The sequence below is a fragment of the Variovorax gracilis genome, assembly GCF_030317115.1.
GTDB lineage: Bacteria > Pseudomonadota > Gammaproteobacteria > Burkholderiales > Burkholderiaceae_C > Variovorax > Variovorax gracilis.
Window position 1 is genome coordinate 392,314 of the sequence record NZ_JASZYF010000002.1, and the last position, 57,671, is coordinate 449,984.

General features: G+C 66.8%; 43 protein-coding genes (2 of these 43 only partly in view). 23 read left to right on the forward strand and 20 right to left on the reverse strand.

All coding sequences use genetic code 11. The features are described from left to right. The 4 genes from QTH97_RS07485 to QTH97_RS07500 all read right to left on the reverse strand — a co-directional run. Positions 1–232 carry the 5' portion of a beta-ketoacyl-ACP synthase III gene (locus tag QTH97_RS07485; protein WP_286567458.1) on the reverse strand. It extends 746 nt beyond the left edge of the window, so the window shows 232 of its 978 coding nt (coding positions 1–232); the start codon lies at positions 230–232; its stop codon lies beyond the left edge, outside the window. Then, positions 232–1,284: a phosphate acyltransferase PlsX gene (plsX, locus tag QTH97_RS07490; protein ID WP_286567567.1), complete on the reverse strand. Its 1,053-nt coding sequence runs from the start codon at positions 1,282–1,284 to the stop codon at positions 232–234. Before plsX ends, QTH97_RS07485 begins: the two co-directional genes overlap by 1 nt. A 96-nt stretch (positions 1,285–1,380) precedes the next feature. Next, positions 1,381–1,563: a 50S ribosomal protein L32 gene (gene rpmF / locus QTH97_RS07495; RefSeq protein WP_028248601.1), complete on the reverse strand. Its 183-nt coding sequence runs from the start codon at positions 1,561–1,563 to the stop codon at positions 1,381–1,383. Between the two features lie 148 nt (positions 1,564–1,711). After that, on the reverse strand, positions 1,712–2,260 hold the full coding sequence (locus tag QTH97_RS07500; protein WP_286567568.1) for a YceD family protein: 549 nt from the start codon (positions 2,258–2,260) through the stop codon (positions 1,712–1,714). A gap of 38 nt (positions 2,261–2,298) precedes the next feature. Here QTH97_RS07500 and QTH97_RS07505 point away from each other — a divergent pair, with 38 nt between their 5' ends. The 3 genes from QTH97_RS07505 to QTH97_RS07515 are packed head-to-tail and all read left to right on the forward strand — an operon-like array spanning position 2,299 to position 4,798. Then, complete coding sequence (locus QTH97_RS07505) at positions 2,299–2,880, forward strand: Maf family protein (protein WP_286567459.1); 582 nt, start codon at positions 2,299–2,301, stop codon at positions 2,878–2,880. Beyond that, entirely contained in the window at positions 2,877–3,644 is a 768-nt protein-coding gene (locus tag QTH97_RS07510; RefSeq protein WP_286567460.1) for an SAM-dependent methyltransferase, read from the forward strand. Before QTH97_RS07505 ends, QTH97_RS07510 begins: the two co-directional genes overlap by 4 nt. A gap of 14 nt (positions 3,645–3,658) precedes the next feature. Next, positions 3,659–4,798, forward strand: a complete 1,140-nt coding sequence (locus QTH97_RS07515) for an MFS transporter (protein ID WP_286567461.1) — start codon at positions 3,659–3,661, stop codon at positions 4,796–4,798. 1 nt (position 4,799) lies between these two features. On the opposite strand, the gene QTH97_RS07520 is transcribed toward QTH97_RS07515, so the two are convergent. The 4 genes from QTH97_RS07520 to QTH97_RS07535 are packed head-to-tail and all read right to left on the reverse strand — an operon-like array spanning position 4,800 to position 7,932. Continuing rightward, positions 4,800–5,843 carry a S49 family peptidase gene (locus QTH97_RS07520; RefSeq protein ID WP_286567462.1) on the reverse strand — a complete coding sequence of 348 codons (1,044 nt, stop codon included), beginning with the start codon at positions 5,841–5,843 and terminating at the stop codon, positions 4,800–4,802. Position 5,844: 1 nt separating this feature from the next. Beyond that, positions 5,845–6,210: a Rieske (2Fe-2S) protein gene (locus QTH97_RS07525; protein WP_286567463.1), complete on the reverse strand. Its 366-nt coding sequence runs from the start codon at positions 6,208–6,210 to the stop codon at positions 5,845–5,847. A gap of 10 nt (positions 6,211–6,220) precedes the next feature. Next, a complete protein-coding gene (locus QTH97_RS07530) occupies positions 6,221–6,889 on the reverse strand; it encodes an HAD-IIIA family hydrolase (protein WP_286567464.1) in 669 nt (222 codons plus the stop codon). Continuing rightward, positions 6,886–7,932 (reverse strand): RluA family pseudouridine synthase, encoded by a 1,047-nt coding sequence (locus QTH97_RS07535; RefSeq protein WP_286567465.1) that lies wholly within the window; start codon positions 7,930–7,932, stop codon positions 6,886–6,888. The genes QTH97_RS07530 and QTH97_RS07535 overlap by 4 nt, the downstream gene beginning before the upstream one ends. A 538-nt stretch (positions 7,933–8,470) precedes the next feature. Here QTH97_RS07535 and QTH97_RS07540 point away from each other — a divergent pair. The 10 genes from QTH97_RS07540 to QTH97_RS07585 all read left to right on the forward strand — a co-directional run bounded on the left by QTH97_RS07540 (position 8,471) and on the right by QTH97_RS07585 (position 21,879). Next, a complete protein-coding gene (locus QTH97_RS07540) occupies positions 8,471–11,536 on the forward strand; it encodes an Rne/Rng family ribonuclease (protein ID WP_286567466.1) in 3,066 nt (1,021 codons plus the stop codon). A 506-nt stretch (positions 11,537–12,042) separates the two neighbouring features. Then, the gene (locus tag QTH97_RS07545) at positions 12,043–12,765 is read left to right on the forward strand and encodes a sugar transferase (RefSeq protein WP_286567467.1); all 723 of its coding nucleotides are present in this window, start codon (positions 12,043–12,045) and stop codon (positions 12,763–12,765) included. Then, positions 12,762–14,189: a mannose-1-phosphate guanylyltransferase/mannose-6-phosphate isomerase gene (locus QTH97_RS07550; protein ID WP_286567468.1), complete on the forward strand. Its 1,428-nt coding sequence runs from the start codon at positions 12,762–12,764 to the stop codon at positions 14,187–14,189. Before QTH97_RS07545 ends, QTH97_RS07550 begins: the two co-directional genes overlap by 4 nt. A gap of 45 nt (positions 14,190–14,234) precedes the next feature. Continuing rightward, positions 14,235–15,200, forward strand: coding sequence for a GDP-L-fucose synthase (gene fcl / locus QTH97_RS07555; protein ID WP_286567469.1), 966 nt, complete (start codon positions 14,235–14,237; stop codon positions 15,198–15,200). 31 nt (positions 15,201–15,231) lie between these two features. Beyond that, positions 15,232–16,209, forward strand: coding sequence for a hypothetical protein (locus QTH97_RS07560; RefSeq protein ID WP_286567470.1), 978 nt, complete (start codon positions 15,232–15,234; stop codon positions 16,207–16,209). Beyond that, complete coding sequence (locus tag QTH97_RS07565) at positions 16,206–16,868, forward strand: acyltransferase (protein WP_286567471.1); 663 nt, start codon at positions 16,206–16,208, stop codon at positions 16,866–16,868. Before QTH97_RS07560 ends, QTH97_RS07565 begins: the two co-directional genes overlap by 4 nt. Further along, positions 16,865–18,052, forward strand: coding sequence for a glycosyltransferase (locus QTH97_RS07570; protein WP_286567472.1), 1,188 nt, complete (start codon positions 16,865–16,867; stop codon positions 18,050–18,052). Before QTH97_RS07565 ends, QTH97_RS07570 begins: the two co-directional genes overlap by 4 nt. Next, positions 18,049–19,398, forward strand: a complete 1,350-nt coding sequence (locus QTH97_RS07575) for a hypothetical protein (protein WP_286567473.1) — start codon at positions 18,049–18,051, stop codon at positions 19,396–19,398. Before QTH97_RS07570 ends, QTH97_RS07575 begins: the two co-directional genes overlap by 4 nt. Next, positions 19,395–20,615: a glycosyltransferase gene (locus QTH97_RS07580; protein WP_286567474.1), complete on the forward strand. Its 1,221-nt coding sequence runs from the start codon at positions 19,395–19,397 to the stop codon at positions 20,613–20,615. Before QTH97_RS07575 ends, QTH97_RS07580 begins: the two co-directional genes overlap by 4 nt. A gap of 7 nt (positions 20,616–20,622) precedes the next feature. Further along, positions 20,623–21,879 carry a glycosyltransferase WbuB gene (locus QTH97_RS07585; RefSeq protein WP_286567475.1) on the forward strand — a complete coding sequence of 419 codons (1,257 nt, stop codon included), beginning with the start codon at positions 20,623–20,625 and terminating at the stop codon, positions 21,877–21,879. A gap of 94 nt (positions 21,880–21,973) precedes the next feature. On the opposite strand, the gene QTH97_RS07590 is transcribed toward QTH97_RS07585, so the two are convergent. The 7 genes from QTH97_RS07590 to hemC form a co-directional block, all read right to left on the reverse strand. Next, positions 21,974–24,229 (reverse strand): polysaccharide biosynthesis tyrosine autokinase, encoded by a 2,256-nt coding sequence (locus QTH97_RS07590; RefSeq protein WP_286567476.1) that lies wholly within the window; start codon positions 24,227–24,229, stop codon positions 21,974–21,976. After that, positions 24,226–24,666 carry a low molecular weight protein-tyrosine-phosphatase gene (locus QTH97_RS07595; protein WP_286567569.1) on the reverse strand — a complete coding sequence of 147 codons (441 nt, stop codon included), beginning with the start codon at positions 24,664–24,666 and terminating at the stop codon, positions 24,226–24,228. The genes QTH97_RS07590 and QTH97_RS07595 overlap by 4 nt, the downstream gene beginning before the upstream one ends. Before the next feature lie 15 nt (positions 24,667–24,681). After that, a complete protein-coding gene (locus QTH97_RS07600) occupies positions 24,682–25,809 on the reverse strand; it encodes a polysaccharide biosynthesis/export family protein (protein WP_286567478.1) in 1,128 nt (375 codons plus the stop codon). 263 nt (positions 25,810–26,072) lie between these two features. Further along, the gene (locus tag QTH97_RS07605) at positions 26,073–27,356 is read right to left on the reverse strand and encodes a heme biosynthesis protein HemY (RefSeq protein WP_286567479.1); all 1,284 of its coding nucleotides are present in this window, start codon (positions 27,354–27,356) and stop codon (positions 26,073–26,075) included. Between the two features lie 7 nt (positions 27,357–27,363). Continuing rightward, the gene (locus QTH97_RS07610; RefSeq protein WP_286567480.1) at positions 27,364–28,443 is read right to left on the reverse strand and encodes a uroporphyrinogen-III C-methyltransferase; all 1,080 of its coding nucleotides are present in this window, start codon (positions 28,441–28,443) and stop codon (positions 27,364–27,366) included. Further along, the gene (locus QTH97_RS07615) at positions 28,440–29,210 is read right to left on the reverse strand and encodes a uroporphyrinogen-III synthase (RefSeq protein WP_286567481.1); all 771 of its coding nucleotides are present in this window, start codon (positions 29,208–29,210) and stop codon (positions 28,440–28,442) included. The genes QTH97_RS07610 and QTH97_RS07615 overlap by 4 nt, the downstream gene beginning before the upstream one ends. Before the next feature lies 1 nt (position 29,211). Then, complete coding sequence (gene hemC / locus QTH97_RS07620; protein ID WP_286567482.1) at positions 29,212–30,117, reverse strand: hydroxymethylbilane synthase; 906 nt, start codon at positions 30,115–30,117, stop codon at positions 29,212–29,214. Between the two features lie 95 nt (positions 30,118–30,212). Here hemC and ppc point away from each other — a divergent pair, with 95 nt between their 5' ends. The 3 genes from ppc (at position 30,213) to QTH97_RS07635 (ending at position 41,595) form a co-directional block, all read left to right on the forward strand. Next, a complete protein-coding gene (gene ppc, locus QTH97_RS07625) occupies positions 30,213–33,059 on the forward strand; it encodes a phosphoenolpyruvate carboxylase (protein WP_286567483.1) in 2,847 nt (948 codons plus the stop codon). 152 nt (positions 33,060–33,211) lie between these two features. Continuing rightward, positions 33,212–33,430 (forward strand): hypothetical protein, encoded by a 219-nt coding sequence (locus QTH97_RS07630; protein ID WP_286567484.1) that lies wholly within the window; start codon positions 33,212–33,214, stop codon positions 33,428–33,430. Next, positions 33,427–41,595 (forward strand): glycoside hydrolase family 94 protein, encoded by an 8,169-nt coding sequence (locus QTH97_RS07635; RefSeq protein ID WP_286567486.1) that lies wholly within the window; start codon positions 33,427–33,429, stop codon positions 41,593–41,595. Before QTH97_RS07630 ends, QTH97_RS07635 begins: the two co-directional genes overlap by 4 nt. A 24-nt stretch (positions 41,596–41,619) precedes the next feature. On the opposite strand, the gene QTH97_RS07640 is transcribed toward QTH97_RS07635, so the two are convergent. Genes QTH97_RS07640 through QTH97_RS07650 form a run of 3 tightly spaced genes read right to left on the reverse strand, consistent with a single transcriptional unit; the run spans position 41,620 to position 44,641 of the window. Continuing rightward, a complete protein-coding gene (locus QTH97_RS07640) occupies positions 41,620–42,807 on the reverse strand; it encodes an AI-2E family transporter (RefSeq protein ID WP_286567487.1) in 1,188 nt (395 codons plus the stop codon). Then, positions 42,804–43,556 (reverse strand): LytR/AlgR family response regulator transcription factor, encoded by a 753-nt coding sequence (locus QTH97_RS07645; RefSeq protein ID WP_286567488.1) that lies wholly within the window; start codon positions 43,554–43,556, stop codon positions 42,804–42,806. Before QTH97_RS07645 ends, QTH97_RS07640 begins: the two co-directional genes overlap by 4 nt. After that, positions 43,553–44,641, reverse strand: coding sequence for a sensor histidine kinase (locus QTH97_RS07650; RefSeq protein WP_286567570.1), 1,089 nt, complete (start codon positions 44,639–44,641; stop codon positions 43,553–43,555). Before QTH97_RS07650 ends, QTH97_RS07645 begins: the two co-directional genes overlap by 4 nt. A 49-nt stretch (positions 44,642–44,690) precedes the next feature. Here QTH97_RS07650 and argH point away from each other — a divergent pair, with 49 nt between their 5' ends. From argH to QTH97_RS07675, 5 genes are all read left to right on the forward strand, one after another. Further along, the gene (gene argH / locus QTH97_RS07655; RefSeq protein WP_286567490.1) at positions 44,691–46,088 is read left to right on the forward strand and encodes an argininosuccinate lyase; all 1,398 of its coding nucleotides are present in this window, start codon (positions 44,691–44,693) and stop codon (positions 46,086–46,088) included. Between the two features lie 222 nt (positions 46,089–46,310). After that, positions 46,311–47,147 (forward strand): glycosyltransferase family 2 protein, encoded by an 837-nt coding sequence (locus QTH97_RS07660; protein WP_286567491.1) that lies wholly within the window; start codon positions 46,311–46,313, stop codon positions 47,145–47,147. A 33-nt stretch (positions 47,148–47,180) separates the two neighbouring features. Continuing rightward, a complete protein-coding gene (locus QTH97_RS07665) occupies positions 47,181–48,152 on the forward strand; it encodes a UDP-glucuronic acid decarboxylase family protein (RefSeq protein ID WP_286567493.1) in 972 nt (323 codons plus the stop codon). Between the two features lie 4 nt (positions 48,153–48,156). Next, a complete protein-coding gene (locus tag QTH97_RS07670) occupies positions 48,157–49,530 on the forward strand; it encodes a UDP-glucose dehydrogenase family protein (RefSeq protein WP_286567496.1) in 1,374 nt (457 codons plus the stop codon). Positions 49,531–49,547: 17 nt separating this feature from the next. Beyond that, a complete protein-coding gene (locus QTH97_RS07675) occupies positions 49,548–51,014 on the forward strand; it encodes a rhomboid family protein (RefSeq protein WP_286567497.1) in 1,467 nt (488 codons plus the stop codon). Positions 51,015–51,029: 15 nt separating this feature from the next. Here QTH97_RS07675 and QTH97_RS07680 read toward each other — a convergent pair whose 3' ends face one another. Further along, positions 51,030–52,328: a DUF4013 domain-containing protein gene (locus QTH97_RS07680; RefSeq protein WP_286567498.1), complete on the reverse strand. Its 1,299-nt coding sequence runs from the start codon at positions 52,326–52,328 to the stop codon at positions 51,030–51,032. 170 nt (positions 52,329–52,498) lie between these two features. Here QTH97_RS07680 and QTH97_RS07685 point away from each other — a divergent pair, with 170 nt between their 5' ends. Next, positions 52,499–53,263 carry an SGNH/GDSL hydrolase family protein gene (locus QTH97_RS07685; RefSeq protein ID WP_444813394.1) on the forward strand — a complete coding sequence of 255 codons (765 nt, stop codon included), beginning with the start codon at positions 52,499–52,501 and terminating at the stop codon, positions 53,261–53,263. On the opposite strand, the gene opgC is transcribed toward QTH97_RS07685, so the two are convergent. After that, positions 53,240–54,382, reverse strand: a complete 1,143-nt coding sequence (gene opgC, locus QTH97_RS07690; RefSeq protein WP_286567500.1) for an OpgC domain-containing protein — start codon at positions 54,380–54,382, stop codon at positions 53,240–53,242. The genes QTH97_RS07685 and opgC overlap by 24 nt on opposite strands. Positions 54,383–54,512: 130 nt before the next feature. On the opposite strand from opgC, the gene QTH97_RS07695 reads away from it, so the two are divergent. Next, positions 54,513–57,671: the 5' portion of an alpha-2-macroglobulin family protein gene (locus QTH97_RS07695; protein WP_286567501.1), read on the forward strand. The gene runs 2,775 nt beyond the window's last position; the window shows 3,159 of its 5,934 coding nt (coding positions 1–3,159); it begins with the start codon at positions 54,513–54,515; the stop codon falls past the right edge of the window.

The following is a 57,671-nucleotide window of genomic DNA, read 5'->3' on the forward strand; positions in this document are numbered from 1 at the left end:
TCGCACTTCGGCCAGCCGACTCCAGCGCCTGCCTGGCGGCTTCCAGTCCGAGGTCGCTGCTTGCCACCTCGGGCGCTGCGAAATGACGGGCGCGGATGCCGGTGCGCTCGATGATCCACTGATCCGAAGTTTCAATGCCGCGCGCGGCCAGGTCCCGGGTGAGGTCGTCATTGGTCACACGGCGCGGGGGCAGGTAGCTGCCAGTACCGGTGATTCGAGAAAAAGGAGTCATCAAACGTGGAGCGCCGGCGTGTCGGCCGGCGCCGCCGATTCTTGCCGCGCGAGCAGAGGCGCGGCGTGGGCGATGCGGGCCCGCACGCGATCGAGCAGGTTGTTGCGAGCGGCATCATAAGCGCGATCCAGCGCGTGGCCGAAGGCGACTTCGTCCGCGGATCCGTGGCTCTTGAACACGAGGCCTCGAAGGCCAAGGAGCGCGGCCCCGTTGTACCGACGGTGGTCCAACCGCTTTTTGAGCGCTTTTAGGACCGGATAGGAAACAATCGCGGCAAACTTGCTGAAGATGCCGTTCGAATATTCGATGCGCAGGAAGTCGACGATCATCGACGCGACGCCCTCGGTCGCCTTCAATGTGACATTTCCTACGAAGCCGTCACACACCACGATATCTGTCGTTCCCTTGAAGATATCGTTCCCTTCCACGTTGCCATAGAAGTTCAAATCCTGTGAACTCGCCGCTTTTCGCAACAGTTGGCTGGCCTTCTTGATGGTTTCGCTGCCCTTGATCGCTTCTTCGCCCACATTGAGAAGGCCGACCGTCGGAGACTCGTTCCCCGTCAGAGCCGACACCAGGGCGGAGCCGAGAACAGCAAACTGCAGGAGGTCCTCGGCATCGCAATCGACGTTGGCGCCCAGGTCAAGCACCGTCGTCGCGCCGCCCTTGCTATTGGGCAATTGAGGCGCGATCGCAGGTCGATCGATTCCCTCGAGCGTTTTCAGCAGGTAGCGCGCAATGGCCATCAGGGCGCCGGTATTGCCGGCGGAGATCGCCGCCTGGGCGGCACCGTCCTTGACCTGCTGGATGGCGACTCGCATGGACGAGTCTTTCTTCTTGCGCAGCGCCACCTCGATGGGATCGTCCATCCCGACCACCTCGCTGGCGGCGATGACTGTGGCACGCGGATGCGAAAAGCCAGCCAATGCAGCGGGCGCGCCAACGAGAAGCAACGAGGCTTCGGCGTGGCGGTCGAGAAATGCGCGGCAGGCCGCGAGCGTGACGCGCGGCCCATGGTCGCCGCCCATGCAATCAACGGCCAGCGTGATCACAGAGGGCGAGGGAGCGAATTCGGGAGGCGTGACCATCAAAACAAAGGCCCGACGCTACGGCAAAAGTAGCTTCGGGCCTTGGCCTTGAAACGAAGATCAGGCTTCAGACTTGGTCTTGAGCACCTTGCGGCCGCGATAGAAGCCGTTCGGGCTGATGTGGTGGCGCAGGTGCGTTTCGCCGGTGGTGGGCTCGACGGCAATGCCGGGCACGCCCAGGGCGTTGTGCGAACGATGCATGCCGCGCTTCGACGGCGACTTCTTGTTTTGCTGGACGGCCATGCTGGCTCCTGGAAGTATTCGGGTGGGTTGGTGTGCATGCGGGGCGGCGACAACGCTTGCAAGGCCTGCGTAGCATTCTCGGCGGCGCGCGCGAAGCCCATGATTATAGCCCAGTACGGAATCGAACGCCAGAGCAGGTATCGGCGACCTATTTGGGCTTGTTCGAACGCAGGTTGCCGAGCACGGCAAATGGGTTCGGTCGAGCAGCCTCCGCGGCCTCGAAGTCAGGATCGACGGCGGAGAGCTTCATGGGCTCGGGGCAGATGTCATGCCGTGGCGTGACGGGAATTTCCATCAGCAGTTCGTCCTCGATCAGGCCGTGAAGATCGAATTCGCGGCTCGCTACCAGCACGTCTTCCTCTGCCTCTTCGTCCTGGACGGCAGCCGTGGCCTCGTCGGCGGCAAAGCGAAACCAGCGGTCGACAGCCAGATGAACAGCGACGGGCGTGAGGCAACGCTGGCAAACCAGGGGAACCTCGGCGTCCGCAGTCAGGTGCAGCCATGAAACCGGGGAGCCGTCAGCACCGCTGCGGCGCTGGCCAACCGCCGTCCATTCGACAGTCAGGTCCGGGGCAGGAGCCGCCAGTTCCGCGCTCAGGCGCTCGTACGACTGAAGCGGATCGATTCCGGAAATGGGGGCAGCGGATTCGGCAAAGCCGTTCACGTCGAGCCGCCGAGGGGCAAATTCTCTGGTCATTCGTGCCAGTCTAAACCGCTCACGCACAATCGTGGCCCATGCAACGCAATGTCATCCTCGCTTCGACCTCGCGCTATCGCCGCGAGCTTCTCGGGCGCCTGCGCCTGCCCTTCGACGTCCAGCCACCGGAAGTCGACGAGTCGCCGCTCCCTGGCGAAACGCCCCGCGCCTTGGCCGAACGCCTCGCGCTGGAGAAGGCGAATGCGATCGCCCACCGCTTTCCCGATGCCGTCGTGATCGGCTCCGACCAGGTGGCCGACCTCGCTGGCGAGCCCTTGGGCAAACCAGGCGACCACGCCCGCGCCACGGCCCAACTGCAGCGCATGCGCGGCCAGACGCTCATCTTCCAGACGGCGGTCGCGGTGGTCTGCCAGGCCACGGGATTCGTCCAGCGCGACCTCGCGCCGGTGCGCGTGGTGTTTCGCGACTTGAGCGATGCGGCGATCGAGGCCTATCTGAATGCAGAGCAGCCGTATGACTGCGCCGGCAGCGCAAAGAGTGAAGGCCTCGGCATTGCCCTGCTCGACGCCATCGACAGCGACGACCCGACCGCCCTGGTCGGCCTGCCGTTGATTCGCACCGCGAAGATGCTACGCGCGGCGGGAGTCGATCTGCTGTGAATACGCCGACCCGCGGAAAGCTCTACCTGGTCCCGGCACCGCTCGATTTCGGGTGCGACGAGCAGACACCGCTCCAAGATGCCCTGCCGCTCGGCACGCTGCAGGCAGCCGCACGGATCACCCACTGGATCTGCGAGAACGCCAAGTCCGCACGCGCATACCTCAAGCGCATCGACGCCGTCGTGCCGCTCGCCGCCCCGCTGCAGGCGCAGCAAATCCAGGAACTGCCGCGTGAAGTGCACAAGAAGGGCGATCACGCGGGGCAATTCGACGCCCGCCCCCTCCTCGCCGCCGCTCTGCAGGGCCACGATGTCGGCCTGCTCAGCGAGGCGGGCATGCCAGCCGTCGCGGACCCCGGGTCGTCGGTCGCCAAGGCCGCGCATGAAATGGGCATCACGGTGGTCCCGTTGACAGGCCCCGTCTCGCTCCTGCTGGCGCTGGCGGCAAGCGGCCTCAACGGCCAGAACTTCGCATTTGTCGGCTATCTGCCGCAAGATGCCGACGCGCGCGTGCAGCGCATCCGCGAGCTCGAAGCCCTGGCGCTCAAGACCGGCCAGACCCAGCTCTTCATCGAAACACCGTATCGAAACGCAGCTCTGCTGCAGGCGCTCACCCAGACGCTGCAGCACAACACGCGCCTGGCGGTAGCCCGAGGGCTCACGCTGGCGTCCTCCCAGGTACGCAGTGAAACCGTGAAGGCATGGCGGGCGAAGCCATCGCCGGCCGACGAACGCGCCCCCGCCGTGTTCGCCATCGGCCGCTAGCGTTGTCCGGCCAGATGATGGATTTCCCCGCACGCATGCGCTGGGCCTCGCGCATGCAATTCTTCGGCTCCGGCTTCGTCTTCGCGACCTGGGGGGTGCACATCCCCACGGTGAAAGCCCACTACGGCGTCAACGAAGCCGAACTCGGCCTCGCCATGCTCGCCGCAGGCGCTGGCGCCCTGCTGGGCCTGACGCAGGCCAGCCGCTGGATCGGCCGCCACGGCGCACGATCCACGGCTGGCGTCTGCGGCGCGACCTATGCCTTGCTGCTGGCCGGCCTGCTGCTCATGCCGGCCTACGCGGCCCTGCTTGGCTTGCTCGTCGTGTTCGGCGTCGTCACGAGCGTGTTCGACGTGGCCATCAATACAGAAGCCGCGCAACTCGAACTCCGCGGCGGCAAGCCCCTGATGAGCGGGATGCACGGGATGTTCAGCCTCGGCGGGATGGTCGGCGCCATGACCGGCGGGGCGGCCATGGCGGCGGGAATGGCGCCGCAACATCACCTGGTGCTGGTCGCCGCGGTGATGGCGTTCTCGATCGCCGTGTCCGCCCGCTGGATGCTGCCCAAGGAATCGACCGCCTTTGCCAGTGATGACCACAGCTTCCGGTTGCCGCGAGGCACCCTCGCCGTCCTCGGCCTCCTGGCTGCGTTGGGACTGATCGCCGAGGGCGCGATCTACGACTGGAGCGTGCTCTATCTTCACCAGGAACTGGGCAGCCCCCAGGAGCAGGCGGCGCTGGCCTACGCAAGCTTCTCCGCCGCGATGGCGATGGCGCGCTTCGGCGGCGATGCGATGCGGGCGCGCTTTGCTCCGGCAGTGCTGCTCCGCGGCAGCGCAGTGCTGGCCGCGGCGTCCATGATCCTGGTGCTGATCACCCACCTGCCATGGCTGGCATTGGTCGGTTTTGCGGGCGTGGGCGTCGGGTTCGCCAACGTGGTGCCGATCCTCTTCGCGGCGTCTGCGCGCGTGCCCGGGGTCGAGCCGGCGCGCGGCATCGCAGCGGTCTCGGCGGCAGCCTATCTGGGTTTCATGGCCGGACCGCCAGCGATCGGCTTCCTGGCCCAGGTCAGCTCGTTGACCGCGGCGCTCTACGTCGTAGTGGCTTTTGCCGCAGCCCTCGCCGCGTCGGCCCGCAACGCCGACGTGTCCTGAATCAGCGCAGCGCGGGTGCCGTGCGCATCGCGCGCACGGAGGCATCGCCCAATGCGGCGCCGAACTTCTTGGCGAGCTTCTCGGCCACGTTGTCGCGGCGCGTGTAGTCGATGACCTCCTCGGCCTTGATCACCTCGCGCGCGACGAAGTCCACATTGCCGAGCTGGTCGGCGAGCCCCAGTTCGACGGCTTGCTGGCCGCTCCAGAACAAGCCGCTGAAGAGGCCTGGCGTGCTGGCCTTCAGGCGATCGCCGCGCCCCGTCTTGACCACATCGATGAACTGCGTGTGGATCTGGTCGAGCATCTGCTGCGCATGGGCGCGCTGGGCATCGCTCATCGGGCTGAACGGATCCAGGAATCCCTTGTTTTCCCCGGCCGTCAGGAGCCGGCGCTCCACGCCGACCTTGTCCATGAGACCCGTGAAGCCGAAGCCGTCCATCAGCACGCCGATGCTTCCGACGATGCTGGCCTTGTCCACAAAGACCTTGTCGGTGGCCGCGGCGATGTAGTACGCAGCCGACGCACAGGTTTCCTCGACCACCGCGTAGATCGGCTTGTTGTGCTTGGCCCGCAGGCGCTTGATCTCGTCGTTGATGATGCCGGCCTGCACAGGGCTGCCGCCGGGCGAGTTGATCAGCAGCACGATCCCCTTGGCGCCCTCGTCCTCGAAGGCGGTCTTCATGGCGGCCACCACGAACTCGGCACTCGCGTCCGCGCCGCCGGCGATTTCGCCCTTGATCTCGATCACGGCGGTGTGAGCGGTGGTCTTGGCCGTCGCCGGCGTTCCGCGCGACAAGGCGAACCACGCGAGGAAGATGAAGAAGGCGAGCCAGCTCAGGCGCACGAAGGTCTTCCAGCGTCGCGTGGCCCTTTGTTCGCGCAGGGAGGCGAAAGCCAGTTTTTCCAGCGTTGCGCGCTCCCAGCCGGATTGCTGCGTCGGATCGTTCTTGGACATTCTTTGGGGTCCGCCTTGCGCGGGAGAAACAGGCGCGGTGCGCTCGAAGGGCTCGAAACCTTCGGGCTCCGTGCGGTTGGAATCGGTCATCTCAGAAAGCGAGGGGGTGGAGGTTCCAGGCAGTATGCCAGTGCACCACGCCGTCGCGTTCGCTGAGAGCGATCTTCACCAGCCCTCCGCGGCACGGGCCGCCTGCGCACTCCCCCGTGTCCGGCTTGTAGACCGCGCCATGGGTGGCGCACAAGAGCCACTGGCCGCTGTCGTCGAAGAAGCGGTCGGGCTGGAAGTCCAGCTCCATCGCCACGTGCGCGCAACGATTGAGGTAGGCGTGCGCCACACCCTCGAAGCGAACCGCAAACGCCCGGCAAGTCTCGCCGCCGTGCACCACGTCGAAGGGCACGGCCCGGCCGCCTTCCACCAGGTCGGAGGCGTTGCAGAGAGGAATGCATTCGCTCATGGGCGGATTTTCATGCGTTCGCCAGAAGCCACTCCGTCAGTCCGGAAACCGAATGCGCCACGTGCAACGGCGCCAGCGCATCGAAGCTGTCGGGTTCATGGGCGCCGTAGGACACACCGACGCTCGCGCAGCCAGCATTGATCGCGAGTTGCAGGTCGTGCGTCGTGTCGCCGATCATCAGCGTTCGGTCGGCCGGCACGTCGAGTTCGTCCATCAACTCCAGCAGCATGCGCGGGTGCGGCTTGCCGAATGTTTCATCGGCCGTGCGGGAGGCGTCGAATCGGTCGCGCAGCGCGACGGTGGCCAGCGCTTCGTTCAGGCCGCGACGCGACTTGCCGGTGGCCACCGCCAGCTTGTGGCCCCGCTCCCGTAGCGTGTCGAGCATGGGAAGGACGCCATCGAAAAGCACCAGGTCATCCTGGTGCTGGAGATAGTGGTAACGGTAGCGCGCTCCGAGTTCGGCGTACTTTTCCCTCGGCACATCGGGCGCCGCGCGGGCGAGCGCCTCCGCCAGGCCGAGGCCGATGACCCATGCGGCATCGTTCTCGCTGGGCTTGGCGCCGCCGACATCGACCACGGCGGCCTGGATGCAGCGCACGATAAGTCGCGTCGAGTCGTAGAGGGTCCCGTCCCAATCGAAGGCGATCAGGTCGAAACGGCGGGGACGGATATCAGTCATGCGGTGATGGTCGAAGGATGAGCAGCGAGCGCGTCGAGCGCGATGGGCGGCATCAGGGCATGCAACTCCGGCGGCAGGTCAGCCTGAAGTGCCACGCGCTCTGCGCTCGCGGGATGGGTGAACTGCAAGCGCCAGGCATGCAGGAACATGCGTTTGAGGCCGATCTTCTGGAGCGTGCGATTGCGCTCGAAGTCGCCGTACTTGTCGTCACCGGCGATCGCATGGCCGGCGGACGCGAGGTGCACGCGAATCTGATGGGTGCGGCCGGTCTTGATGGTGACCGCCAGCAACGAGAACGAAGCGGCGTCCCCGGGCAGCGCGAATCGGGCCAGTACCCGGACCAGCGTCACGGCGCGCATGGCGTCGGGATGGTCCTTGGCGACAACGCGCACCCTCCGCTCGCCCTCGGCAGCGCCCGCCTGGCTCGGAAGCAGGTATTTGGCAAGCGGCGCATCGAGCACTTTCAGCTTGGCGGGCCAGTTGCCCTCCACCAGCGCGAGATAGGTCTTGCCCGTCTCCCGCTCGCGGAACTGGTCCTGCAACGCCGTCAGCGCGCTGCGCTTCTTGGCGACCAGGAGGATCCCCGAGGTTTCGCGATCCAACCGATGGACCAGTTCCAGGAAGCGGGCCGCTGGCCGTGCCGTGCGCAGTTGCTCGATGACGCCGAAACTCACGCCGCTTCCGCCATGGACCGCCACGCCGGCCGGCTTGTTGACGGCGAGCAGCGCGTCGTCCTCATACAACAAGGGAAACTCCCGAGGCGGCGCGGGCGGGGACGCACCCTCTTCCGAGCGGGCCGACACCCGCACGGGAGGCAGCCGCAGCACATCGCCCGCGGCAAGGCGGGTCTCTGCCTGGACACGTCCCTTATTGATACGCACCTCTCCCGAACGGATGATCCGGTAGACGTGGGTCTTGGGGACCCCCTTGAGATGCCGGAACAGGAAATTGTCCAGTCGTTGGCCAGCGGATTCCCCGTCGACCGTCAGAAAGCGAACTTCTGCTGCCGCGGAGCTTGGCTTCGCACCTATAATGTTTTTCACCAGCGCGGTCTTGTAAGTGCTTGATTAATCAGAAGTTTAGAGCACCACTGGGAGCGCTGTGAGGTCGATGCCGCTTTGATGCCGAACTCGCAAGCCACGCGCAAGAGCGCAAGGCGGCGGGCACTGCATCCAAGTCAAGCCGACGCCCACGAAACACCGATACGGAATACCCCAGCCGGCAGGTAAAAAGCTGCCGGCGGATCGAAGCGAGTACCTTGTGCTGATGCTACTGATTCAACTGCTCCTGCGCTGGCTGCCGCCAGCGAGAACAGGCATTGAACCGCCCGTAGCGCGCGCCGTGACGGCGCCAATGGCTATAGAAAATATAGCAAGTCAGCACCACATCGGGCTCGCGCCCATCCTCGCGCCCCCACCCCGACTGCCATCGACTTGATAGTCGATAGGGTCGACCGCGTTCGCGCGGCGACCACTGCAGCCAGGGCACAGCGGCAATTCCTTCGTTTCGCGCGACGTCGTCCGTGCATCGTTAGGTCCGTCATGGACCGGTAGAACGATAGAAATTGAAGGACAACGCATCATGAAGCGGATGCTGATCAACGCCACGCAGGCTGAAGAACGCCGCCTGGCCATCGTCGACGGGCAAAAGCTCCTCGACTACGAAATCGAGATCGAAGGGCGCGAACAGCGCAAGGGCAATATCTACAAGGCCGTCGTGACGCGCGTCGAGCCGTCGCTCGAAGCCTGCTTCGTCGACTATGGCGAAGACCGCCACGGTTTCCTGCCGTTCAAGGAAATCTCCAAGCAGTACTTCGCGGAAGGCGTCTCGGCCAGCCAAGCCCGGATCCAGGACGCGATCAGGGAAGGCCAGGAACTGGTCGTCCAGGTCGAGAAGGAAGAGCGAGGAAACAAGGGCGCGGCCCTCACCACCTTCATCTCGCTGGCCGGCCGCTATGTCGTGCTGATGCCGAACAACCCGCGCGGCGGCGGCGTCAGCCGGCGCATCGAGGGCGACGACCGCGCCGAACTCAAGGAGGCGATGGACCAGCTCGAGTACCCCAAGGGGATGAGCATCATCGCCCGCACCGCAGGCATCGGCCGCTCCGCGCCAGAACTGCAATGGGACCTGAACTATCTGCTCAAGCTCTGGACCGCCATCGACGGCGCGGCCAAGGGCGGCAAGGGCGCCTTCCTGATCTACCAGGAATCCTCCCTCGTGATCCGCGCCATCCGTGACTATTTCAATCACGACATCGGCGACATCCTGATCGACACCGACGACATCTACGACCAGGCGCAGCAGTTCATGGCGCACGTGATGCCGGAACACGCCGCCCGCGTGAAGCGCTACCGGGACGATGCGGCCCTCTTCAGCCGCTTCCAGATCGAGCACCAGATCGAATCGGCCTACGCCCGCACGGTGCAACTCCCCAGCGGCGGCGCCATCGTGATCGACCACACCGAAGCGCTGGTCTCCGTCGACGTGAACTCCGCGCGCGCCATCAAGGGCGGCGACATCGAAGAAACCGCGACTCGCACCAACCTCGAAGCCGCTGACGAAGTCGCGCGCCAGATGCGCCTGCGCGACTTGGGCGGCCTGATCGTCATCGACTTCATCGACATGGACGAGTCGAAGAACCGCCGGGAAGTCGAAAGCCGCCTGCGCGACGCGCTGCGCCAGGACCGCGCCCGCGTCCAGTTCGGCTCGATCAGCAAGTTCGGCCTCATGGAAATGAGCCGCCAGCGTCTGAAGCCCGCCCTGAGCGAGGGTTCATCGATCCCCTGCCCCCGTTGCGGCGGCTCCGGCCACATCCGCGACACCGAATCGAGCGCACTGCAGATCCTGCGCATCATTCAGGAAGAGTCGATGAAGGACAACACGGCAGCCGTGCACGTCCAGGTGCCGGTCGAAGTGGCCTCCTTCCTCCTGAACGAGAAGCGCCCCGAGATCGCCAAGATCGAACTCAAGCAGCGCGTGACCGTGCTGATGGTGCCCAACAAGACGCTGGAAACCCCCAACTACAAGTTGGAACGCCTCAAGCACGACGATCCGCGACTCGACCACATCGAGGCCAGCTACAAGATGGCCGACGAGATCGAGGACCCGACCTCCGTCACTCGCCGCTCGCAGGAACCGACCAACAAGCAGACGCCGGTGATCAAGGGCGTGCTGCCCGACGCGCCCGCACCGATTGCCGTGCCGAAGCCTGAAGCGGTGCGCGCGCCTGCGGTAGCGCCGGCTGCATCGAACGTTCCTGCGGCCGCGCCTGTGGTGGCCAAGTCCGCTGAAACCGGCTTCTTCGGCTGGATCAAGCGCCTGTTCGGCGCAGAGCCGGCGCCCGCGCCAGCCCCCGTCGCCATTCCCGTCGAAGCGCCGAAGCCGCGCCGCGAAGGCCGTGGCGGCCGCGACGGCGAAGCCCCGCGCACTGCACGCGAAGGCGAACAGCGCCGCGGCGGACGCGGAGAAGGACGCGGCGGCCGTGACGGCGATCGTCGAGGCGGTCGCTCGGGCGAACGCCGCGAGGGCGAGCGCCGCGAAGGACGCGAAGCTCGCAGCGAAGCACGCAACGACAGCCAGGTGCGGGAGCCGCGCGAGCCCCGCGAACCGCGTGAGGCCCGCCCGCCTCGCGACGGAGAACGCCGCGGACGCGGCGAACGCCGTGACGGCGACACCCGCCAATTGCCGGCAGAAGCGACGACCGACATTCAATTGGACGCACAGGCGATCGCCCCGAACGCCGGCGACGAAGCGGCCACGCCTTCGGAACGCGCGCCGCGCGGACGCGGCGACCGACGCGAACGTGGTGAACGTGGCGAACGTGGCGAACGCGGCGAACGCAACGCCGACGTCCAGCGGGAACGCAATGGCGATGCGGCCCGCGAGACGAACGTCGAGGCTTCGCAAGGCGAGGCTCCGGCCGAGCGCGGGCAGCGCAACGGTCGCGACAGCGGTCGCGAAGAACGCGCCCCCCGTGGCGAACGCAACGAAGGCCGCCGCGAGCGTCGCAATGAAGGCGCCCCCCGGTCCGGCGAGGCACCCATGGAGGCGCAGACCGTCGATGCCGGCGCATCCGTCGACGCGGGCACGACCGCAGTCGAAGGCCAAGGCCCCGATGTCGCACCGCGCCGCGAAGGCGAAGAGCGCCGCGGTCGTTCGCGCGATCGCTACGGCCGTGACCGCCGTGAGCGCAGCCCGCGCGAAGACGCCGATGTGAGCCAACCCGCTCTGGCGGAACCCGTGACCGGGGCGGCGGACGATGCAGCTCAGGTCGAGGCGATGCCGGTCATGGCGCGCCCCGAACCAGCCGCGGCCCCCGTGGCGGCACCCATCGTCGTGCAGGCGAAAGCCGTCCCTTCATCGCGCGCACTCCCGAAGGTTCAACCCTTCGTGCTGCCGCTGGACGAACTCGCCCAGGTGGCGGAGGGCTCGGGCCTGCATTGGGTCAATTCGGACGCCGAGCGCGTGGCCCAGGTTCGCGCTGCGATTGCAGCCGAACCGAAGCCGCTGCATGTGCCCCGCCAGCGCCCGCCCGCGATCGTGATCGACGAGGGTCCGCTGGTCCTTGTCGAGACCCGTCGCGACCTCGGCTCGATGGTCCTGCCGTTCGAGCAGCAGGCCGGGCAGGACGCAAGCGCCCGCCACTGAGGCCGCGGGGAGGCCTCGCGCCTCCCCCACCTCGATCGTCTGAAAATCGGACCCGCGCGAACGCGCGAGTCCTACGTGGCGCCCGACTCGCCACCGTCATCCTTGAAGGTCGCCGCCAGCGCAAGCGGGCCCTTCCATTTCATTTCCCGCATTACGGCTTGCTTCCCCTGCCCCAGGGGCGGGGTCTATTGCTGCGTCGTGCGAAACCGTCCGTTTTTGTGACAAATCGCCAAACGGCGTATGCAAACAACACCCCCCCGCCGTTTAACGTTAACATGTTGTCATACAAAAGGACTACAGTTCGGTTGAATATGTTGCGACGCACCAATGACGGCAGCGGCGCTTCCTTACAGAGGGGAAAGACGTAGGCCGTTTGGCGAAAGATGTACGGCTTTTGTTGACATCACAGCCGCCGCAGCATATGTTCAAATTCTTGCTAATAGTAGTAAAGCGTTACACTGCCGCGCTCCTTGGTTGAGGCAGCACCCGTTACGGGGGATTTTCAAATGTTTCGTTCAGATTCGACCGCACAGGGCAACGTGGTCAGACGCTATTCCCCGGACGGTGGTGGCCCTTCCTCGCCCCCCGTTTACGCGCAACCGCGCAAACTCAACCTCTTCGAACGCGTCGCCAAACGGAGCTTTGACATCGTGGGCGCGCTGGTCTTCTTCGCCGTCTTCGGCCCCCTCTATTTGCTCGTCGCGCTGGGGGTTGCGGTCAGCATGGGTCGCCCGGTCCACTTCTGGCAAAACCGCCTCGGAGAGCGCGGACAACGGTTCCGCTTTTACAAGTTTCGGTCGATGGTTCGCAATTCCGAGGACGTGCTGGACGAGTTCCTCAGCCGCAACGACATGGCGCGCACCGAATGGGATACCTTTCAGAAGCTGGAAAAGGACCCGCGGATTACACCGATTGGCCAGTTCATCCGCAAGCTGAGCCTCGACGAACTCCCCCAGTTCTGGAATGTGCTCAAGGGCGACATGAGCATCGTGGGGCCCCGCCCCTGCATGGAGCGCCAGCGCAGCCTCTACGGCAAGGGCTGGGAGCACTACTGCGCCATGCGCCCCGGCATCACGGGACTTTGGCAGGTCAGCGGACGCAATCGCTTGTCCTACGCACGCCGGGTCGAGCTTGATGTTGAATACGTCAGCAACTGGTCCCTATGGCTCGACATCAAGATTCTGGTGAGAACGGTTCGCGCCGTCACCACGGGAGAAGGTTCGCGATGACACAGATCCAGCCGGTCGTCCTTTGCGGAGGCAGCGGTACGCGACTGTGGCCGCTATCGCGCAAGACGCTACCCAAGCAATTCGTTCCGCTCGTCGGCAACAAGAGCCTGCTGCTGCTCACGCTGGAGCGACTGCGGCGGCTCAGCAAGGACGTGATGTGCGTTGCGTCTGAAGAGCACCGCTTTCTCGTTCAGGAAGGCATCGACGCGGCCCAGGTGAGCGGCAAGCAGCTTCTCGAGCCTGTGGCTCGCAATACGGCCGCCGCCATGGCCGCGACCGCGCTGCTGACCGACCCCGAACGCCTGCTCCTCTTCGCGCCCGCCGACCACCACATTCCGGATGCAGATCGCTTCGTCGCCACCATCCTCAAGGGCGTCCCGGCTGCACTTGCGGGCCACCTCGTGACTTTCGGCATCGAGCCCACCTTTCCGAGCACGGCCTACGGCTACATCCGCCAGGGCGACAAGCTGGACGCCACCCTGGGCGACGACGCGGGCCACGCGGTTGCAGCCTTCATCGAGAAGCCGGTGGCTGCCCGGGCCGAACAACTGCTGCTGGAAGGCGGACACCTCTGGAATGCAGGGATTCTTCTGGTACAGGCCAAGGTCCTGATCGCGGCGCTCCAGGAGCACGCAAGCGACATCCTCGACGCCTGCAAGCTAGCGACGGCGTCGGTCGACGTCGACGGCGATTTCCTGCGCATGGACAGCGCTGCCTTCGGACGCTGCCGCAGCCAGAGCATCGACTACGCGGTGCTCGAAAAATGCGCGCGCGTCGCGGTCATTCCCTTCGACGGCCGGTGGAGCGACGTGGGCAGCTGGAATGCCGTCGCCGACCTGCATGAGACGGACGCCAACGGCAACCGCATCAGCGGCCACGGTTTCGCGATGAACGCCACCAACACCTTCATCCATGCGCCCGGCCGCCCGGTCGTGGCCTTGGGCACCAAGGACCTGCTGGTGGTCGACACGCCCGACGCGCTGCTCGTCGTGCACAGCGATTGCGCCGAACAGGTCAAGGACGTGGTCGCCCTCCTGAGCACGCACGGCCACAGCCAGGCGACGCGTCATCGGCGCATTCCGAGGCCATGGGGCGCCTACGACAGCATCGACGACGGCGAGCGTTTCGCCGTCAAGCGCCTGACGGTCAAGCCCGGCGCGCGGCTGGCGCTGCGCATGCACCACCATCGCGCCGAACACTGGGTCGTGGTCAAGGGTGCGGCCAGGGTGATCTGCGACGAGAAGGCTCAACTCGTCAAGGAAAACGAATCGATCTATATCCCCGTCGGCGCGGTCTATCGGCTGGAAAATGCCGGCAAGACCACCCTGGAAGTGATCGAGGTCCAGACTGGGGGCTACCTCGGCGATGACGACATCGTGCGTCTCGACGATCTGGCGTCCGCAGGCGAGAAGAGGTTCGCCTGAACCTCTCCGCCTCGCCCATCAACCTCACGCCAAGACGGTAATTCAATGAACGAGTTCCAGAAGCGAATCTTCGTGGCAGGGCACCGCGGCATGGTGGGGAGCGCGATCGTGCGGTGCCTGTCCGAGAAGGGCTACACCCATATCCTGACCAGGAGCCGTTCGGAGCTCGACCTGACCGACCAGGCCAAGGTGCGCGCCTTCTTTGCCGAGGAGCGGCCGCAAGAGGTCTATGTGGCTGCCGCGAAGGTCGGCGGCATTCACGCCAACAACAGCTATCCGGCCGAGTTCATCTACTCGAACCTGATGGTCGAGGCGAACCTGATCCACGAATCCTGGCGCACGGGCGTGAACAAGCTGCTCTTCCTGGGTTCGAGCTGCATCTATCCGCGACTCGCCGCGCAGCCGATGACCGAGGATGCGCTGCTGACCGGCAAGCTCGAGCCCACCAACGAGCCCTATGCCGTCGCGAAAATCGCCGGCATCAAGCTCTGCGAGAGCTACAACCGGCAGTACGGCTGCGACTTCCGCAGCGTGATGCCGACCAACCTGTACGGCCCAGGCGACAACTACCACCCCGAGAACAGCCACGTGCTGCCGGCGATGATCCGTCGCTTCCATGAGGCGAAGTCCAACGACGCGCCTTCCGTCCTCATCTGGGGCACGGGGTCGCCGAAGCGGGAGTTCCTCTACGTGGACGACATGGCCAGCGCCTGTGTGCACGTCATGGATCTTCCGAGGGAAACCTACGCGGCCCATACCGACGTCATGGCCAGCCACATCAACGTCGGCAGCGGCGAAGACCTGTCGATTGCCGAACTCGCCCGCATGGTGAGCGACGTGGTGGGCTACCGCGGCGCGATCCATTTCGATACCAGCAAGCCGGATGGCGCGCCTCGCAAGCTGCTCGACATCTCCCGTATCCGCGAGCTCGGCTGGAAGCCGGGGGTTTCCCTGCGCGCGGGCATTGCGCTCGCCTACGCGGATTTCTGCAGCGAAGAACTTGTCGCTTGAGGGCCGCCCCCCTCCCGTGGTGATGTCCAGCATGCACGCAGCTTCCATTTCCCTCATTCCGCCGGGCACCGGCGGCGTGCGGGACTACGCGAGCACCGTCGGGGGGCGCTTGCAGACGCCGTTGGTGGAGCTGACGCCCACGACGGACATCTCGAAGCTGTCCGGCGATTTCCTGCTGCTGCATTTCAGCGGGTACGGATTCGAGAAGCGCGGCGTGCCGGTGTGGCTGGTCGGAAAGGTTCGTGACCTGCGCACGCAGTTCAAGGCGTTCGGCATCGTGTTCCACGAGCTTTTTGCACCCGCGGGCTCTCCGCTCGGTTCTGCGTTCTGGCTCAACGGCTATCAGAAGCGGATCGCCAGGCAACTGCTCATGCTCTCCGATTTCTGGCTCACCAACCGGGAAGAGTCCGGCCGCTGGCTGCTGGACCATTCCCAGGCTGCGCCGCACCGCGTGCTTCCGGTGTTTTCCAACGTCGGCGAGCCGCCCTTGGTCGATACCGCCAGGGAGCCTCGCCTGGTCGTCTTCGGCAGCTTCGGCGTTCGGGCCAACGTGTATCAATGGGCAGACGGGGAAATCTTCCGCTGCGCCAAGCGAAAGGGCCTGGAGATCCACGACATCGGCCCCGCCATGCCGGACGGCGAACTGGCCCAGCGCCTCGTGCAGGAAGGCGTCGTCACGCACGGAAAGCTGTCGGCGGAGGATGTCAGCCACGCCCTGTCCAGCGCGGCCTATGGCGCCCTGTCGTACCCGACGGACTACGTCTCCAAGAGCGGCGTCTTCGCCGCGTACAGCGCCCACGGCATCTGCCCCATCCTGCTCTGGCAGGACTACGGAACGCACGACGGCCTGACGGCCAATGTGCACTACGCGGCCGGCTTCGATGCGCTGGAAGCGTCAGCCATCGACCCGCGCTCAGTCGGGCTCGCCGCGCGCCAATGGTACGAGCCTCATTGCGTGAATGCCCATGTCAACGCCCTGCGCACGCTGATCACCGAGGCAAGAAAGTGAACGACATCCGCTTTCTCTGGAACTCGCGCGAGCGGCCCGGACTCGGGTCGAAGCGCTGGCTCGTGGTGTGGGCCAAGCGGGCCCTGAACTTCCGATCCTTGGTCAAGATCCTGATGAATCGCCGCCACTTTCGCGCGCGTGGCGTCGAGGTCGGCGCACTGTCCATCCTCGACCGATTCGATCTCAAGGGGCCGGCGTCGAACCTGCGGGTCGGCGAACACACCTTCATCTCGGGCTCGACGGAGATCGTCGTGCTCGACACCGTCACCATCGGCTCGCGCGTCGTCATCAACGACCGGGTCACCATCCTGACCGCCAGCCATCATGTGGGCGACCCGGGCTGGCGGCTGTTCAAGAAGCCGATCCACATCGAGGACTACGCATGGATCGCCGTCGGCGCGACGATCCTGCCCGGCGTCAGGATCGGCTATGGCGCAGTCGTCGGCGCCGGTGCGGTGGTTGCGAAGGATGTCCCCGCACTCGCGGTGGCCACGGGCAATCCCGCGACGATCCGGCTGAACGCCCGTCCGCCCGATCTTTGCTACGACCCCGTTTCGCTGCTGCCTGCCTATGAGGCGTGGACCGGCCACGACAAGGAAATCGCCGCGCCGGCGACGCCGCCACTGCAGGGCGAGACGAGCGCAGGACCACGACCATGACCACGAAATCCGTCCTCGTGACCCATCCTGGGCTGCAGCACTCGCACCAACTCGCGCTGGCCCTCCATGAGAGGTCGCTGTTGCAGTCCTTCTGGTCCGGCGTGCCCGTGACCGCCCAAGGCGAGCCGCCGCCATGGTGGCTCCCCGGGAAGTACCGGCAAAAGGTTCGCCGCGTCGACATTCCGGCGGCGCTCCGCCGTCATCCGGCCCGCTTCCAGGTTGCGATGCGCGTGGCGGGTTCGCTGAGCCACAGTCTGACAAGCTCCGACACGACACACCGCATCTTCCATTGGTTCGATGCATGGGCCGCCCGGCATATTCTGCAGTTCAAGCCGAAGGTCGTGGTCGCTTATGAAAACGCGGCGTATCACACCTTCAAGGCCGCGAAGGCGATCGGTGCCCGGTGCGTGCTGGATGCCGCCGCGTTCCACCACAAGACATTGAACGAGCTGTACGCCGAGGGCACCACGCCCTACACGCCCGAGATCAACCGGCGCAAGGACGAGGAGGTCGAGATGGCCGACCTGATCCTCACCTGCTCGCCGCTTGCGGCGGAAAGCTACGTGAAGAACGGCGTCGCGCGCGACAAGCTGCGCCCCCTTCTGCTCGGCGCCGAGCCGCCTGCCCAGGTCCCGACCTGGCAGCCGCACCAGGGCAGCCCGCGATTCGTCTACGCGGGCACGCTGAGCCGTCGCAAGTCGGCCGACCTGATCGCCGACGCGTTCCAGCGGCTGCATGCGGAAGGCCTCGCGTACGACCTGGAGTTCATGGGCGGCATCAGCGAGCCAAGCCTGGAGAGCGCGATCAAGGCGATACCCAACGCCCGCCACAGGCCCCATTCACCGCAGAAAGAGCTCTACGCCGTGCTGGCCCAGGCCGACTGTCTGCTGCTGCCCTCCCGTTCGGAGTCCTTCGGCATGGTCGTCGCCGAGGCCATGGCCTGCGGCACGCCCGCCATCGTGTCGACGAACACCGGCGCCAAGGCGCTGGTCGAGGCCAACCCGGGAAGCGGCTGGATTGTCGAACCCAATGTGGACGCACTCTGCGCCACCGTGCGCCAGCTCATCCAGAATCCCCAACTGCTCCACGCGGCGAGGCCGGCCGCGATGCAATCGGGGCAGGCCTTCTCGTGGGCCAACTACCGCTCCCGCGCGGGCCAGCTCCTGGAGGAATTCGTGCAATGAGCACCACCGCGGCGCACTTTCCGCGCGCGTTGAGCCGGCGCACACCGCTGAGCCGTGCCGGCTATGGGTTCATCGCGGTCTTCCTGATCGTGGTGCTGGAGGGAGCCGTCCGCAAGTGGGTGTTTTCGTCGGCGACCCTGCCGCTGATCCTGGTGCGCGATCTGATTGCGATCTACGTGATCTTCTACGCGTGGAACACTGGTGCGCTGCGGCGGCAGAAGCGCGTCACGACGGTGCTGCTGGCGTGGTCGTGCGTGGTCGTGGGATGGGGCCTGCTGCAACTCGTCGCGGGAGAGAGTTCACCGACGGTGCTGCTGATCGGCCTGCGCTTCTGGCTGCTCTACATCTGGTTCGGCGTCGCGGCGGCTGCGGCGATGACCGAGGCCGACTACCGCGCCGCTGTTCTGGTGGCGGTCGGCACCCTTCTCGTGATGGCGCCGCTCTCGGTGGTACAGCACTTTGCGCCGCCGGGTGCGCGCATCAATGCGCAGACGGAAAGTACCGACGAGGAAGGGGTTTTCGTCGCGGTGGCCGGCGTGGTCCGCACGACGGGGACGTTCAGTTTCACGCTCGGCTACACAACCTTCATCGCCCTCCTGGCGCCTCTGGTGCTTGCGCTCGTCGGCGCGAGGAAGAGGACCCGGATGCAGTTCCTGTTCGTGACGGCAGCCTTCGGGTGCTTGATCGTCGCCAGCGTGGTCAGCGGCTCGCGCGCTGCCGTCATCTACTCGGGCCTGATGGTGGCAACCTACTTTGCGGGACGACTCTGGCTGGCGAAGGGCAAGGGGAAGGTCAGGGCGGCCATTGCCATCTTCTTCGGCATGATCCTGGTGGCGCTGCTCCTCTATGCGTTCAGCGGCGCCATCGAAGTCACGGGACAACGGTTCGAGCAGGCCTCGGAGGTCGAGGATTTCTGGGAGCGACTGCTCCACATCTTCATCGGTGAGCCTTACACCTACTCGAAAATCACCTGGCTCGGGTACGGGCTCGGCCTGGGCTCCAACCTGGCCACCTATGTGCGCACGGGCGACTCCGGGTACTTTGCGCTGGCCGAAGTCGAGGCCAGCCGGATCCTGCTGGAAGGCGGCCTGATCGGCTACGCATTCACGGCGCTCAAGCTCGTGGTCCTGTCCATCGGCGTCGGCAAGAGCGTGCGCCTCGCCTACAGGCAGCGCTCCGTGTACCCGATCCTGCTGTGGATGACCGTGTCCCTGGCCATCCTCACCTGGTCGGCAGTGGGCCAGATCTCCGCGCATGGACTGCTGGGCCTTCTGCTGGCTTTCGGGCTGCTGGTCTTCAAGTTCCCGAAGATGGAATTCTTCCCTCCTCGAAGCTCGTCGCCGTGAGGTTCCTTCACCTGATCACGTCGGTCGACCCCCGTGGAGGCGGTCCTATCGAGGGTGTCCTGAGACTCCACGAAGCGCTCGTCGGCCTGGGCCACGGCAGCGAACTGCTGTCGCTGGACGATCCGGCAGCGGAGTTCGTGCGCGACTGCCCGGCGCCGGTCCATGCGCTGGGGCCATCGTCCACCGGCTACCACTACAACCCGAATGTGGTCGACTGGCTGCGCGAGCATGCGTCCGGCTATGACGCCGTGATCGTCAATGGCCTCTGGCAATACACAGGCTTCGCGGCATGGCGGGCGTTGAGTCAGTCGGTCACGCCGTATTTCGTCTACACGCACGGGATGCTCGACCCGTGGTTCAAGCGGCGCTATCCGCTCAAGCACCTGAAGAAGTGGCTGTACTGGCCCTGGGGCGAATACCGGGTGCTGCGCGACGCGGCCGCGGTGATCTTCACTTGCGAGGAAGAGCGGGTGCTGGCGCGCCAATCCTTCTGGCTCTATCGCGCACGGGAAGTCGTGGGCTCCTATGGCACGTCGTCGCCGCCATCGAATGCGCGGGAACTGACGGGCACTTTCCTTTCGGCCTTTCCCGAGTTGAAGGACAAGCGCCTGCTGCTGTATCTGGGTCGCGTCCATGAAAAGAAGGGCGGAGACCTGCTCGTCGAAGCTTTCGCCCGCGTGCTCGACGGCAACCCGGAATTGCGTCTCGTGATGGCCGGCCCCGGCGAGGAGGCTCTGGTGCAGCAGTTGAAGAGCCGCGCCGAGCAACTGGGCATCGCGTCGCACATCACGTGGACGGGGATGCTGGCCGGCGACATGAAATGGGGCGCCTTCTACGCCGCCGACGCGTTCTGCCTGCCCTCGCACCAGGAGAACTTCGGCATCGCGGTGGTGGAAGCGCTGGCCTGCGGCAAGCCGGTCCTCATCAGCGACAAGGTGAACATCTGGCGCGAGATCGCGGAAGACGGCGCGGGGCTGGTCGGCAACGACACGCTCGAGGACACCGTCGATACCCTGCAGCGCTGGCTGGCGCTGCCGCGCCCGGAAGTGGCCGCCATGCGCATCGCGGCGCTGCGCTGCTTTCAATATCGCTTCCAGGTCGGGCAGGTCGCCGAGACGCTGGTCCAGATCATCGGCGACCACTCTCCCGGGGCCTCGCGCTTCGGCCCACTTCAAGGTCCGCAAGGCGCGCCAAGCCAGCGCCACCACATTGTCTGAAGGCTCCATGAAGCTGCTCGTCTACGGAATCAATTTCGCACCGGAGCTCACCGGCATCGGCAAGTACACGGGCGAAATGGTTGCCTGGCTTGCCGCGCAGGGGCACGAGGTGCGTGTCGTGACCGCCCCGCCCTACTACCCGGACTGGGCCGTCTGGCCCGGCTACAGCGCTTCGCGCTATGCCACGGAGACGTGGCACGGCGCCACCGTGATCCGCACCCCGCTGTGGGTGCCGCGCAAGGTGACGGGCGTTCGCCGTCTTCTCCACCTGGCCAGTTTCGCGCTGACCAGCATCCCTGCGCTGCTTGCGCAGTGGCACTGGAAGCCCGACGTCGTCTGGGTGACCGAGCCGCCGCTGTTCTGCTCGCCCGCCGCGCTCGCCTTCGCGCGCCTGCGCTCGGCCAAGGCGTGGCTGCACATCCAGGACTATGAGGTCGATGCCGCGTTCGAACTCGGCCTGCTCAAGGGTGCGCGCCTGCGCTCGCTCGTCGCCGCCGTCGAACGCGGTCTGATGCGCCGCTTCGACCGCATCTCGACCATTTCCCTGCGCATGATGGAGCGCGCCAGCACGAAGGGCACCGAAGACGCGCGGCTGGTCTCGCTGCCCAACTGGGCCGACGTCTCGGCCATCCAGCCGCTGCGCACGGACAGCCCCTACCGCGCCGAACTCGGCATCGCTTCCGACGCCGTCGTCGCCCTCTATTCCGGCAACATGGGCGCCAAGCAGGGTCTGGAACTCCTGGCGGAAACCGCCCTCATGCTGCGCGACCAGCCTAATCTCGAATTCGTCTTTTGCGGCAACGGCGCGGGCCGCGCCGACCTGATGAAGCGCTGCGAGGGGCTCGCGAACGTGCGCTTCCTGGACCTGCAACCCGTCGATCGCCTGGGCGACCTTCTAGGCCTAGCGGACATCCACCTGCTCCCCCAGCGCGCCGACGCCGCCGACCTGGTGATGCCGTCCAAGCTCACCGGCATGCTGAGTAGCGGCCGCCCCGTGGTCGCCGGCGCCCGTCCCGAAACCGAACTCGGCAAGGTCACGGCCCAGTGCGGCATCGCCGTTCCCCCCGACGACGCCAGGGCCTTCGCAGACGCCGTCACGACCCTGGCATCCCAGCCCGACCTGCGCCGCGACCTGGGTGTCCGCGCCCGCACCTACGCCGAAGACCGTTTCGACCGCAACGCCGTCCTGGCCCAGTTCGAGCGCGACCTGGAAGCCTGCTGCACCCCATCCCTACAGGGCCGGCAAAGCCAGGCCCCTTCGTGAAACACCAAGCGGCCGGCTCAGCCGGGCCGCTGGTGTTGCCCCCCGCAGGGGGTGGCCGACGCGACACGAAGTGCGCTCAGCCTGGGGACGAGCCCTACTGCTCTTCGGGCAGGATGCTCTCGTAGTTGTAGTTGGTATAGCGATACCGGCCGTACTTGTAGGCCGCGTACCCACGGCGCCCGACGTTCATCGCATTGAGCAGCACGCCGGTGGCGGTCTTGCCGCTCATCACGAGCCGTCGCGTGCTTTCCTTCAGTTCGCCCATGGTCGACAGATCCGCGCGCGCCACCAGCAGCACCGTGCCCGCATGGGCCGCGACCGTGCTGGTGTCGGCAGCGACCAGCACCGGCGGGGTGTCGATGACGACCAGGTCGTACTGCCCGGACAGTTTCTCCAGCGTCGACTTGAACGAATCCGACACCAGCAGTTCGGCAGGATTCGGAGGCAACTGGCCGGTGGCCAGGAAATCCAGGTTCGGCACCACCTGGCGGTGAACGGTCTGCTGCACCGTCAAGCTGCCCGCAATCAGTTCCGACAGACCGCCATGTCGCTGCAGCCCGAAGTACTGGTGTGTGTGGCCGCGCCGGAGGTCGGCATCGATCAGCAAGGTCTTCCGGCCGGCCGCCGCCATGAGCGCGGCGAAATTCGCCGTGACGAAGCTCTTGCCGACACCCGGCGTGGGGCCGGTGATGAGCACGCGGTTGTTCGGGGACTCCAGCATCGCGAACTGCATCGCGGTGCGCAAGCTCCGCAGGCTTTCCACCGCGGGATCGTCCGGATGCTCGATCGCCAGCAGCCTGACGCCGGTGGCGCCACTAAGCCGCCGCTTGGAGATCGCGTCCTGCGCCGCGCTCAGCGGGATCGTGGAGAAGACCGGCAGCCCGCTCTCGGCCTCGACTTCGTGCGGATCACGGAGCCGCCGCTCGACGAAGGCGTTGCGCAGGAAGGCGGCCACGACGCCCAGGAACAGCCCCAGGGCCAATGCGGCCGCGATGATGACCTTCCGGTTCGGCTTGACGGGATAGGTCGGCAGGATGGCTTCATCCAGCACGCGGACGTTGCCGACCTTGCCCTCCTTCACCAGGCGCAGTTGCAGCGCGTTGTTGAGCAGCGACTGGTAGAGCTCCGTGTTCACCTTCACGTCGCGCTCCATGCGCACGGCTTCTTGCTGAAGCGCAGGGAGGTTCTTGATCCGCGTCTGGATGCCACCCATATCCGCCTTCAGCGCCGCGATCTGCGCGTCCAGGGTCTGGATGGTGGGGTGATTCGCGGTGAACCGGCTTTCGAGTTCCCGCCGGCGCTGCTCGGCGTCGAGCAGCTTGGTCTGGCGATCGACCGACTGGCTCAGGACCAGCGTGGCTTCCTCCCCGATGGTCACGGTGCCCTTTTCCATGCGGAAGCGGTTGTAGGCATCCTCGGAGGCCTCCAACTGGCGCTTGAACTGCGGCAGCTGGACGTCGAGGAACGCCAGCGTCTTCTGCGCCTCCGCCGCCTTGCGCTCGATGTTCTGCTTCACGTATTGCTCACCGACCGCATTCAGCAGGCGCGTGAGCTTGTAGGGGTCGCCGTCCTGCAGCGACACGCTGATGATGCCGGACGCCTTGCCGCGCTCGGCGAGGCTAAGGGCGGACTGCAGGGCGATGGTGGTCGGCAGCTTGGCGGAGCGTATGAGATTGAACTGCGCGCCCGGCTTTCCCGCGAGTTCGTTCACCAGCAGCTCGATGCTTCCCTTGCCGACGTTCGCCTTCATCATCGTGCCGACCGTCCCGGTCAGCGGTTCGGGCAGGCTTGGAGACGAGAGCGTGTACTTGCCCGCTTCCTTGGCGGTCACGATGAAGAGCGAGCCCTCCATCTGGACAGGCACGTTGAAGTCGGACACCTCGATCCGTTCCATGCCCGACACATAGCCGTCGAGCCACAGGAAGCCCGGATCCGACAGGCCGGTCGCACGCCGCGCCATCCAGCCGCCGACATAGGGGACGTAGCGCGGGTTGGCCGTGATGTACAGCTTGGTCGATTCCACGGCCTGGCCCGCGATCATGCGCGAGCGAAGAATCTCGATCTCCGCGCTCGCGGGTGTCTTGACGTCGACCAGCCCGCCGGCCTCGCTCAGGATGCCCTTGCCGCCGGCGTCCGTATCCTCGACCTGGATGACGAGGTTCCCCTCGTAGATCGGCCGCTGGAGCATTGCATAGGCGACGCCGATCGCGAACACGACGAGGGTGACGGCAGCGATCAACCACTTGTTCACCATCAGCACTTCGAGGTAGTGCCCGAGGTCGATTTCCTCCTCGTCCGTCGTGCCGAACGAGCTGGGACTGGCTTTGGGTGGTGTGAGAGTGGAGGTCATCGACTGGATACTCTTGAAATGCGTTTGGCCCATTCCTGGGCCCCGTCTTCTATGAGCGAAAGCGACTGGCTGAAAGCCATGCGGCCCGCGCGGTAGGGGTCCGGCACGTCACGGTCGCCGAACTCGCACAGGCGAAACACCTTGCCGGCCGCGAAGAGGTAGCGTTCCTCGACGGTGCGCCGCTGCTCGCGATCCATCACCAGGATGAGATCGGCCCGCTGGCACAGGTCGAGGCTGATCTGTCGCGCACGATGGCTTGCAAGGCTGATGCCGCGCTCGGCCATCAGCTCGCAGGCGATCGGATCGGCCTTGCTCCCGACCAGCGCTTCCAGGCCTGCCGAGCTGATCTGTGCATCCGGCAATGCCGAAGCGAGCAGGCCTTCTGCCATCGGGCTGCGGCAGATGTTTCCGAGGCACACGACGAGGACGTTCCGGATGGTCACGATCAGTCGCTAGCGCCCGGTCGGCGTACCCAGACTGCGATAGGTGATCGCGGTCGTGGCCGTCGGGAGAATGAGGTTCAGCACGCGGTTCCACTGAACCAGCGGGACGGGATCGACGTACACCACGTCCTTCGGCTTCAGCGCGAAACCATCCGCCATCGCGATGGCTGTCGGCGTGCGCGCGTCGAGATGGAAGATCGCCTGGCCCTTCGCTTCGTTGCGGATCACGTAGATCTGGATCGGGTTGGCAGTGGTCAGGTTAAGGCCGCCGACCTCGATCAGCGCGTCGTTCAGGCTCAGCCGGCCGCTGCGCAGCATGACGCCCATCTGCTGCGTCACTTCGCCCATCACCGTGACCTTGCTTTCGTCGCGGTTGCGCACATAGATCATGTCGCCGTTCTTCAGCGGAATGCGGCTGGGATCGATGCCGGCGTCGGCCATGGCGATCAGGTCGACGCGCGTCGTCTTCCCGTCGCGCGTGAGATTCACGGAAGTCCGGTCACCCGTTGGCGAGACACCGCCCGCACGGTTGAGCGCCTCGGACAGAGTCATTGGAATGTCCGTGAACACCTGCAGCCCGGGCGTGCGCACTTCGCCCTCCATGTAGGCGCGCTTGCTCCGGAAGGCTTCGACGCGCACGCTCAACTGCGGATTCTTGAAGACGCGCGACAACCGCTGCACGACGGCTTCTTCCAGCTCCTGGATGGTCATGCCGACCACGTTCAGCTTGCCCACATAGGGGAAGCTCAGGTGCCCCGTGTTCGACACGATATAGCCGGGCGCGGGCGAAACGCTGGACGGATCGGCCACGGTGGTCGCCGGGACCGAGCTGAACACCATCTCAGGGTGATCGAAGACCACGATGCCCACGACATCGCCAATGCCGATGCGATAGGGCCCGGCTTGGCCGAGCAGGGCCATCACGTCGGCGCCCAGCTTGGTCTCGAGGGTGGCCGCGCGCTGCGCCTGGATCAGAGCCGGCGTGATCTCGATGATTGCGCCCGGAGGGGGCGGATCGATGGTGGACGTCGAGAAGCCCGTAGGCGAGACGGACTTCGAAGCATCGTTGCTGGCCGAACTGAATCCCGGCGCCAGCGGCGCACAGCCCTGAACCAGGATGCCTACGGCGACCAACAAAGCGGCATGTAGTGGAAGACTTTTCAAAACCAACCCCGCATCGTGACCCAGAAATGAATACTTTTGCAAACAGTTACGACTGTACATCAGGAAATCAGGCTGCTCAAACCCTTTCTTGGCGTAGGTCGTAAGGCAGAGGCGACCGGGATTTATCGCCGAAAAAGACAACGCAGGCTGTAGGCGCATAGCCCGCATTGAAACTTTTGGACTAATTGCGACGCTACTATTTAGATAGCATCCATCCCGCATGCAGCGGGGATTTCTCAAGGATTCTCTGTCTGGGCCGCACGCTTCCAGGCCGCAGAGGCCTGATCGGCGTCGTCGCGCGCTTCAGCGAGTTGCGCCAGTGCCTGCCACGCCCGTCGATGTAGGTTCGCGTCCTGCAAGCCGAGTCCGGCCTGTGTGAGCAACTGTTGCGCCTTGCCCCAGAGCTGGCGGCGCATGCAGGCCATGCCGGCAAGGTACTGCAGGTTGGCGTCGCGCGGGTTGTTTCGTTGGGCCGACTCGATGCGCGCCAGCCAGTCGGCATCGACCGAGTCGAGACCCGCCTCCAACGCCCGTACCAGCCTGACCCGCAAGGATTCGCCCAGGCTGTGAGGCTGCTCGATCATGCGCTCCCAGACCGGCAGCAGCCAGGCGCGCGCCAGCGTGAGATCGCCGCGCAGCGCCACCATGCGCTGCGCCGCGTGGATCGCGACCTCGGGCATCTCGCGCTCCCAGCTTTCGAACTCGTTCCAGGCCCGCAGCAGTTGCGCCGGATCGTGCGCGCCCGACAGCAGCTCTGTCGCCAGGCCGCGCACGATGCTCTGCGCTGCGGCATCCGAGAAAGCGCGGTGCTTGGCCAGCAGGCGCGCGGTTTCGAGCGCTTCGAGCGTGCGGCGGTCCTGCCGCGCCGCCTTGAGGCGCAGGCGCAAGGCCAACGTGCGCCGCTGCGCGCCCTGCGGCAGTTCCTCCAGCCGCGCCAGGGCGGCAGGCGCATCGCGATCGTCCAGCGCCCAGCGGGCCGCGCGCAATTGCACGCCTTCGCGTGTTTCCGGCGTCGACTGGACGCTGCGCTCCGCACTCTCGTTGAGGGCCTGCTGAAGATGTGCATCACGCGCAGGCCGGTCCTGCAGCGCTTGCGCGCTCTCCGCGGCGAGCAGATGCGCCATGACACGCACCTGCAGCGCCTGCGGCAGCCGCGCGTCCAGCGCGGCAAGCGCCCTTTCCTGCGACAGTGCGGCCAGTGCGGCCTTGCGGGCGCGTGAGAAGCGGCCGGCCAGCAACTGCACCGCCGCGTCGAGCACTGCGGCATGCAGCGCACGCTCCTTTTGCTGCAGGCGCCACTGGCGCGCCTGCTTCGGCAGCGAGAACAGCGCCGAGAGACCTCGCAGCGCCACGTGCAGAAGCACGAACGCCGCCACCAGGAGCAGCAGCACGAGGTTCAGCGACAGGTCGACCCGCCACGGTGGCCAGAAGACGGTGATCGTGCCCTGGTTGTTGCCCGCGAACAGCGCCACCGCAGCCGCGATGCCGAAGAGTGCCAGGAACCAGAGGGCTGCGCGCATGACCCGACTAGCGACCGGCCGCGGCCGTGGCCAGAGCCGCCAAGGTTTCGTCGATGCGCGGCGGCTCGCTGGTCTTCACCTGCGCCTGGAGTTGCTGCACCAGCGTGGCGGCAGCCTGGACGCGGCGCGAGGCCGGATCGAAATAGCGATTGATCGCCGTCGAGACCGTCGCGAGTTCGCCGCGGGCCGTGTCGACCTGCCTCGACAGCAGCGCGAGGCGCGCGTTGAGCAGCTTGAGCTTGAGGTTCTCGCGCAGGAAGAAGGTCTGGTCCGGAGTCAGCAGCACGGCTTCGGGGCGCTCGATGCGTCCGACCCTCAGCAGCGAGCGCGCCTCATTGCGGACCATCAGCAGGAAGCGCTGCCACCATGGCGCATCCGGCGGTACCGGTTCGACCTGCGGCGCATTGCCTCCCGCGCCGCGCAAGCCGACGGCATTGAGCACGGGCAGGTCATCCACGCTGCGGATGAGTTCGTCGAGTTTCTGGAGTGCTTCGCCGTTATCGGCGCTCGCGCTGGTGCGAAGCCGGTCGGCGTCGTGCTGCATCGCGCGCTGAAGCGGCGAGAGACGCGGCTGCGCGGCGCGCGAAATGCGCAGGTCGCCCGCCTTGAGCGCCGCGAGCAAGGGCTGGACATTGCCCGTGACCTGCGCCTGCTGCAATGCGAGCCGCACGGCAGCCTCGATGTCGACGACCAGATTCTCGTCGCGCGAACGCGACAGACTCTGCATCAGCTCCTCGAGCTGGGCGCGTTGCAGCGCCACCTCGCCCACGCGCGTCTCGGCGAGGGCGAGCCGCGCCGCCGTGTCGCGCACGACCTCGTGCGCTTGCCGCGCCAGCGTGCGCGCTTCGAGCGATTGGGCGAGCGCATCGGCGCTTTGGCGAGCGAGCTGCTCCTGCATGCCGCTGACCTTTTGCCAGAGCGCCAGCGAGATCAACAGCGCGGCCAGGGCGACAAGGGCCAGGAGCACGAACACGACTTTCGAGATCAACGCCACGGCGGCCGCATGGCTCGCCTGCAGGGCGGTCGGCACCGGAGCGCGCACGACGGGATCCTGCAAGGGCTCATTCAAGACGGAAGCGTCGCTCATACGAAGGATTCTATCGACGCGACCAATGCCATCAGCGATGGGCTGGAGACACGCACACTGCCGAATCCGGCAGCGTGCGCCGCATCGGCGATGCGCTCGTGCGTGACCACCGCCCGGGCCGAATTCCAGCGCGTCCCGGGCATGGACCGGCACAGGTTGGCAATGGCCTCCGAGCTGCTGAACAGCCAGACCGCGCCACCCGCCGCAGCGTCGGTCGCGAGACGGTGCTCGGCCTGGCCGAAAGTCGGTGCGAGACGCCGATAGGCGGCCACCTCGTCGCATGCGCCTCCAGCGGCCGCGATCTCGCGCGCGAGCCAATCGCGCCCCGCAACCCGGCCGGAAGCGTCGCCGCCGCGCACGATCAGCACCCGCGTCCCTGGCCGCACCTGCGGTCGCACAAGCGCCCACAGGGCCTCCGAATCGAACTGCGGGGCATCTGCAGTCGGTGCGTCGATCGCCGACATGGGCACGCCGGCCTCGCGCAGCCCACGCGTGGTGCCAGGGCCTGTCCCCCAGCAACGCGAACTTGCGACGGCGGCTGCGTCGATGCCCCGGAAGAAATGCTCGGCTGACGCAGCACTCACGAACATCAGCGCGTGGTAGTCGGCGAGGCGTTGCCACGCGGCATGGAGAGCCTTGGGGTCTTCGAGCGGCTCGATGGCAATCAGCGGCAACGCGACCGCATCCAGCCCCGCCGCCCGCAAGTCGTCGACCCATCGCGCAGCCTCGCGGACCGGGCGCGTGACGATCACTCGTGCCGCCGACATCTCAGTGCGCGCCGGCCGCGCGCAACATCCTCGCGGCTTCGTCACCGAGCGCGCCCGCCTGTGCGAAATCGATCGTTTCGGCCACTGTCTGCACCCGCACCAGCGGCACGGAGCCTTCGGGGTCGCCCCAAGCGGCATCGATGCGCAGACTGCCGTCGGGCTGCCATCTCGCATGCGCCGCCAGCGGCATGGAGCAGCTACCGCCCATCGCGCGGCTGACCGCCCGCTCGGCCGCGGTCGCGAGCCAGTCGCCGCGGCTCGACAGCGGTGCGAGCAGATCGATCAAATCGTTCCGGTTCGCGCGCACCTCGATCCCCAGCGCGCCCTGCCCTGCGGCGGGCAGCAGGATGTCGGGCTCGAAGGTCTGGCGGATGCGGCTTTCAAGGCCCAGGCGCTTCAGCCCGGCCGCGGCGAGCACGATCGCGTCGTACTGGCCTTCGTCGAGCTTGCGCAGCCGCGTGTCGAGATTGCCGCGCAGGGGCTCGATCCGCAGATCGGGGCGCAACGCGCGCAGCAGCACCACGCGACGCAGGCTGGAGGTGCCGACCACCGCGCCTTGCGGCAAGTCGTCGAGAGATGCATGGTGCGGCGACACCAGCGCATCGCGTGGGTCCTCGCGCTCCAGCACGCAGGCCAGCGCGAAGCCTTCAGGCAAATCCATCGGCACGTCCTTGAGCGAATGCACCGCGATGTCGGCACGCCCTTCTTCGAGCGCGAGTTCGAGTTCCTTGACGAAGAGACCCTTTCCGCCGACCTTGCTCAGCGAGCGGTCGAGGATCTGGTCGCCGCGGGTGGTCATGCCGAGCAGGCTGACCCTGTGGCCTTGTTCTTGCAGGAGGTCCTTGACGTGCTCGGCTTGCCACATGGCCAGCCGGCTTTCGCGCGTGGCGATGACGATGTTGCTCAAGACCGTTTTTCCAATGAGAAAGAGACCCGTGGGATGCTAGCATGTTGCGCCGCAGCAACGTCGCCGCAGGCCCATCGAACGAGGAGATGTCCCGAATGAAGACGAGCCCCGCCCCGGCTGCCTCCAAGCGCCGGCACAGTGACGAAGACCTGCCCCTCATCAACGACATACGGCTCCTGGGCCGCATCCTCGGCGATGTGATCCACGAGCAGGAAGGCGCGGAAAGCTACGCGCTGGTGGAAAAGATCCGAACCCTGTCGGTAGCCTTCCGGCGCGACGCGGACCACGCGGCGGACCGCGCCCTCAAGAACCTGCTCAAGGGGCTGAGCGCGGCCGAGACGGTGCGAGTCATCCGCGCCTTCACCTACTTCAGCCACCTCGCGAACCTGGCGGAGGACCGCCACCAGATCCGCCGCCGCACCGAGGCCGACCGCGCCGGCGAGAGCGCCGAGGGAAGCCTGGAGATCGCGCTGGCGCGCATCCGCAAGGCCGGCATCAAGCCCGAGGCGGTGGTGGAGTCGCTCGCGCACAGCTACGTGTCGCCGGTGCTCACCGCCCACCCGACGGAAGTGCAGCGCAAGAGCATCCTGGATGCCGAGCGCGCCATCGCGCAGTTGCTGACCGCCCGCGACGAGATCGCGCTGCGGCAGCAGGCCTTCGCCGGCAGGAAGGATGCGCTGACGCCCATCGAATACGCCGAGAACGAAAGCCAGATGCGGACCCGGGTCACGCAACTCTGGCAGACACGCCTCCTGCGCTTCTCCAAGCTCACCGTGGCGGACGAGATCGAGAACGCGCTGAGCTACTACGAGGCGACCTTCCTGCGCGAGATCCCGCGCGTGTATGCCGATCTGGAGAAGGCGCTGGCCCACGGCGGTGCCACCCCTTCGGTCGCGCCCTTCCTGCGCATGGGCCAGTGGATCGGCGGGGACCGCGACGGCAATCCCAACGTGACGGCCGAGACGCTGGAATATGCGCTGCGCCGCCAGGCCGAACTCGCGCTGCGCCACTACCTGACGGAAGTGCACTACCTCGGCGGCGAGTTGTCGCTGTCGGCCACCCTGGTCGATGTGTCGGTAGAGATGCAGGCGCTGGCCGAACGCTCCCCCGACAAGAACGAGCATCGCGTCGATGAACCCTATCGCCGCGCGTTGACCGGCATGTACTCGCGCCTGGCCGCGACCCTGCGCGATCTCACCGGCGGCCAGGCCGCGCGCCACGCCGTGCCGCCGCAGAACCCCTATCCCAACGCAGAGGAGTTCCTGGCCGACCTGCGGACCATCGAGGAATCGCTCGGCGACAAGCACGGCACCGTTCTCGCGGCGCAGCGGCTGCATCCGCTGATCCGCGCGGTGGAGGTCTTCGGCTTTCACCTTGCGACCGTCGACCTGCGCCAAAGCTCGGACAAGCACGAGGCGGTGGTCGCCGAACTGCTCGCCACCGCGCGCATCGAGCCCGACTACGCAGGCCTGGCGGAAGAGGCCAAGCAGACCTTGCTGCTGCGGCTGCTCGACGATGCGCGCCCGCTGCGCGTGCCGGACGCCGACTACTCGCCGCTGGCGAGGAGCGAGATCGCGATCTTCGCGGCAGCTCGCACGGCGCGTGCGCGCTTCGGCGCGGCCGCCATCCGCCACTACATCATCAGCCACACCGAGACGGTGAGCGACCTGCTCGAGGCCTTCCTTCTGCAAAAGGAAGTCGGCCTGCTGCGCGGAACGCTGGGCGAGGGTGCGACCTGCGACCTCATCGTCGTGCCGCTGTTCGAGACCATCGAGGACTTGCGCAACGCGGCACCGATCGTTCGCGCCTTCTACGCCCTTCCCGGCATCCACGCCCTGATCCAGCGCTCGGGCGCCGAGCAGGACGTGATGCTCGGCTACAGCGACAGCAACAAGGACGGCGGCATCTTCACCAGCAACTGGGAGCTCTATCGCGCAGGCCTTGCGCTGGTCGCGCTCTTCGACGACCTGAACAAGGAAAGCGGCGTACCCATCCGCCTGCGCATGTTCCACGGCCGCGGCGGCACGGTGGGCCGCGGAGGCGGACCGAGCTACCAGGCGATCCTCGCGCAGCCGCCGGGCACGGTGCGCGGGCAGATCCGCCTGACCGAGCAGGGCGAAGTGATCGGTTCGAAATACGCCAACCACGAGATCGGCCGGCGCAATCTCGAAACGCTGGTCGCCGCCACGCTGGAGGCCACGCTGCTGCCGACCGCCAAGGCCGCGCCGGCGACGTTCGTGGCGGCGGCAGCCGAGTTGTCCGCGGCCAGCATGGCGGCGTACCGGGCGCTGGTCTACGAGACCCCGGGCTTCGGCGACTACTTCTTCAGCGCCACGCCCATCCGCGAGATCGCCGAACTCAACATCGGCTCCCGACCTGCATCGCGCAATCCGAGCCGCAGCATCGAGGATCTGCGGGCAGTGCCATGGAGCTTCAGCTGGGGGCAGTGCCGGCTCACCCTGCCCGGCTGGTACGGCTTCGGCTCTGCGATCGAGCAGTTCCTCGCGCAGGCCGCCAATCCGTCGGCACGCAAGGAGCGCCACGCATTGCTGCAGCGCATGTACGTGCAGTGGCCCTTCTTCCGCACGCTGCTGTCGAACATGGACATGGTGCTCGCCAAGAGCGATCTTGCACTGGCCTCGCGCTACTCTGAGCTGGTGGCAGAGCGCAAGCTTCGACAGAAGGTGTTCTCGATGATCGATGCCGAGTGGCACCGCACCTCGGATGCGCTGGTGCTGATCACCGGCGCACGGCAGCGGCTGGAGGGCAACGCCGAGATGCAGCGCTCCATTCGCCATCGCTTTCCGTACATCGATCCTCTGCATCACCTGCAAGTGGAGCTGATGCGTCGCTACCGCGCGGGGCAGGACGACGAGCGGCTGCAGCGCGGCATCCACATGTCCATCAACGGCGTGGCGGCCGGGTTGCGGAACACCGGTTAGCGTTGGCGCAATCGCGCGTTGTGCGCCGTCTCCTACGCCAACAACCGGCGCGGGAGAAATGAAGGGTATTGAATGAAGAGTACCCTGACGCGTACGTTCACAGCTATCGCAATCGCGCGGCGGCTCACGTGCCGTTCAGAGGAATCTTCGCCATGTCTACCCCGCAATCGCTTGCCCGTCCACCAATCGACTTCGTCAGCGGCGACTTCGATGCGCTGGCATCCCACATGCGACATTGCGCGTTGGCACAAGGCCGATGGTTTGCGGTCCGGGGCCATCTGCAGCGGGTCCGTTCAGTCGCCGCCGGCCGCATCGTGACGATGGCCTGCGTGGCCGTGGCGCTCTCCATCGGCCTCTTCGTGATCGCTTGAGCGCCGCGGCGGTCGTCGACCGGCTCGATTCGCTGAGCCTTTACGCACGCAAGCTGCTCCTGGGTCCGCACGAGCCGGTCGAATCCCCGATCCGGGCCGAGTTGTTCGGCGCCCAGCGTTTCGAGCAGCACGGCCACAGCCTGGCACGCGCGCAGGTCGTTCAGCACGGGAGTTCGCGCGGCGATGCCACGCCTTTCTTTCCGCGGGTCGAGACGAACCTCGCATCGTTGCGCAGCGCCTTCGACTACATCGCGCTGATCTCGCAGAGCGGGCGTTACGTGACGCCGGCGGCCGAATGGCTGCTCGACAACTTCCATCTCGTCGAGGCGCAACTCCAGCAGATCCGCGAGGGCGTGCCGCGCAGCTACTACGCGCGCCTGCCCAAGCTGGCAGCACCGCCCCTGGCCGGCCTCCCGCGGGTCTACGGCATCGCGTGGGCCTACGTGGCACACACGGACAGCGTGCTGAACAAGGAACTGTTCACCGCCTTCCTCAACGCCTATCAGGATATCGACGAACTCACGCTGGGCGAGCTGTGGGCCTTGCCGACCACGCTGCGCGTCGTGCTGCTCGAGAACCTGCGCCGCGTTGCGGAAAGCATCGCCGAAAGCAAGGTCGCGCGCGAGGTCGCGCACGCGGTGTGGGACTCGGCCGCGAGCCTGTCGATGCAAGACCTGGACGTTCTCTACCGCGCCTTGCAAAGCCGCGGCATGCAGGACAGCTACCTCACCCAGCTCTGGCAGCGCCTGCCGGTGGAGCACGGCGACAGTGCGCCCGCGCTCCTGAAATGGACCGAGCAGCATTGCCCGAACGGACCCGCGCTGATCGCCGACGCACAGACGGCGCAGGCCGCCGCCAACCTCACGGTCGGCAACATCATCACCACCCTGCGGATGATCGGCCAGGTCGAATGGGCCGACCTGATCGAGCCGGTCAGCCGCTCGCTGCGGGTGCTGCGGCAATTGCCCAGCTACGGCCGCGAGAGCGAGCTCACGCGCCAGCAGATCACGCATGCGATGGAACAAGTCGCGCGCGCCTTGCGCCAGCCGGAGCGCGAAATCGCGGAAGCGGTCGTGCGCCTCGCGCTGGAAGCCGCCGGCAACCCGCTCACTCAGGAAAACGACGAGACGCGCTGGTCCCTGGCCGACCGGACGGCCGGCTACTACCTCTTCGGTGAGGGCCGCAGGGCATTGATCGCAGCGCTGGCGCCCGCTGGCGGCGACCGCGCGGTACCGTTGTCGCTGCGGCGGCTTTCCCATCGCAACTGGCGCCTGCCGCTCTACGCACTGACGATCGTCGTCGGCACGGCGCTGATGCTGGCCGCTTCGATCCACGGCCTGGATCGCATTGGCTGGCCCGATGCGGCCTGGACCTCGGTGGTGGCACTGGTGCTGTTGGCATGGCCGCTTTCCGAATCGGTGATCGCGCTGGTGCACCGCATCGTGGCCGAATCGACCCGCGTGCGCGCGCTGCCGCGGCTGGACTTCGCGGAGGGCATCCCCGAAGCCCACCGCGTGCTGGTGGTGGTCCCGTCGATGCTCAGTTCGCTGGAGGCCAATGCCCAGCTCGCTCATCGTCTGCACCTGCATTGGCTCGCCAACCGCGAGGACCAGGCACAGTTCGCGCTGCTGACCGATTGGACGGATGCCCCGCAAGCCTCCATGCCGGGCGATGCAGCCCTGCTCGACGATGCGATGCGGCGCATCGCCGCGCTCAACGAAACCTACCCCGCATCGGCGGGTTTGCCGCCGCGCTTCACGCTGCTGCACCGTCCGCGGACATGGTCCGACACCGAACAGCGCTGGATGGGCTGGGAGCGCAAGCGCGGCAAGCTCGAAATGCTGTTGCGCCTGCTGGCCGTCGGCGACGCGGGCGGCTTCGTGCCCGCGGCGCAAGGACAGCACCTCGCCGATCGCATCCCCTATGTGATGACCCTCGACAGCGACACCGGCCTGCCGCCGGGCACGTTGCGCGATCTGGTCGCGGTCGCGGCGCATCCGCTGAACACACCGCAGATCGATGAAGCCGGGCGACGCGTGGTCGCGGGCTTCGGCATCTTCCAGCCGCGCATCGTCACGCCCTTTCCGGAACTGGAGGAACGCTCGTTGTTCCACTGGATGTTCGCGGGCCAGTGCGGGCTCGACCCCTACAGCAACAGCGCGTCCGACCTCTACCAGGACGTCTTCGGCACCGGCTCGTTCACGGGCAAGGGCCTGCTCAATGTGCACGCCGTGCATGCCACGCTCGACCAGCGCATGCCCGACGGCGCGGTGCTCAGCCACGATTTGCTGGAAGGTACCGTGGCGCGCTGCGCAGTGGTGAGCGACCTGGTCCTGATCGAGGACCATCCGCACCACGCCGGCGTCGCTGCGTCGCGCGTGCATCGCTGGACGCGCGGCGACTGGCAGCTGCTGCCGCTCATGCTGCGCGCCCGGCGCTTCGGCATCGACGCACTGGGTCTCTGGAAGATGAGCGACAACCTGCGCCGGGCCATGGTGGTGCCGGCATCGACCGCATTGCTCGCCTGGGTCATCTTCACCGATTCGATTCCATTGACCTGGGCGCTGGCTGCGGTCGCCACGGCGCTCGCCCTCGGTCCCTTGCTGGGCGCCCTCGCCGGGCTGGTGCCGACGCGGCGCTCGATCGAGCTGCCGCACTTCTTCGACGTTGGCGGAACCGAGCTGTTGCGCGCCCTGGCCAGCGCGGCATGGCAATTCGTGCAGTTGGCGGCGCAGACGCGCCTGCTGCTCGATGCATCTCTCCGCGCTGCATGGCGACTTGCGGTGAGCCGTCGCCACCTGCTCGAATGGACCACGGCCGCCCAGGCCCAGGCGCAGGCGCGCTACGAGCTGCCCGCGTTCGTGGGCGGCGGCGGTGCACTGGCCAGCACCGCGTGCCTCGCGCTCGCCATGGCGTCATGGTGGAGCCCGCATCCATGGACGGGCCCGCTGCTATTCGGCCTATGGGCACTCGCCCCGATCGCTGCATGGTGGAGCAGCCGCGCGCCGACGGTCACCGATGGCGAACTGACCGCCGAGCGGCGCGGCTACCTTGAAGCCCTGGCACGCGACACCTGGCACTTCTTCGAGCATGTGGTCGGCCCCGAGGACAACCATCTTCCGCCCGACAATCTCCAGCTCGAACCCGAGCCCACCGTCGCGCACCGCACGTCGCCGACCAATGTCGGCATGTACCTCCTGGCGTGCTGCTGCGCACGCGAGTTCGGCTGGATCGACACGAAAGGGCTCGCCGCGCGGCTGGCCGCCACCCTCGACACGATCGACCGCCTCGACAAGCACGAGGGCCATCTCTACAACTGGTACGACACGCGCTCGCTGCGGATGCTGCCGCCGGCCTACGTATCGAGCGTCGACAGCGGCAACCTCGCGGGCCATCTGATCGCGGTCGCGCAGGCATGTCGCGCCTTCGCGGCCGTGGACGGCGACCCCGCAGGAATGGAAGCGCTGGCGCAGCGCTGCGAGACCTTGTGCGCAGGCATGGATTTCCGCGGGCTGTACGACACCAAGCGCCACCTCTTCCACATCGGACTTCGAGTCGAGGAGAACGTGCTCGATGCGAGCTACTACGACCTGCTCGCCTCCGAGTCTCGGCTCCTGAGCTTCCTGGCGATCGCCAAGGGCGACGTGCCGCGCCGCCACTGGATGGCGCTGGGCCGCCCCTTTCTCTCCGTCGGCGTGAAACCAGGCCTCAAGTCGTGGTCGGGCTCGATGTTCGAGTACCTGATGCCGACGCTCGTGATGGCCGAGCCGCACGGCGGCTTGCTGCAGGTCGCGAACCTCGCGGCCATCGGCGAGCAGCAGAGCTTCGGTTCAGTGCAGAACCTCCCGTGGGGCATCTCCGAATCCGCCTACTTCGCACAGGACCATTCGCTCGCCTACCAGTATTCGCCCTTCGGCGTGCCGCGGCTCGCATTGCGGCGCACGCCACCCACCGACCGCGTGATCGCCCCGTACGCCACGGCGATGGCCGCTGTGCTCCGACCGGCCGATGCCGTGGTCAACCTGACCCTGCTCGAATCGCTCGGCGCGCGCGGCGAGTTCGGCTTCTTCGACGCGGTCGATTTCACCGTTTCGCGCCAGCCGGCCGGGCAGCCCTACACCGTCGTGCGCAATGTCATGGCGCATCACCACGGCATGACGCTGGTGGCCCTGTGCAATGCCGTGCGCAGCGCAGCGCCGCGCCGCTGGTTCGGCAGCGCTCCGCTGGTGGAGGCGCACGCGTCGCTGCTGCACGAGCGCACGCCGCGCCAGATCATCGGCAGTGCCGATCCGCGCACGCCGCCCGAGCCGGCGACGGGCGAGCCGCCGCCGATCTTCCAGCCCCGCGTGGTCGACCCGATGGGGCCCGGCTTCCAGCCCACTCACCTGCTCTCGAACGGCAGCTACACCGTGGCGCTGCGCGCCAACGGTGCGGGGGTGAGCCGCTGGCGCTCGTTCAATGTGAGTCGCTGGCGGGACGACCCGCTGCGCGACGGCTACGGCACCTTCTTCTACGTTCGCGATGCGGACAGTCGCACACTCACCTCGCTGACCGCGCTGCCCGCCCCAGGCGAACACTGGCGCTACCGGGCGCGCTTCCTCGCCGACCAGGTTCAGTTCGACGCGACGGGCCCGGGTCTGCAGGCGCGCATCACCGTGCTCATCAGCCCCGAGGACGACACCGAACTGCGAACCGTCACGCTGCACAACAACGGCAACGAAACACGCACGCTGGAACTCGTCTCGTATCTCGAGCCGGTGCTGTCGAACCCCAAGGCCGACGAGGCGCACCCGGCCTTCGCGAACCTGTTCGTCGAGAGCCGGTGGGACCCGGGCTGGCGCGCGCTGCTGATGACGCGCAAGCCGCGCCTGCATGGCGATCCGGTCGTCGCGGCGGCGCACTTCGTGGCATCGGTGGATGCGCAGGTACTCTCCATCGACTGCATGACGGACCGCCGCGCCTTCATCGGACGCAACCGCACGCTCGCCACGCCTTCGCTCGATCCGCAGCCGCTGGCGGCGGACGGCACGCCGATCAACGGCCTCGACCCGATCGCCTGCCTGCGCGTGCGCCTGTCGATCGCGCCGGGGGCCACCGCGCGCGTGACCTTCGCGACCGCGGCCGACGACGATGTCGAAGCGCTCATGCCCTGCATCGACCGCTACCTGCAGCCGATGCACGTGGAGCGGGCGACGCGCATGGCCGCAACACTGGCGCAGGTCCGCCTGCGCGACCTCAGCATCGACCCCGCGAAGAACCTCGCGCTGCAGGACCTCACCACCATCCTGACCTACACCACGCCCCGCGCGATGCGCGACCGGGGCCTGATCGACCTGCGGCAGATCTGGCGCTTCGGCATCTCGGGCGACAAGCCGATCGTGCTGGTCTATATCCACTCCATGGCGGGCAAGGGACTGGTCGACACACTGCTGCGCGCACAGCCCTGGTGGGGCTTCGGCGGCGTCGCCTGCGACCTCGTGGTGCTCAATGGCGAACCGCACTCTTACCTGATGCCCCTGCAAAGGGACATCGAGGCGCTGCGCAACCGCGTCGCGCAGCAGACGCAGAACAGCTTTCCGCGCAACGACGCCGCCGGCTTCTACCTGCTGCGCGACGCCGAAGTGGCGCCTTCGGAGAAGGCCGCGTTGTCGAGCCTCGCCCGCGTCGTCTTCACTGCCGACGGGCGCGCGCTCGAGTCACAGGTGGCAGCGCTGCGCGAGGCTGCGGTCGGGCCCGCCGACCAGGACATGGGGCCTCGCGTCGCGCTTTCGACGCTTCCGCCCACCGCGCACATCGATGACGCATGGGTCGCGCCGCACGGTGGATTCGATGCCGAGAGCGGCGAATTCCGGTTCGAGGTCGACGTGAACCGCCGCACCGCGCGGCCCTGGGTCAACGTGATCGCCAATGCTTCCTTCGGCTTCCAGATCTCCGAATCGGGCACGGGCTACACATGGGCGACCAACAGCCGCCTGCACCAGGTGACGCCATGGTCGAACGATCCCGTGCAGGACCCGGCCTTCGAACACTACCTGCTGCAGGACCTCGATTCGCGCGAACTGTTTCCCCTGACGCCTGCCGGCCGCGGCGTCGTCGCGGCGCGGCACCGCGTGCGCCACGGACAGGGCTACACGGTGTTCGAGTGCCTGCACCACAACGTCGTGCTCGAGACCACCTTCTTTGCGGACCGCGACGAACGGATGAAGCTGGTGCACGTGAACATCCGCAACGAGGGCATCGGCTCCCGCCGCATGCGGGCCGTAGCGATGGTCGAGTGGCAACTCGGCGCAGCACGCGGCGAACGGCGCACCGTCCACACATGGAAGCCCGAGGACCTGGCGGCGGTGTTCGGCCAGCAGCGGGAATCGAGCGCCGGCTTCGGTGGAAGCACCGGCTTCCTGCAACTCGCGGGACTCAACGGCGCAACGCAATGGACCAGCGATCGCAGCGAGTTCTTCGCCGGCCGCGGCGCGATCGAATTGCCCGATACCCTCGGCGGGCGCGGCGGCAGCGGCCTCGATGCCTGCGCCGCGATCGCCGGTGAATTCAGCCTCGCTTCCGGCGCGAGCGCCAGTTTCAGCTTCATGCTGGGACACGCGGACGACCCGGAAGCGGCCATGCAACTGGCAAGGCGCTGGCAACAGCGCGACGGGGCCGAGGCGCTGACGCAAGCGCGCGCCTTCTGGGACGAGTTGCTGAGCCGATTGCAGGTGAGGACGCCCGACCCGCTTTTCGATGCGCTGGTGAACCGCTGGCTGATCTACCAGACGCTGGTGTGCCGGCTCTGGTCCAAGGCCGGCTTCTACCAGGCAGGCGGTGCCTTCGGCTTTCGCGACCAGTTGCAGGACGCCCTCGCCTTTGCGCTGACCGACCCGGCGCGCCTGCGCGAACAGATCCTCGTCAACGCGGCGCGGCAGTTCCCCGAAGGCGACGTGCAGCACTGGTGGCACATGCCCGGAGGCGCGGGCGTGCGCACGCATTTTTCAGACGACCTGCTGTGGCTGCCTTACGCGGCGGCGCACTATGTCGACGTCACGGCGGACCGGTCGGTGCTCGACGAAGTCGTGCCTTTCGTCGAAGGCCCGGAGATTCCGCCCGGCGTGGAAGACGCCTACTACGCGCCTCAGGTCAGCAGCCGCACCGCCACCATCTACGAGCACAGTGCCCGCACCATCGACCGCAGCCTCGCGACCGGCGCGCATGGCCTCCCGCTGATGGGCACGGGCGACTGGAACGACGGGATGAACCGCGTGGGCCACGAGGGCCGCGGCGAATCGGTCTGGCTCGCCTGGTTCCTGTGCAGCGTGGTCGAGCGCTTCGCGCCCTTCGCCGAGGCGCGCGGCGAACACGCGCGGGCGCGGCGGTGGCTCACGGCGCGACAAGGCTGGATCACCGCCCTGCACGCCGCCGGCTGGGACGGCGCCTGGTTTCGGCGCGCCTTCTTCGACAACGGCGCGCCTCTGGGCTCGTCGAGCAACGAGGAATGCCGCATCGACCTGATCGCGCAAGCCTGGTCACTGCTTTCGGGCGCGTCCGACGAGAAGCACACGACACAGGCACTCGCGTCGATGAAGCAGCACTTGCACGACAGGCCCCACGGCCTGATGCGCCTGCTACATCCGCCGCTGGCGCGGTCGGCCAACAACCCCGGCTACATCCAGGCCTATCCGCCCGGCGTGCGCGAGAACGGCGGCCAGTATTCGCATGCCGCCGTGTGGGCGCTGATGGCGCAGGCATTGCAAGGCGACACCGAAGCGGCATGGCAGAGCTTCGAAGGCTTGAGCCCCGCGCATCGCGCGCGCCATCCGGAGCGCGGGCCGCTGTACGAGTTGGAGCCCTACGTGATGGCCGGGGACGTGTACGGCGCGGCGCCTTATGCGGGGCGCGGCGGATGGAGCTGGTACACGGGCTCGGCAGCCTGGATGCACCGGGCCGCGGTCGAGACGCTGCTGGGACTGTCGGTTCGCGGGGATCAGCTTTCGCTCACGCCCAGAGTGCCGGACGATTGGCCGGGGTTCGAGATCGTTCTGCGCCTGGCCGGGAAGAGGTTCACGCTGCAGCACGGCGATCCGCCCGACGCAGCGAAGCCGACGCACCACCTCGCGATCGGCGCATGGATCATCTGGCGCGTGCTTCCGCAAGAGGCCGTGGTGCGGGTGGGCTAGCTTGCTCGCCCGCAGGCTTGCCCATCACTCCCCCAGCAATTCCCCGATCGGCTGCAGATCCTCGACGTGATCGCAAATGGCCTTCGCGACCATCATGATCGGAATGCCCAGGAGCAGTCCCCAGATTCCCCAGAGCCATCCCCAGAAGATCACGCCGACGAACACCGCGACAGGATTCATCCGGCTCGTCCGGCTCGTGAGGAACGGCACCAGCAGATTGCCCACGAGCGTGTGAATCACCAGCGAGGTGCCTCCGACCAGCAGCGCCATCTGGATGCCGTTGAACTGAAGGAAAGCGACCAGCCCCGCCGCTGCCATCACGATGACGGACCCGATGTAGGGAATCAGATTGGTGACCGCCGCCAGAATGCCCCACACCGCCGCGTTCTCCAGCCCGATGGCCCAGAACGCGAGCCCGGTCGCAACGCCCACCAGCGCACTGGTGAGGATCTGCACGAGCAAGTAGCGCTCGATGTGCTTGGTGATGTCGTCCAGCACATGCACGGTGATCTTCTTCTTCTGCAGGCTGGGGCCGGTGATCTTGACCAGCTTGCGGCGGAAGGTGTCGCCCGACCCCAGCGCGAAGAAGGTGAGGAAGGCCACCAGCGTGAGTTGCCCCATGGCACCGATCAGTCCGATGGTGCCGCTCCACATGTAGTCGCGCACGTTGAATGAGGGGCGCTCGATGATCACGCGCGCTACGCCCTTGCGCGCAGCGACCTTGGCCGAGTTCTCCTCGGCCGCCTGTTCGAGTTGCGCCGCGGCCTTCTGCACGGTGTCGAGCGCGTTCGCGTCGGTGGCGCGGGTGTTGGATCGCATGGCGACCCGCAGTTTCTGCGCCGCGACCGGCAGCGCATCGAGCAGTTCGGAGGCGCTTCCGGACAGCGAATAGCCCGTCCACCCGAAAGCGCCGCCGATACCGAGCAGGATGATGGCGGCGCCGACCCAGCGGGAGATCTTCCAGCGTTCGAGCTTGTCGACCACCGGTGCCAACGCATAGGTCAGAAGGAGGCTCACCATCAGCGGAATGAACACCGCCGCAGCCCAGTGCAGTGCGAACACGGTGGCCAGGACCGCCAGGACCACCAGCGACGCGCTGCGCACGTCCACCGGCATGTGCAGCAGCACGCGATCGGGTTGCTGGGCCTCGACGGTCGCCTCGTCCTTGGGGTCGACCCCTTCATCGGCTTTCTGATCGGGCTGGGCGCTCACCGTGGCTCCTTGAGCACTTCGCGCACCGTGGACAGCTGCCGGCGCGACACCACGACAGGCTCCGGGATACCGTCGAGCCGCAGCGCCCAGCCTTCGGCGTCCTCGCCGTCGTCATACTTTTCGAGCGCGCGAATGGCCGCGCGCGCCACCAGCGCATTGCGATGCACCCGCACGAAGCGCGTCGGATAGCGTTCCTCCAGTTCGGAGAGGGAGCCATCGAAGATATGGCTGCGCGACGCGGTACGCACCGTGAGGTACTTGAACTCGGACTTCAGGTAGAGCACCTCGGACACCGGCACCCGCTCGGTGCGGCCGCGGTCCTGGATGATGAGGACATCCTGGGGCTCGTCCGGCACCGCGGCCGGCCGCCGATCCTTCAGGTGGCGCTCCACCTTCTGCAGGGCCTGCTGCAGGCGCTCGGCCCGCACGGGCTTCGTCAGGTAGTCCACGGCCTCCAACTCGAAAGCCGTGACCGCGTGCGCTGCAAAGGCAGTCACGAACACGACCGCCGGCGCGCCCGGCCGGCTGCGCAGGCTGCGCGCCAGTTCGATGCCGTCGATGCCGGGCATGTGGACGTCCAGCAGCACGAGGTCGAAGCGTGTGCTCGCCAGATGGTGGAGCGCACCCTCGCCATGCGCCGCCTCCGCGACGACCTCGGCCGCGGGAGCACGGCAGTCGGCCAGCAGAGCACGCAGACGCGAACGCGCCAGCGCTTCGTCGTCGACGATCAAGGTGCGAAGTGGAGTCATGTTTCTGCGGGAATGGCAATTCGGACGCGATAGCTCTTCTGGTCCATGCCGGCGTTGAACTGCGCCTGCATGTCGTGCAGCAGCCGCAGCCGATCGCGCACGTTGTCCAGGGCGATGCCGTGTCCGCGCGGCAAGGGCTGGTCGGCCCAGCGCAAGGGCGGCAGGCTGTTGACCACCTCGATCAGCACCATGCCGCCGCGGCGTTCCGTGCGGATGCGCAGCTTGGCGCCTTCGGGGCTCGGCTCGACGCCGTGCTTGACCGCGTTCTCCACCAGCGGCTGCAGCAGCAGGGGCGGGAGCCGGGCCGTGTTGGCCTCGGGGTCGATGTCCCAGCGGATGCGCAGGCGCTCGCCGAAGCGCACCTGTTCGATCGCGAGGTAGCGCTGGGCCAGCGCAATTTCGTCCGCGAGCGTGACCGACTCGCCGGGGTCCGCCAGCGCCTGGCGAAACAGTTCGCTCAGGTCTTCCAGCATCGCTTCGGCCTTGGCCGGCTCCTCGCGCACCAGGGCGATCGCGCTGTTGAGGGTGTTGAAGAGAAAGTGCGGCCGGATGCGCGATTGCAGTTCCTCGAGCCGCGCCGTGGTCGCCGCCGGCGTCTGTCCGCGCGCGCGCAGTACCAGCGCCGCCATCATCAGCCCCGCAAACAAGGCACCGGCCAGGGCGCTCGCCACCCAGGGGGCGCCGCCGACCACGCCCGTCAGGCGAAGCAAGGCGCAACCGTAGAGCCCGGCCACCGCGCCAAGCAAGGCGCCTGCCGCGTACTGCGCGCGCAGCGGCAAGCGGCCGAGTGCTTTCTTCAGCGCACATGCAATCAGGAGCCAGAGCAGGGTGGCGGGCAAGGCTCCGCCCGTCACGGTCGCGGCCAGCAGCAGCCACTCCGACAAGGTCGGCGCCAGGAACAGGGTGGCGACCGCCACGACGACCTCGACGAACAGCACCGCGCGCAGCACGACCCCGATCTGGCAGGCGTCGAACAGCGCCACGCGGCCGCGCGCGGGCACGCGCGCCCTGGCCTGCAAGGGCGCTGGCGGGGCCGCCGCGGACGACGACGAAGGGGTGGCCGATAAAATCGACGGGTTGCGCATCACAGAAACAATGGGTGACAAACCCATTATTGCCTCCCGAACGGTTCCCATGACTCAAAACCAACTCGACAAGAAATCCGAAGCCTGGTCCGCCCTGTTCTCCGAACCGATGAGCGACCTCGTCAAGCGCTACACCGCGAGCGTCTTCTTCGACAAGCGTCTGTGGCAGGCTGACATCGAGGGTTCTCTTGCGCATGCCGGCATGTTGGCCGCGCAGGGGATCATCGGCGCGCAGGACCACGCCGATATCCAACGCGGGATGAAGCAGATTCGCGAGGAAATCGAATCCGGCGCCTTCGAATGGAAGCTCGACCTCGAGGACGTGCACCTGAATATCGAGGCCCGCCTCACCCAGCTGGTGGGCGATGCCGGCAAGCGCCTGCACACCGGCCGCAGCCGAAACGACCAGGTCGCCACCGACGTGCGCCTCTGGCTGCGCGGCGAGATCGACCTGATCGGCGGCCTGCTGGTGGACCTGCAGAAGTCGCTGATCGAGATCGCGGACAAGAACGTCGAGGTGATCCTGCCCGGGTTCACGCACCTGCAGGTGGCGCAACCCGTGAGCTTCGGGCACCACATGCTGGCCTACGTCGAGATGTTCGCGCGCGATGCCGAACGCATGGCCGACGTGCGCAGGCGCGTGAACCGCCTGCCCCTCGGCGCCGCGGCGCTGGCCGGCACCAGCTACCCGCTGGACCGCGAGGCCGTGGCCCGCGCGCTCGGCATGGACGAGGTGTGCCAGAACAGCCTGGACGCGGTGAGCGACCGCGACTTCGCCATCGAATTCACGGCAGCCGCATCGCTCGCCATGGTGCACATCAGCCGCCTGAGCGAGGAACTGGTGCTGTGGATGAGCCAATCCTTCGGCTTCATCGACATCGCGGACCGCTTCTGCACCGGCAGTTCGATCATGCCGCAGAAGAAAAACCCGGACGTGCCCGAACTCGCCCGCGGCAAGACCGGCCGGGTGGTCGGCCACCTGATGGCGCTGATCACGCTCATGAAAGGTCAGCCGCTGGCCTACAACAAGGACAACCAGGAAGACAAGGAGCCTCTGTTCGATACCGTCGACACGCTCAAGGACACCCTGCGCATCTTCTCGGAGATGGTCGGCGGCATCACGGTCAAGCCCGAAGCGATGGAAAACGCCGCCCTGCGCGGCTATGCGACCGCCACCGACCTGGCCGACTACCTGGTGAAGAAGGGCCTGCCCTTCCGCGACGCGCACGAAACCGTGGCGCACGCGGTCAAGGCAGCGATCTCGCACAAGGTGGACCTGTCGGAGCTGCCGTTGGCGGTGCTGCAGACCTTCAATCCGACGATCGAGAAGGATGTGTATGGCGTGCTGAGCCTGCGCGGCTCGCTGACGGCCCGGAATATCCTGGGCGGCACCGCACCGGCGCAGGTTCGCCAGCAGATCGCACGGCACCGGAAGCGGCTGGCCTGAGGCCGCTCGGGTTTACCCGAAACCCGACCGATGCCACGCCGGCATTGGTCGCCCCGCTATCAAAACAGCAGCAACCCGAGGTCATAGGCCGTTGGGAGGAGTACTGCCGGCCGTCGGATGTGTTCCAAAACGTAAGAATGTAGTGCTAAAGTTTGGCACGCTTCGCGCTTAGGTAGGTGGCAAGCCCCACCGCCCGAATCGCATACCGAGCGCCCAAACCTCATGGAACTGCCCCGCTGCGTCGTCGTCATCCTGACCTTCAACTCCGCTTCGATCATTCGGGAAACCGTCTCGCAAGCGAAGAAGGTGAGCCCCCACGTCTATGTGGTCGACTCTCACTCGTCCGACGGCACGCCCGCCATCCTCGAGGCCTTGGGATGCACCGTCGTGCAGCGCCCCTTCTCCAATTACAGCGACCAGCGCAACTGGGCGATCGACCAGATCGAGGGCGCCTATGCCTGGCAGCTCCACCTGGACGCCGACGAGGTGCTCGATGACCGGTCGGTGGATGAAATCAATGCCCTGCTTTCGGGCACGCCCGAATTCGACGCCTATCTCCTACGCCGCCGCGACTACTTCATGGGCAAGATGCTGCGCTTCAGCGGCGTCAATCCGTGGCACCTGAGGCTGTTCCGCTCAGGGTTGGGGCGCTGCGAGTCTCGGCTCTACGACCAGCATTTCATCAGTCCCGCAAAGCCGGGGCGGCTCAATGGCTTCATGCACGACAAGAACTCGGCCCGGCTCAGCGACTGGATCGCGAGCCACAACCGCTGGAGCGACGCCGAGGCCAAGGAGAAGCTCGGCCCTCGCGTGAGCGGTGACAACGTGCTGAAGCCGCGCCTCACGGGCGATGCCCGCGAGCGCACCCGCTACATCAAGGAGCTCTACTACAAGCTGCCGACGGGCATGCGCTCGCTCAGCTACTTCATCTACCGCTACGTCTTCCGGCTCGGCTTCCTGGATGGCCGCACGGGCTTCTACTTCGCCTTCTTCCAGGCCTTGTGGTTCCGGATGCTGGTCGACGCGAAGATGTACGAACAGCGGTCCCAGCAACCCTGATCCGATGGATCTTTTTAAGGAGTGATCACGCACATGCGGCAATACAACGCTTCCAAGCGAATGCTCGTCACCGGCGGCGCCGGTTTTCTGGGCAGCCATCTCTGCGACCGGCTCATCGAACAGGGGCACGACGTCCTGTGCGTGGACAACTTCTTCACCGGCACCAAGCGCAACGTCGAACACCTGCTCGACCACCCGCGCTTCGAGCTGATGCGCCACGACGTGACCTTCCCGCTCTACGTCGAGGTGGACGAGATCTTCAACCTCGCCTGCCCGGCCTCGCCGATCCACTACCAGCACGATCCGGTGCAGACCACCAAGACCAGCGTGCATGGCGCCATCAACATGCTGGGGCTGGCCAAGCGGGTGCGCGCCAAGATCCTGCAGGCTTCCACCAGCGAGGTCTACGGCGACCCCGATATCCATCCCCAGGTCGAGGCTTATTGGGGCCGCGTGAATCCGATCGGCATCCGGAGCTGCTACGACGAGGGCAAGCGCTGCGCCGAGACGTTGTTCTTCGACTACCACCGCCAGCACAAGCTGCGCATCAAGGTCGTGCGCATCTTCAACACCTACGGCCCCCGCATGCACCTGAACGACGGCCGCGTGGTGTCGAACTTCATCGTGCAGGCGCTCAAGGGCGAGGACATCACCATCTACGGCGATGGCCAGCAGACCCGCAGCTTCTGCTATGTGGACGACCTGGTCGAAGCGATGCTCCGCATGATGAACACCGGCGACGAAGTGCCGGGCCCCATCAATATCGGCAACCCGGGAGAGTTCTCGATGCTGGAGCTGGCCAACAAGGTCATCGAGCTGACAGGCTCCAAGAGCAAGCTGGTGCGCATGCCGCTGCCGGCGGACGATCCCAAGCAGCGTCGCCCCGACATCTCGCTCGCGCAGAAGGAACTCGGCGACTGGGTGCCTCACACCCAGTTGGCGGAAGGGCTGACGAAGACCATCGCGTATTTCGACCAGATCCTCTCTGAACCCAAGGCGGCCTGAACTCATGAATATCTCGATCATTGGCACCGGCTACGTCGGGCTCGTCACCGGCGCCTGCCTGGCGGACATCGGCAACCATGTGTTCTGCCTCGACGTCGACCCGCGCAAGATCGCGACGCTCAACGAAGGGGGCCTCCCGATCTACGAACCGGGCCTCGGCGACCTCGTGGAATCGAACGTATCGGCCAGGCGACTCTCGTTCTCCACCGACATCGCAGCCTCCGTCGCCCACGGCGACGTGCAGTTCATCGCCGTGGGCACGCCGCCCGACGAGGACGGCAGCGCGGACCTGCAGTACGTGCTGGCCGCGGCCCGCAACATCGGCCGGTACATGGAGGGCTTCAAGGTCGTGGTCGACAAATCGACGGTGCCCGTGGGCACGGCCGACCGCGTCACCGCCGTGATCCAGGAGGAACTCGACAAGCGCGGGCGTTCCGACCTGCGCTTCTCGGTCGTCAGCAATCCCGAATTCCTGAAGGAAGGCGCGGCAGTCGAGGACTTCATGCGGCCCGACCGCATCGTCATCGGCTACAGCGACGACGACAACGGCCGCGAGGCGCTGGGTTGGATGCGCCGGCTCTACGCCCCCTTCAACCGAAACCACGAGCGCACGCGCGTGATGGACGTGCGCTCCGCCGAGTTCGCCAAGTACGCGGCCAACGCGATGCTCGCCACCCGCATCAGCTTCATGAACGAGCTGGCCAACCTGGCCGACCGCGTGGGCGCCGACATCGAGGCCGTGCGCCAGGGCATCGGCTCCGATCCACGCATCGGCTACAGCTTCCTCTATGCCGGAACGGGCTACGGCGGAAGCTGCTTTCCCAAGGACATCCAGGCGCTGACACGCATCGCGCGCGACAACGGCCAGGCACTGCGCGTGCTCGAATCGGTCGAGGCGGTCAACGACGAGCAGAAGCGCGTGCTGACCAACAAGGTGCTGGAGCGCTTCGGCCCCGACCTGAGCGGCCGCACCTTCGCGCTCTGGGGGCTGGCCTTCAAGCCGAACACCGACGACATGCGCGAGGCGCCCAGCCGCGTGGTGATCGGCGTGTTGCTTCGCGCCGGCGCGCGCGTGGTGGCGCACGACCCCATTGCCGTCCACGAGACACAGCGCGTGCTCCAGCTCGATTTCGCGGATGCGCCTTCACTGCTCGAACGCATCGGCTTCACTTCCGCCAAGGATCCGATGGAAGCGCTCGACGGTGCCGACGCACTGATCATCGTGACCGAGTGGAAGGCCTATCGCAGCCCCAACCTCGAACGACTCAAGACGCTGATGAAATCGCCCGTTATCTTCGACGGCCGCAATCTGTATGAGCCGACCAACATGAAGGAAGCCGGCGTCATCTACCAGGGCATCGGGCGCAACAGCCTCTGAGCGCCGACTGACGCGACTTGTTCTACGCGATCCCGCTCGAAAGCCGGCCGACATGGCGCAACCCGCCATGGATGACCGTGCTGCTCATCCTCGTGAACATGCTGGTGTTCTGGGGACCGCAGCGCTCCGAGCAGAAGGCCGAGCAGCGCGCGGCCCGCTTCTATGCGCACAGCGAGCTGCCCCGGCTGGAGTTGCCTGCTTTCGTCGAATGGCTCGCGGAAACCGGCTCGCCGCATGCGCCCGCTGCGGAGCGGCTGCTCGCACGCGGCGACGTCGAGCACCTGCTCGAAGGGCTGCAGCGCGAGAAGGCCTTTCTCCACAAGCTGCATGCGGATGCGGTCGTGACGCCCGCCAATCCGCGCTACGCCGAGTGGAAGAACGAGCGCCGCGAGTACGAATCGATGCTGCCCCCGCCCTTCACGGAACGCTGGGCACAGGACCACAACGCAGGCGCCGAGTTCAAGCCCTGGACCTGGGTCACCTCCGCCTTTCTGCACGCCAGCACCGGCCACTTGCTGGGCAACATGCTCTTCCTGTTCCTCTTCGGCTTCTCGGTCGAACTGGCCCTGGGGCGCACGCTCTACCTGGGTTTCTATCTGCTTGGTGCGGTGGGCGCCTCGGCGCTGGCCGCGTGGGCCTACGCAGGCAATGGCGGCTACGGACTCGGTGCCTCGGGCGCGGTATCGGCGCTGATGGGCATGTACGCGGTGATGTACCGGCTGCGGCGCATCCGATTCTTCTACCAACTGTTCTTCTACTTCAACTACGTCACCGCCCCGGCGCTGATCCTGCTGCCGGCGTGGATCGCCAACGAGTTGCTGCAGCACTTCGTCGGCGGCCAGGGCATTGCCTACATGGCGCACCTCGGCGGCCTGCTGACCGGCGCGCTGCTCATGGCGGGCACAATGCGGTGGCGGCAGCTCCAGCTACCCTCGGCGCCGGCCGAAGCCGCACCGGATCCGTTCGCGCAACACGTCGCGTCGGCGCGCCGTCTCGCCGCCGGGATGAAGTTCGAGGAGGCATGCGCCGAATGGCGCGCAGCGGCCAAGCTGCGGCCCGACGACGCCGACACGCTCCGCGCATGGTTCAACACCGCCAGGCTGTGGCCGGCAGGCGAGGACTTCCATCGTGCGGCGCACCGCATCTTCAAGCTCGCGGCGCACGATCCGGTCACGCTCGAACTGCAGTACGTGAGCTACAAGACCTACCTCGATCACGCCAGGCCGGGCGCACGCCTGAAGCCGGACGACATGGCGCGGCTCGCCCGGCGATTCACGCGGGCGCGGCAGTTCGTCGATGCCGAGCGGCTCTGCCAGGCGCTGCTGAAAACCGCGCCCGATCACCCCGAGTTGCCCGACACCCTCTCGCTGTGCGCCAATGGCCTGCTGCAGGCCGGCCGCCGCGACCAGGCCCTGGACTGGCTTCCCCATCTGCTGCGCCTCGCGCCGCAGGACATGGTCACGCGCACGTTGCAGAAGGGCTGAACCGAAGGCTGGACTTCAGCCCTGCGGAACCTCTCGCAGCAGCCAGCGGACCTCGGAGGTCTGCTCGCTGTCGGGGTAGCGTGATTCCAGTGTCGTGAGGATCGGCAGCGCCATGTCGCGCCGGTTCAGCCCCTGCACCAGCACGCGCGCGGCCAACTCGTAGGCGTGCGGAATCATCGCGTGGCCGCGGAAGCGCTTGTCGAAGGCGGACAGCAGCGCCAGCGCGGCGCGTGCGTCGCCGTTGCGCCACTCGATGCGGCTGAGTGCCAGTGTGACGGCCGGGTCATCGATGGCGAAGGTGGAATCCCTCTCGCGGCAGTCCTTGTAGACCTTGAGCGCTTCGGATGCCATGTCACGGCGCACCAGCATGTCGATCAGCCGGCGCGCATGGTCCAGCAGCGAGGCCGTCTTGTCGGGCGACAGCAACAGCACTCGGTGGTAGCGGCGCCGGGCCGCCAGGTCGTCCGGCTGCGTGCGCTGCGCCTCGTAGGCCAGCGCGAGCGCACCGGCGATGTCGCCATCGGTCACCATCTGCGCGACCAGCGCGTCGGTCTGCTGCTGGGCAATCTGCGCCGGCGTGCGTGTGTCGATCTGGCGATCGTCGGCGCCCGCCCCCGGCAGCAGCTCGATGCCCAGCTCGGCATGGTTCTGGTACATCACGTAGCCCAGCAGGCTGGCCATGACCCAGCCGAAATAGATCATCACGAAGTTGATGGCGGGCAGCATGATCCAGCCGCTCATCAGCGGCAGCAGCATGACCAGCGCGATCTGCGCGCCTGTGTTCAGCAGGAAAAGAAAGACGCACAGCAGCGCATAAGGCCAGCTGACCGCGCGCATGGTCTCCCACACGAGCACCGGGTTCAGCGCCTGGAAGAAGCTGCCCGACTGCACCAGCACCATCATGGTGGCCGGCAGGGTGAACGAGACGACGAGCATCGCGATTTGCGCCAGCACGGGATTCAGCGCGCCCAGGAGTCCGGCGGCGAAGCCCTGAGCGAGCACCAGCGCGAACAGCTTCCAAGGCAGGTTCGTCCACTCGTCGTTCAGCGTTCGCGGGAAGTCGCTGGCGCGCACGATGCCGCGCGAGCCGAGCGCCATGACCTTGAAGCCATAGCGCGTGGCCGCGAGCAGGATGCCGAGCTCGACCAGCAGCACGGCGAGCGCGCGCGGCAGGAAGATCAGGATATGGGCGAGCAAGGCGCACAGCGCGAGCACGACCGCATAGGCCAGCGGCTCCCACTGAAACGGGAACGCGAAGAAGGTGTTCAGGCGATGCCAGAACGGTCGAGGCGCAGGGCTGCTTTGCTCGTGCATGGACGCTCCAGGGAGGGATGCCAGTATATGTTTCAGCATGTTGCAATTCCCTTTCTTCGAGGTACGGCCGCCCGGTGTCGCGGTACCCGGACATTCGAACCGTTACCATTTCACAACGCGTTGGCAGGGAACTCGCCAACGCTTTCGGGTCGAAGAACGTTTGGATTTCCATGGTGTCGATGAAAGCTGTTCGCCTTGCCGCTGTTTCGCTCGCGTTGCTCACGACGCTGGCATCGCAGGCCCAATCCGTCGCAGGGATCGACGCGGCGCAAGCTTCTTCCTCCGCCTACCTCGCAGCGCAGACCCGATGGCGCAGCGAACTCGATGCCTTCACGAGCGCCGACCGGGCGGCCCTTCCCGCCAGCGACGGCGTGCTTTTCGTCGGCAGTTCCACCATCCGGATGTGGCCCAATATCGCGCAGGACTTCAGGCAGCAGCCGGTGGTCATCAACCGCGGTTTCGGCGGCTCGACCATGGCCGACTGCAGCCTCTTCGTGCACGAACTGGTGGTGCGCTACAAGCCTCGCCTCGTGCTCGTCTATGCCGGAGACAACGACCTGGCCGAAGGCCGCACGCCGCTGCAGATCCTGGAGAGCTTTGCGCACTTCACCAACACCGTGCGCTCCGAGCTGCCGAACACGCGCATCGCGTACATCTCGGTCAAGCCCAGCCCTTCGCGCGAGAAGCTGCTGCCGCAGGTCCGAGAGACCAACAACGTGATCGCGGCCTACCTTCGCCGCCTGCCCAACAGCGAGTACATCGACGTGTTCACGCCGATGATGGGCGCCGACGGCCGGCCCCGCGCCGAGCTGTTCCGCGGCGACCAGCTCCACATGAACGACGAGGGCTACCGGCTCTGGCAATCGGTCATCGCGCAATACCTGCCGGACCCGTCGACGCGGGTCGACGCCTCAGTCGCGCAAGGGCTCCGCTAGTGCCCCGGGGGGCTGGCCCCGCTCGTCCCACCACTGGACGGTCCGCGCCACGCCGTAGAGGCCCGAGAACACCGCGCCCAGAAGCAGCACATCGCCCCACCATGGCCGCGCGGTCTGACTGTCGCCAAAGACGGCCAACACCGTCAACACCGCCACCAGGTGCGCGCAGAAGACCGGCAGCGAGGCCCGGCCCATGGCCTCCAGCCAGTGCAGGCGAGGGATGCGCCGCATGAAGTCCGGACCGAAGCGGATCGCCAGGATGCCGAGCACGACGAGATTCACGATGCGCAGCGGCCCCAGCTGCCACTTGTCGAACAGCAGGTTGAGTTCCACGTCGCCACCGAAAGGCGCCTGGCCGTTGATGCCGTGGTGGCGCCAGTAGAACCCGTACAGCGCGGCCGCGCCGGCCACCACCAGCAACCATGTGGGAAAGCGGAAGGGCTGCGCAGCGGGCGCATTGCGGCTGGCCCCCATCCACAAACCGGTGAACCACAGGAACTGCCAGGCGAAGGCGTTGAACGCGCCCATTTCATGGAATGGCACGGGCAGTCCCACATACCGGACTGCCAGTTCATACAGCCACTCGCTGAGCCCGAATTGCGCCAGCCCCCATACGGTGGCGCTCGCCACCATCACGCCGGCCCAGCCGTGACGCATCGCGAAGGCCAGCACCCACGGACTCATCAGCATGAAGAAGATGTACATCGGCAGGATGTCGAGCAGCGCGGGCTCGTACACCAGCAGCAGCGAAAAGATGAAGCCCTCGCGCGGATTCGCCAGGTAGAAGGACAGCAGGTTCTTCACCGCCGGCTGGTCGATGCGCAGGCTCACAGCCGTGATGATCGTGAACAGGAAGAGCAAGGTCGCGGCCTGGCTCAGATACACCTTGAGCGCGCGCCGCCAGAAGGCCTGCCGCATGGAATCGACGCCGCGGTTGTAGCTGATGCGACTGTAGACCAGCCCCGCCACGAAAGCCGACAGGAGCACGAAGCCTTCGGCCGCCGACACAAAGCCGAAGGGCTGCCCCAGCGGATCCGTCAGGCGCGTGGGCAGATGGGTGATGGTCATCAGCACGAGCATGAGCCCGCGCAGTGCATCGATTTCCCAGTAACGTTTCATCAGTCGGCGTGATGTGTGAGGCGGTCCGCGCGACACCGCACGACGAGCCACGAATTGTAAGGAACGCCCTTCCTGGCACCCGATTCGCAGGGGCAAATAGGCTACGCTCCCCGCGAGGAGGGATACCCGCTTGAGCCGATTGATTCCGAGTCTTGTGCTGGCCGCCGGCGCTTTCGTTGCCGGCCAGGGCCACGCGCTGCAGATCACCAGCCTGACGCCGCAAGGCGAAGTGGCGCGCATTCGCCAGGTCGTCGCCAAATTCGACCAGCCGGCCGCCCACATTGGCGACCCGAAGGCGCCCGCGCCGCTGGCGCTCAGTTGCGACGACGCGCAGGCCGCCAAGGGCGCGGGCCGCTGGGCCGGCGAGAAGCAGTGGGTCTTCGACTTCGAGAACGACCTCCCGCCGGGCGTGCGCTGCACGGCCACGCGCGTCGCGGGCTTCAAGTCGCCCGCGGGCGCGGCCCTCACGGGCCCGGAGCGCTACCAGTTCAACAGCGGCGGCCCTTTCGTCCGCCACCATCAACCGAGCTACGGGAAGATCGACGAGCAGCAGCAGTTCATGCTCGAACTCAATGGCGCGGCCACTCTGGAGAGCGTGCAGCAGAACGTATGGTGCGCGGCCGGCGACATCGGCGAGCGCATTCCCGTCAAGCTCGTCGACGGAGAGCAGCGCACCGCCTTGCTCAAGGCCTTCGGCCGCGACAAGGAAGCCGAAAAGGAGCCGCAGCGTTTCGTCACCCTGCAATGCAACCGCACGCTCACCCCGGGCAGCCGCGTGCAACTGGTCTACGGCAAGGGCGTCGCCACGCCGTCCGGAGTGCTCAACAACGTCGAGCGCCGCCTCAACTTCGAGGTGCGCGAGCCCTTTGCCATCTCTTTCAGTTGCGAGCGCGAGAATGCGCAGGCCGCCTGCCTGCCGCTGCGGCCGATGGTGCTGCAGTTCAACGCGCCGGTCGCGCGCCGGCTCGCCGCCGAGATCACGCTCAAGGGTGGCGGCAAGACCATCAAGCCCCGTTTCGACGAGAACGTCGCGAAGGATGCCGACGCGATCGTGGAATCGGTAAGTTTCCCGCCACCCTTCGCCGAGCAGACGCAGTTCACCGTCGAGCTGCCGCCGAAATTCGAGGACGCATCGGGACGCGCGCTGGCGTCGCCCGACAGCTATCCGATGAAGGTCGCCACGGGCGCGATGCCGCCGCTCGCGAAGTTCGCCGCCTCGCCATTCGGCGTGGTTGAACGGCTGGCCGAGCCGGGCGGCGTGGCGCTGATGCCGGTGACGGTCCGGAGAGTCGAGCCCGCACTGCAAGTCCAGGCGCTGACGCCGGGCAAGGTGAGCGACATGAACCCGAAGACCGACGCGGAAATCATCGCGTGGTTCCGCAAGGTGCGCCGCTACGACAACAACTACACCGTCACGCGCAAGCGCGCCGCGCAAGACGTGAAGGGTGCGCTGCCAAAGGTGATCGACAAGGACGACCGCGATACCCTCCAGACGCGCATGGTGTCCCTGCTCAACGGCCAGAACGGCGTCAGGACGCTGGACATGCCCAAGTCCGACGGCACCGATCCGCGCCCCTTCGAGGTCGTCGGCATTCCGCTCACGCCGGGCTTCCATGTGCTCGAGATCGCATCGCAGAAGCTCGGCGACGCGCTGCTCGACGAGCGCTACGGCAGCGGCCGCACGATGTACGTGCGCACCACGGCGCTCGCCACCAATCTCGCCGTGCACTTCAAGCTGGGCCGCGAGAACTCGGTGGCCTGGGTGACGACGCTGGACAAGGGCAAGGTGGTCGCGAATGCCACCGTGCGCGTGTCCGGCTGCGACGGCAAGGAAGTCGCCACCGGCACGACCGACGCACGCGGCCTGGTGCAGTTCCCGGGCCTTTCGCCCAACGCGCCGAGTTGCAACAGCGAAGACGACTACAACGCCGACGCCTGGTTCGTCAGTGCCCGCGCGAAGGACGAGGCGGGTGTCGAAGACCTGGCCTTCACCTGGAGCGACTGGCAACGCGGCATCGAGCCCTGGCGCTTCAACGTGCCGACCAGCCTGGACCCGCAGCCCGACCAGATCGCCCACACCGTGTTCGACCGCACCCTGTTGCGCGCCGGCGAAACGGTGTCGATGAAGCACCTGATCCGAACGCAGACGAGCAAGGGGTTCGGCCTGCCCGGGACTTCGCCGGACACGCTGGTCGTGACGCACGTCGGCAGCGGCCAGCAGTTCACGCAGTCGGTCTCATGGCGCAGGACCGCGACCGGCGGCCGCAGCGGCGAGAACACCTTCCAGATCCCACCCGGCGCCAAGCTCGGCATCTACCAGGTCGAGCTGCGCAGCGGCAAGGACGGCGACCAGCGCAGCTACAGCACCGGCCAGTTCCGTGTCGAGGAGTTCCGCTTGCCGGTGCTCGAGGGCCGTATCGCGCCCAGCGACACGAAGCCCCTGGTGGCCGTGACCTCGCTGCCGGTCGACCTGCAGATCAACTACGTGGCCGGTGGCGGCGCCGCCCAGTTGCCGGTGCACGTGTCGGCCATGGTGCGCGGCAAGCGGCTTTCGTTCGCGGACTTCGATGCCTTCAGCTTCTCGCCGCCCACCAAGGAGGACGCGAGCGACACCGGCGACGCGTCCGCCGACGACGCCAAGGTGATCGCCGACAAGCTGCCGCTCACGCTCGACAAGAACGGCGCCGGCAAGCTCACGATCGACAAGATCCCTCCAACCAAGGCCTCGCCGCGCGAGCTGCTGCTCGAGGCCACGTACGCCGACCCCAACGGCGAGATGCAGACCCTGCGCAGCATCCACACGCTGTGGCCCGCCGCCGTCATCGCCGGCATCAAGACCGAGGGCTGGGTCTCCGCCAGGCAGAAGCTCCGCTTCCAGGCGCTCGCCCTCGACCTCGCCGGCAAGCCGCAGGAAGGCGTGACGCTCAACGTGCGCGCCATCGCGCGCGTCACGACCACCAGCCGCAAGCGCATGGTGGGCGGCTTCTACACCTACGACAACAAGACCGACGTCAAGGAGATAGGCACCGTGTGCACCGGCAAGAGCGACGCGCGCGGCCTGCTGCTGTGCGAGGTCGAGCTGAAGGAGCCGGGACAGGTCGAGCTCATCGCCAGTGCCACCGACAAGGACGGCCGTGACAGCCGCGCCGCCAGCTCGGTCTACGTCACGCAGCAGGGCGAGCTCTGGTTCGGCGGCGAGGACCACGACCGCATCGACGTGCTGCCGGAAAAGAAAAGCTACCTGCCCGGCGAAGTCGCCAAGTTCCAGGTGCGCAGCCCCTTCCGCTTC

What these genes read in the sequence shown, in the direction of transcription:
- rpmF (WP_028248601.1), bottom strand. Translation starts at nt 1,563, where the DNA reads ATGGCCGTCCAGCAAAACAAGAAGTCGCCGTCGAAGCGCGGCATGCAT.
- QTH97_RS07500 (WP_286567568.1), bottom strand. Translation starts at nt 2,260, where the DNA reads ATGACCAGAGAATTTGCCCCTCGGCGGCTCGACGTGAACGGCTTTGCC.
- QTH97_RS07505 (WP_286567459.1), top strand. Translation starts at nt 2,299, where the DNA reads ATGCAACGCAATGTCATCCTCGCTTCGACCTCGCGCTATCGCCGCGAG.
- QTH97_RS07515 (WP_286567461.1), top strand. Translation starts at nt 3,659, where the DNA reads ATGATGGATTTCCCCGCACGCATGCGCTGGGCCTCGCGCATGCAATTC.
- QTH97_RS07520 (WP_286567462.1), bottom strand. Translation starts at nt 5,843, where the DNA reads ATGACCGATTCCAACCGCACGGAGCCCGAAGGTTTCGAGCCCTTCGAG.
- QTH97_RS07525 (WP_286567463.1), bottom strand. Translation starts at nt 6,210, where the DNA reads ATGAGCGAATGCATTCCTCTCTGCAACGCCTCCGACCTGGTGGAAGGC.
- QTH97_RS07530 (WP_286567464.1), bottom strand. Translation starts at nt 6,889, where the DNA reads ATGACTGATATCCGTCCCCGCCGTTTCGACCTGATCGCCTTCGATTGG.
- QTH97_RS07540 (WP_286567466.1), top strand. Translation starts at nt 8,471, where the DNA reads ATGAAGCGGATGCTGATCAACGCCACGCAGGCTGAAGAACGCCGCCTG.
- QTH97_RS07545 (WP_286567467.1), top strand. Translation starts at nt 12,043, where the DNA reads ATGTTTCGTTCAGATTCGACCGCACAGGGCAACGTGGTCAGACGCTAT.
- QTH97_RS07550 (WP_286567468.1), top strand. Translation starts at nt 12,762, where the DNA reads ATGACACAGATCCAGCCGGTCGTCCTTTGCGGAGGCAGCGGTACGCGA.
- fcl (WP_286567469.1), top strand. Translation starts at nt 14,235, where the DNA reads ATGAACGAGTTCCAGAAGCGAATCTTCGTGGCAGGGCACCGCGGCATG.
- QTH97_RS07560 (WP_286567470.1), top strand. Translation starts at nt 15,232, where the DNA reads ATGCACGCAGCTTCCATTTCCCTCATTCCGCCGGGCACCGGCGGCGTG.
- QTH97_RS07570 (WP_286567472.1), top strand. Translation starts at nt 16,865, where the DNA reads ATGACCACGAAATCCGTCCTCGTGACCCATCCTGGGCTGCAGCACTCG.
- QTH97_RS07575 (WP_286567473.1), top strand. Translation starts at nt 18,049, where the DNA reads ATGAGCACCACCGCGGCGCACTTTCCGCGCGCGTTGAGCCGGCGCACA.
- QTH97_RS07585 (WP_286567475.1), top strand. Translation starts at nt 20,623, where the DNA reads ATGAAGCTGCTCGTCTACGGAATCAATTTCGCACCGGAGCTCACCGGC.
- QTH97_RS07590 (WP_286567476.1), bottom strand. Translation starts at nt 24,229, where the DNA reads ATGACCTCCACTCTCACACCACCCAAAGCCAGTCCCAGCTCGTTCGGC.
- QTH97_RS07605 (WP_286567479.1), bottom strand. Translation starts at nt 27,356, where the DNA reads ATGCGCGCAGCCCTCTGGTTCCTGGCACTCTTCGGCATCGCGGCTGCG.
- QTH97_RS07610 (WP_286567480.1), bottom strand. Translation starts at nt 28,443, where the DNA reads ATGAGCGACGCTTCCGTCTTGAATGAGCCCTTGCAGGATCCCGTCGTG.
- QTH97_RS07615 (WP_286567481.1), bottom strand. Translation starts at nt 29,210, where the DNA reads ATGTCGGCGGCACGAGTGATCGTCACGCGCCCGGTCCGCGAGGCTGCG.
- ppc (WP_286567483.1), top strand. Translation starts at nt 30,213, where the DNA reads ATGAAGACGAGCCCCGCCCCGGCTGCCTCCAAGCGCCGGCACAGTGAC.
- QTH97_RS07630 (WP_286567484.1), top strand. Translation starts at nt 33,212, where the DNA reads ATGTCTACCCCGCAATCGCTTGCCCGTCCACCAATCGACTTCGTCAGC.
- QTH97_RS07645 (WP_286567488.1), bottom strand. Translation starts at nt 43,556, where the DNA reads ATGACTCCACTTCGCACCTTGATCGTCGACGACGAAGCGCTGGCGCGT.
- QTH97_RS07650 (WP_286567570.1), bottom strand. Translation starts at nt 44,641, where the DNA reads ATGCGCAACCCGTCGATTTTATCGGCCACCCCTTCGTCGTCGTCCGCG.
- argH (WP_286567490.1), top strand. Translation starts at nt 44,691, where the DNA reads ATGACTCAAAACCAACTCGACAAGAAATCCGAAGCCTGGTCCGCCCTG.
- QTH97_RS07660 (WP_286567491.1), top strand. Translation starts at nt 46,311, where the DNA reads ATGGAACTGCCCCGCTGCGTCGTCGTCATCCTGACCTTCAACTCCGCT.
- QTH97_RS07665 (WP_286567493.1), top strand. Translation starts at nt 47,181, where the DNA reads ATGCGGCAATACAACGCTTCCAAGCGAATGCTCGTCACCGGCGGCGCC.
- QTH97_RS07670 (WP_286567496.1), top strand. Translation starts at nt 48,157, where the DNA reads ATGAATATCTCGATCATTGGCACCGGCTACGTCGGGCTCGTCACCGGC.
- QTH97_RS07680 (WP_286567498.1), bottom strand. Translation starts at nt 52,328, where the DNA reads ATGCACGAGCAAAGCAGCCCTGCGCCTCGACCGTTCTGGCATCGCCTG.
- QTH97_RS07685 (WP_444813394.1), top strand. Translation starts at nt 52,499, where the DNA reads ATGGTGTCGATGAAAGCTGTTCGCCTTGCCGCTGTTTCGCTCGCGTTG.
- opgC (WP_286567500.1), bottom strand. Translation starts at nt 54,382, where the DNA reads ATGAAACGTTACTGGGAAATCGATGCACTGCGCGGGCTCATGCTCGTG.